General features: G+C 72.6%; 50 protein-coding genes and 1 riboswitch (1 of these 51 only partly in view). Of the genes, 43 read left to right on the forward strand and 7 right to left on the reverse strand.

What is annotated here, in order from left to right; all coding sequences use genetic code 11:
• The 3 genes from hisS to ACIPLC_RS26265 form a co-directional block, all read left to right on the forward strand.
• Positions 1-538: the final stretch of a histidine--tRNA ligase gene (gene hisS, locus ACIPLC_RS26255; RefSeq protein ID WP_400475470.1), read on the forward strand. It extends 725 nt beyond the left edge of the window; only the last 538 of its 1,263 coding nucleotides appear in the window; the start codon falls outside the window, past its left edge; the stop codon is at positions 536-538.
• Positions 535-2,316, forward strand: a complete 1,782-nt coding sequence (gene aspS / locus ACIPLC_RS26260; protein ID WP_400475471.1) for an aspartate--tRNA ligase — start codon at positions 535-537, stop codon at positions 2,314-2,316. Before hisS ends, aspS begins: the two co-directional genes overlap by 4 nt.
• 92 nt (positions 2,317-2,408) lie before the next feature.
• Positions 2,409-2,918, forward strand: a complete 510-nt coding sequence (locus tag ACIPLC_RS26265) for a GNAT family N-acetyltransferase (protein ID WP_400475472.1) — start codon at positions 2,409-2,411, stop codon at positions 2,916-2,918.
• Positions 2,919-2,928: 10 nt separating this feature from the next.
• On the opposite strand, the gene ACIPLC_RS26270 is transcribed toward ACIPLC_RS26265, so the two are convergent.
• Positions 2,929-3,930, reverse strand: coding sequence for a LysR family transcriptional regulator (locus ACIPLC_RS26270; protein ID WP_400475473.1), 1,002 nt, complete (start codon positions 3,928-3,930; stop codon positions 2,929-2,931).
• Between the two features lie 209 nt (positions 3,931-4,139).
• On the opposite strand from ACIPLC_RS26270, the gene ppk2 reads away from it, so the two are divergent.
• From ppk2 to rpsD, 3 genes are all read left to right on the forward strand, one after another.
• Positions 4,140-4,958, forward strand: a complete 819-nt coding sequence (gene ppk2 / locus ACIPLC_RS26275; protein ID WP_400475512.1) for a polyphosphate kinase 2 — start codon at positions 4,140-4,142, stop codon at positions 4,956-4,958.
• Between the two features lie 46 nt (positions 4,959-5,004).
• The gene (locus ACIPLC_RS26280; protein WP_400475474.1) at positions 5,005-6,354 is read left to right on the forward strand and encodes a replication-associated recombination protein A; all 1,350 of its coding nucleotides are present in this window, start codon (positions 5,005-5,007) and stop codon (positions 6,352-6,354) included.
• Between the two features lie 399 nt (positions 6,355-6,753).
• Positions 6,754-7,368 (forward strand): 30S ribosomal protein S4, encoded by a 615-nt coding sequence (rpsD, locus tag ACIPLC_RS26285; protein WP_063346792.1) that lies wholly within the window; start codon positions 6,754-6,756, stop codon positions 7,366-7,368.
• A gap of 94 nt (positions 7,369-7,462) precedes the next feature.
• Here the strand turns inward: rpsD and ACIPLC_RS26290 are convergent, their stop codons facing one another.
• Positions 7,463-7,789, reverse strand: coding sequence for a tetratricopeptide repeat protein (locus tag ACIPLC_RS26290; protein WP_400475475.1), 327 nt, complete (start codon positions 7,787-7,789; stop codon positions 7,463-7,465).
• 50 nt (positions 7,790-7,839) lie between these two features.
• A complete protein-coding gene (locus tag ACIPLC_RS26295) occupies positions 7,840-10,068 on the reverse strand; it encodes an ATP-binding protein (RefSeq protein WP_400475476.1) in 2,229 nt (742 codons plus the stop codon).
• Between the two features lie 264 nt (positions 10,069-10,332).
• Here ACIPLC_RS26295 and ACIPLC_RS26300 point away from each other — a divergent pair, with 264 nt between their 5' ends.
• From ACIPLC_RS26300 to mltG (ACIPLC_RS26320), 5 genes are all read left to right on the forward strand, one after another.
• Positions 10,333-10,812 carry a DUF948 domain-containing protein gene (locus tag ACIPLC_RS26300; protein ID WP_400475477.1) on the forward strand — a complete coding sequence of 160 codons (480 nt, stop codon included), beginning with the start codon at positions 10,333-10,335 and terminating at the stop codon, positions 10,810-10,812.
• A 4-nt stretch (positions 10,813-10,816) separates the two neighbouring features.
• Complete coding sequence (locus ACIPLC_RS26305; RefSeq protein WP_400475478.1) at positions 10,817-11,260, forward strand: DUF6167 family protein; 444 nt, start codon at positions 10,817-10,819, stop codon at positions 11,258-11,260.
• Positions 11,260-13,929 carry an alanine--tRNA ligase gene (gene alaS / locus ACIPLC_RS26310; RefSeq protein ID WP_400475479.1) on the forward strand — a complete coding sequence of 890 codons (2,670 nt, stop codon included), beginning with the start codon at positions 11,260-11,262 and terminating at the stop codon, positions 13,927-13,929. The genes ACIPLC_RS26305 and alaS overlap by 1 nt, the downstream gene beginning before the upstream one ends.
• A gap of 17 nt (positions 13,930-13,946) precedes the next feature.
• Positions 13,947-14,417: a Holliday junction resolvase RuvX gene (ruvX, locus tag ACIPLC_RS26315; RefSeq protein ID WP_400475480.1), complete on the forward strand. Its 471-nt coding sequence runs from the start codon at positions 13,947-13,949 to the stop codon at positions 14,415-14,417.
• Between the two features lie 94 nt (positions 14,418-14,511).
• The gene (gene mltG / locus ACIPLC_RS26320; RefSeq protein WP_400475481.1) at positions 14,512-15,783 is read left to right on the forward strand and encodes an endolytic transglycosylase MltG; all 1,272 of its coding nucleotides are present in this window, start codon (positions 14,512-14,514) and stop codon (positions 15,781-15,783) included.
• A gap of 147 nt (positions 15,784-15,930) precedes the next feature.
• On the opposite strand, the gene ACIPLC_RS26325 is transcribed toward mltG (ACIPLC_RS26320), so the two are convergent.
• On the reverse strand, positions 15,931-16,404 hold the full coding sequence (locus ACIPLC_RS26325) for a hypothetical protein (RefSeq protein ID WP_400475482.1): 474 nt from the start codon (positions 16,402-16,404) through the stop codon (positions 15,931-15,933).
• A gap of 6 nt (positions 16,405-16,410) precedes the next feature.
• Here ACIPLC_RS26325 and mltG (ACIPLC_RS26330) point away from each other — a divergent pair, with 6 nt between their 5' ends.
• The 8 genes from mltG (ACIPLC_RS26330) to ACIPLC_RS26365 all read left to right on the forward strand — a co-directional run bounded on the left by mltG (ACIPLC_RS26330) (position 16,411) and on the right by ACIPLC_RS26365 (position 24,061).
• Positions 16,411-17,877: an endolytic transglycosylase MltG gene (mltG, locus tag ACIPLC_RS26330; protein ID WP_400475483.1), complete on the forward strand. Its 1,467-nt coding sequence runs from the start codon at positions 16,411-16,413 to the stop codon at positions 17,875-17,877.
• A 34-nt stretch (positions 17,878-17,911) separates the two neighbouring features.
• Positions 17,912-18,742, forward strand: coding sequence for a shikimate dehydrogenase (locus tag ACIPLC_RS26335; RefSeq protein ID WP_400475484.1), 831 nt, complete (start codon positions 17,912-17,914; stop codon positions 18,740-18,742).
• A gap of 208 nt (positions 18,743-18,950) precedes the next feature.
• Positions 18,951-20,135, forward strand: a complete 1,185-nt coding sequence (aroC, locus tag ACIPLC_RS26340; RefSeq protein WP_400475485.1) for a chorismate synthase — start codon at positions 18,951-18,953, stop codon at positions 20,133-20,135.
• Complete coding sequence (locus ACIPLC_RS26345) at positions 20,132-20,653, forward strand: shikimate kinase (protein ID WP_400475486.1); 522 nt, start codon at positions 20,132-20,134, stop codon at positions 20,651-20,653. Before aroC ends, ACIPLC_RS26345 begins: the two co-directional genes overlap by 4 nt.
• On the forward strand, positions 20,646-21,737 hold the full coding sequence (gene aroB, locus ACIPLC_RS26350; protein WP_400475487.1) for a 3-dehydroquinate synthase: 1,092 nt from the start codon (positions 20,646-20,648) through the stop codon (positions 21,735-21,737). Before ACIPLC_RS26345 ends, aroB begins: the two co-directional genes overlap by 8 nt.
• 8 nt (positions 21,738-21,745) lie before the next feature.
• Positions 21,746-22,174: a type II 3-dehydroquinate dehydratase gene (gene aroQ, locus ACIPLC_RS26355; protein ID WP_360345620.1), complete on the forward strand. Its 429-nt coding sequence runs from the start codon at positions 21,746-21,748 to the stop codon at positions 22,172-22,174.
• 85 nt (positions 22,175-22,259) lie between these two features.
• A complete protein-coding gene (locus tag ACIPLC_RS26360) occupies positions 22,260-23,147 on the forward strand; it encodes an AAA family ATPase (protein WP_400475513.1) in 888 nt (295 codons plus the stop codon).
• A gap of 104 nt (positions 23,148-23,251) precedes the next feature.
• Positions 23,252-24,061: an Fpg/Nei family DNA glycosylase gene (locus tag ACIPLC_RS26365; protein ID WP_400475488.1), complete on the forward strand. Its 810-nt coding sequence runs from the start codon at positions 23,252-23,254 to the stop codon at positions 24,059-24,061.
• Positions 24,062-24,173: 112 nt separating this feature from the next.
• Here ACIPLC_RS26365 and ACIPLC_RS26370 read toward each other — a convergent pair whose 3' ends face one another.
• On the reverse strand, positions 24,174-24,557 hold the full coding sequence (locus ACIPLC_RS26370; RefSeq protein WP_400475489.1) for an ArsR/SmtB family transcription factor: 384 nt from the start codon (positions 24,555-24,557) through the stop codon (positions 24,174-24,176).
• An 81-nt stretch (positions 24,558-24,638) separates the two neighbouring features.
• Positions 24,639-24,853: riboswitch (cobalamin riboswitch) on the forward strand.
• 31 nt (positions 24,854-24,884) lie between these two features.
• Between ACIPLC_RS26370 and ACIPLC_RS26375 the strand changes: the two genes are divergently transcribed.
• Positions 24,885-25,997: a HoxN/HupN/NixA family nickel/cobalt transporter gene (locus ACIPLC_RS26375; protein WP_400475490.1), complete on the forward strand. Its 1,113-nt coding sequence runs from the start codon at positions 24,885-24,887 to the stop codon at positions 25,995-25,997.
• 114 nt (positions 25,998-26,111) lie between these two features.
• Here ACIPLC_RS26375 and rpmG read toward each other — a convergent pair whose 3' ends face one another.
• On the reverse strand, positions 26,112-26,276 hold the full coding sequence (rpmG, locus tag ACIPLC_RS26380) for a 50S ribosomal protein L33 (protein WP_400475491.1): 165 nt from the start codon (positions 26,274-26,276) through the stop codon (positions 26,112-26,114).
• Positions 26,277-26,401: 125 nt separating this feature from the next.
• On the opposite strand from rpmG, the gene rpmB reads away from it, so the two are divergent.
• The 10 genes from rpmB (at position 26,402) to ACIPLC_RS26430 (ending at position 32,985) form a co-directional block, all read left to right on the forward strand.
• Positions 26,402-26,638: a 50S ribosomal protein L28 gene (rpmB, locus tag ACIPLC_RS26385; protein ID WP_400475492.1), complete on the forward strand. Its 237-nt coding sequence runs from the start codon at positions 26,402-26,404 to the stop codon at positions 26,636-26,638.
• A complete protein-coding gene (gene rpsN / locus ACIPLC_RS26390) occupies positions 26,638-26,943 on the forward strand; it encodes a 30S ribosomal protein S14 (RefSeq protein ID WP_400475493.1) in 306 nt (101 codons plus the stop codon). The genes rpmB and rpsN overlap by 1 nt, the downstream gene beginning before the upstream one ends.
• A 14-nt stretch (positions 26,944-26,957) precedes the next feature.
• The gene (locus tag ACIPLC_RS26395) at positions 26,958-28,115 is read left to right on the forward strand and encodes a CobW family GTP-binding protein (protein ID WP_400475514.1); all 1,158 of its coding nucleotides are present in this window, start codon (positions 26,958-26,960) and stop codon (positions 28,113-28,115) included.
• Between the two features lie 12 nt (positions 28,116-28,127).
• Positions 28,128-28,364, forward strand: coding sequence for a 30S ribosomal protein S18 (rpsR, locus tag ACIPLC_RS26400; RefSeq protein ID WP_400475494.1), 237 nt, complete (start codon positions 28,128-28,130; stop codon positions 28,362-28,364).
• 10 nt (positions 28,365-28,374) lie between these two features.
• A complete protein-coding gene (gene rpmF / locus ACIPLC_RS26405; protein WP_400475495.1) occupies positions 28,375-28,548 on the forward strand; it encodes a 50S ribosomal protein L32 in 174 nt (57 codons plus the stop codon).
• Positions 28,549-28,637: 89 nt separating this feature from the next.
• Complete coding sequence (locus tag ACIPLC_RS26410; protein WP_400475496.1) at positions 28,638-29,750, forward strand: M24 family metallopeptidase; 1,113 nt, start codon at positions 28,638-28,640, stop codon at positions 29,748-29,750.
• A gap of 79 nt (positions 29,751-29,829) precedes the next feature.
• Positions 29,830-30,393: an elongation factor P gene (gene efp, locus ACIPLC_RS26415; protein WP_400475497.1), complete on the forward strand. Its 564-nt coding sequence runs from the start codon at positions 29,830-29,832 to the stop codon at positions 30,391-30,393.
• 4 nt (positions 30,394-30,397) lie between these two features.
• Complete coding sequence (nusB, locus tag ACIPLC_RS26420) at positions 30,398-30,835, forward strand: transcription antitermination factor NusB (protein ID WP_063346766.1); 438 nt, start codon at positions 30,398-30,400, stop codon at positions 30,833-30,835.
• A gap of 160 nt (positions 30,836-30,995) precedes the next feature.
• Complete coding sequence (locus ACIPLC_RS26425; RefSeq protein ID WP_400475498.1) at positions 30,996-31,823, forward strand: thioesterase family protein; 828 nt, start codon at positions 30,996-30,998, stop codon at positions 31,821-31,823.
• A 220-nt stretch (positions 31,824-32,043) separates the two neighbouring features.
• Positions 32,044-32,985: a hypothetical protein gene (locus ACIPLC_RS26430; RefSeq protein WP_400475499.1), complete on the forward strand. Its 942-nt coding sequence runs from the start codon at positions 32,044-32,046 to the stop codon at positions 32,983-32,985.
• Between the two features lie 124 nt (positions 32,986-33,109).
• Here the strand turns inward: ACIPLC_RS26430 and ACIPLC_RS26435 are convergent, their stop codons facing one another.
• A complete protein-coding gene (locus ACIPLC_RS26435; RefSeq protein WP_031072501.1) occupies positions 33,110-33,613 on the reverse strand; it encodes a transcriptional regulator in 504 nt (167 codons plus the stop codon).
• A gap of 330 nt (positions 33,614-33,943) precedes the next feature.
• On the opposite strand from ACIPLC_RS26435, the gene pyrR reads away from it, so the two are divergent.
• The 13 genes from pyrR to metK all read left to right on the forward strand — a co-directional run bounded on the left by pyrR (position 33,944) and on the right by metK (position 48,484).
• Positions 33,944-34,591 (forward strand): bifunctional pyr operon transcriptional regulator/uracil phosphoribosyltransferase PyrR, encoded by a 648-nt coding sequence (pyrR, locus tag ACIPLC_RS26440; RefSeq protein WP_400475500.1) that lies wholly within the window; start codon positions 33,944-33,946, stop codon positions 34,589-34,591.
• Positions 34,592-34,596: 5 nt separating this feature from the next.
• The gene (locus ACIPLC_RS26445) at positions 34,597-35,571 is read left to right on the forward strand and encodes an aspartate carbamoyltransferase catalytic subunit (protein WP_400475501.1); all 975 of its coding nucleotides are present in this window, start codon (positions 34,597-34,599) and stop codon (positions 35,569-35,571) included.
• Positions 35,568-36,872, forward strand: a complete 1,305-nt coding sequence (locus ACIPLC_RS26450) for a dihydroorotase (RefSeq protein ID WP_400475502.1) — start codon at positions 35,568-35,570, stop codon at positions 36,870-36,872. The genes ACIPLC_RS26445 and ACIPLC_RS26450 overlap by 4 nt, the downstream gene beginning before the upstream one ends.
• Entirely contained in the window at positions 36,869-37,435 is a 567-nt protein-coding gene (locus ACIPLC_RS26455; protein ID WP_400475503.1) for a hypothetical protein, read from the forward strand. The genes ACIPLC_RS26450 and ACIPLC_RS26455 overlap by 4 nt, the downstream gene beginning before the upstream one ends.
• Positions 37,432-38,649, forward strand: a complete 1,218-nt coding sequence (gene carA, locus ACIPLC_RS26460) for a glutamine-hydrolyzing carbamoyl-phosphate synthase small subunit (RefSeq protein ID WP_400475504.1) — start codon at positions 37,432-37,434, stop codon at positions 38,647-38,649. The genes ACIPLC_RS26455 and carA overlap by 4 nt, the downstream gene beginning before the upstream one ends.
• The gene (gene carB, locus ACIPLC_RS26465; RefSeq protein ID WP_400475505.1) at positions 38,642-41,950 is read left to right on the forward strand and encodes a carbamoyl-phosphate synthase large subunit; all 3,309 of its coding nucleotides are present in this window, start codon (positions 38,642-38,644) and stop codon (positions 41,948-41,950) included. The genes carA and carB overlap by 8 nt, the downstream gene beginning before the upstream one ends.
• Positions 41,951-42,056: 106 nt before the next feature.
• A complete protein-coding gene (locus ACIPLC_RS26470) occupies positions 42,057-43,172 on the forward strand; it encodes a quinone-dependent dihydroorotate dehydrogenase (protein WP_400475506.1) in 1,116 nt (371 codons plus the stop codon).
• A gap of 102 nt (positions 43,173-43,274) precedes the next feature.
• On the forward strand, positions 43,275-44,108 hold the full coding sequence (gene pyrF / locus ACIPLC_RS26475; RefSeq protein ID WP_400475507.1) for an orotidine-5'-phosphate decarboxylase: 834 nt from the start codon (positions 43,275-43,277) through the stop codon (positions 44,106-44,108).
• A 376-nt stretch (positions 44,109-44,484) separates the two neighbouring features.
• The gene (gene mihF, locus ACIPLC_RS26480) at positions 44,485-44,811 is read left to right on the forward strand and encodes an integration host factor, actinobacterial type (RefSeq protein ID WP_030056187.1); all 327 of its coding nucleotides are present in this window, start codon (positions 44,485-44,487) and stop codon (positions 44,809-44,811) included.
• 48 nt (positions 44,812-44,859) lie between these two features.
• The gene (gene gmk, locus ACIPLC_RS26485; protein ID WP_400475508.1) at positions 44,860-45,417 is read left to right on the forward strand and encodes a guanylate kinase; all 558 of its coding nucleotides are present in this window, start codon (positions 44,860-44,862) and stop codon (positions 45,415-45,417) included.
• Positions 45,418-45,457: 40 nt separating this feature from the next.
• The gene (gene rpoZ, locus ACIPLC_RS26490) at positions 45,458-45,724 is read left to right on the forward strand and encodes a DNA-directed RNA polymerase subunit omega (protein ID WP_030240625.1); all 267 of its coding nucleotides are present in this window, start codon (positions 45,458-45,460) and stop codon (positions 45,722-45,724) included.
• A gap of 153 nt (positions 45,725-45,877) precedes the next feature.
• Complete coding sequence (gene coaBC, locus ACIPLC_RS26495; protein WP_400475509.1) at positions 45,878-47,125, forward strand: bifunctional phosphopantothenoylcysteine decarboxylase/phosphopantothenate--cysteine ligase CoaBC; 1,248 nt, start codon at positions 45,878-45,880, stop codon at positions 47,123-47,125.
• A gap of 150 nt (positions 47,126-47,275) precedes the next feature.
• Positions 47,276-48,484, forward strand: coding sequence for a methionine adenosyltransferase (gene metK / locus ACIPLC_RS26500; RefSeq protein ID WP_400475510.1), 1,209 nt, complete (start codon positions 47,276-47,278; stop codon positions 48,482-48,484).
• The last annotated feature ends 214 nt before the right edge of the window (positions 48,485-48,698 follow it).

Here is a 48,698-nt window from a genome sequence, read left to right on the forward strand (position 1 = left end):
CACCGCGAACGGCGTGGCCTTCGTCGACGACCCGAAGCTGGTCCGCGGCCTGGACTACTACACCCGCACCACCTTCGAGTTCGTGCACAACGGCCTCGGCGCCCAGTCCGCGATCGGCGGCGGCGGCCGCTACGACGGCCTGTCCGAGATGATCGGCGGCCCGGCGCTGCCGTCCGTCGGCTGGGCCCTCGGCGTGGACCGCACCTTCCTGGCGATGGAGGCCGAGGGCATCGTCCTCGACCTGCCCGCCGCGACCTCCGTGTACGCCGTCGCGCTCGGCGAGGAGGCCAAGAACGTCCTGTTCGCCAAGGTGGTCGAGCTGCGCCGGGCCGGCGTCGCCACCGACCTCGCCTTCGGCGTCAAGAGCATCAAGAACGCCATGAAGTCCGCCGACCGGTCCGGCGCCCGCTTCGCCCTCGTGGCCGGGGACCGGGACCTCGCCGACGGCGTCGTCCAGCTCAAGGACCTGACCACCGGCGAGCAGAACCCCGTCGCCCTCGACGCACTCGTCACCACCCTGAAGGAGAAGCAGCTGTGATCCGCACGCACGACGCGGGCACGCTCCGCCCGGAGCACGCAGGCACCACCGTCACCCTGGCCGGCTGGGTCGCCCGCCGCCGCGACCACGGCGGTGTCGCCTTCATTGATCTGCGCGACGCCTCCGGCACCGTGCAGATCGTGGTCCGCGACCTGGACTCGGTGCACGGCCTGCGGGCCGAGTACTGCGTCAAGGTCGTCGGCGACGTCCGGGTGCGCCCCGATGGCAACGAGAACCCGGACATCCCGACCGGCGCGGTCGAGGTCGTCGTCAGCGCCATCGAGGTCCTCTCCGAGGCCGCCCCGCTGCCCTTCCCGGTCGCCGAGTACGAGCCGGGCACGGTCAACGAGGAGGTCCGGCTGCGCTACCGCTACCTGGACCTGCGCCGCGAGGGCCCGGCCAAGGGCCTGCGGCTGCGTTCCAAGGTCAACAACATCATCCGCCGGGTGATGGAGGAGAACGACTACCTCGACATCGAGACGCCGTACCTCACCCGCTCCACCCCCGAGGGCGCCCGCGACTTCCTCGTCCCGGTCCGCCTCCAGCCCGGCCACTGGTACGCGCTGCCGCAGTCGCCCCAGCTGTTCAAGCAGCTGCTGATGGTGGCCGGCATGGAGCGCTACTACCAGATCGCCCGCTGCTTCCGCGACGAGGACTTCCGCGCCGACCGGCAGCCGGAGTTCACCCAGCTCGACATCGAGGCCTCGTTCGTCGACCAGGAGGACATCCTGGCCCTCGGCGAGAAGATCGTCGGCTCGATCTGGCGCGAGGTGCACGGCTACGAGCTCCCCAACCCGCTGCCCCGGATGACCTACGCGGACGCCATGGCCCGCTACGGCTCCGACAAGCCGGATGTCCGCTTCGGACAGGAACTCACCGACCTCACCGAGTACTTCAAGGGCACCGGGTTCCGCGTCTTCCAGGCCCCGTACGTCGGCGCCGTGGTCATGCCCGGCGGCGCCTCGCAGCCCCGCAAGGCGCTCGACGCCTGGCAGGACTGGGCCAAGGCGCGCGGCGCCCGCGGCCTGGCCTACGTCGTCATCGACGCCGAGACCGGCGAGCTGCGCGGCCCGGTCGCCAAGAACCTGTCCGAGGAGCACCTGGCCGGCCTGGCCGCCGCCGCGGGCGCCAAGAACGGCGACGCGATCTTCTTCGCGGCCGGCAAGCAGCGCCCCTCGCAGGAGCTGCTGGGCGCCGCCCGCCTGGAGATCGGCCGCCGCTGCGAGCTGATCGACGCGTCGCAGTGGGCCTTCCTCTGGGTCGTCGACTTCCCGATGTTCGAGCCGATCGAGGACGACAAGGGCGAGTTCCAGGGCTGGCACGCGGTGCACCACCCGTTCACCGCCCCGACCGCCGAGTCCCTGGCCACCTTCGACACCGACCCGGGCTCGGCCCTGTCCAACGCCTACGACCTGGTCCTCAACGGCTCGGAGCTGGGCGGCGGTTCGATCCGTATCCACCAGCGCGACGTGCAGAAGCGGGCGTTCGACGCGATCGGCCTCTCCGAGGAGGAGGCGGCCTCGCAGTTCGGTTTCCTGCTGGACGCCTTCAACTACGGCCCGCCGCCGCACGGTGGCGTCGCCTTCGGCCTCGACCGCATCGTCACCCTGCTCGGCGGGTACGACACCATCCGGGACGTCATCGCCTTCCCGAAGACGTCCACCGGCGGTGACCCGCTGACCGGCGCCCCGACCCCGATCACCCCGGCCCAGCGCCGGGAGGCCGGCGTCGACGCCAAGCCGAAGCTGCGCGAGGACGCCGCCAAGTCCGACGCCTGACACCGGATCCGCTAACCTGCAACGGCCCCGGACGGTCCACCCACCGTCCGGGGCCGGTCCACAACGACGTGCGACACAGGGAGGGTTGACTCATGCAGGTGATCACGAGAGTCGAATGTCCGGATGACGCCCCGGCGACCAGACGCGTCCACATGGCCGCGTTCCCCGGACCGGACGAGGCGGACCTGGTGGACGCGCTGCGCCGCGATCCGGCCTGGCTGCCCGGGCTGTCGCTGGTCGCGGTCGACGAGGCCGGGTTGGTGGTCGGGCACGCGCTGCTGACCCGGCTGCGGGTCGGCGAGGACGGTGCGGGACTCGCGCTCGCGCCGGTCGCCGTCGCGCCCGAGTGGCAGCGCAAGGGCGTCGGCGAACTCGTCGTCCGGGCCGCGCTGTCGGCGGCCGAGCAGGCGGGGGAGAAGCTCGTGGTCGTCCTCGGCGACCCGGAGTACTACGGGCGGTTCGGCTTCAGCGCGGCCGGGCGGCACGAGATCAGCGGGCCGTTCGAGGTGCCGGACGCCTACTTCCAGGCGCTGCCGCTGCCCGCGTACGACGGCGGTCCGCGCGGGCTCTGCTGCTACCCCGAGCCCTTCGTGGCGGTCTAGGCCCTCAGGCTCACGCCGATTCCGTTCCCACTCCGGAATCCGTTCCCGGCTCCGTTCCCACCCGAGGCCCTGTTCCCACCCGGGACTCCGTTCCTACCCGGGACTCCGTTCCCACCTGACCGAAGGGGACCGTGACCCGGCAGCTGCGCACGAACGCGGCCATCGCCGGCGTGAGTTCGCGGTCCTTCGGCCAGTACAGCCCGACCTGGCTCGGGCTGAGCCCCCGCACCGGCCGGTACGCGACGTCATCCCGTAAGGCCAGCCGGCTCATCGTCTCCGGTGCGAAGCCGACGCCCTGACCGCACACCACCGCGGCCAGCCACTCGTCGGTGTTGTGCGCCACCGCGCCGATCCGCACCGGACGCCCGCCCCGCTCCCGGGCCGCCAGCCAGTACTCGCGCCAGTGCCCGGCCTCGTGCGGTATCGCCACGAACGGCTCGTCCAGCAGGTCCTCGACGGACAGCTCGGCCCGGGCCGCCAGCCGGTGCCCGGCCGGCAGTGCCACGACCCGCGCCTCCTCGCCGAGCACGGCGGCGTTGTAGTGCTCGACCAGCCACGCCGGGCCGTGCCAGAGCGTCAGGTCGATCTCGCCGCTGGCCAGACCCGAGGTCGGGTCGAACCAGTTGTTCTGCCGCAGCTCCACCTGCCAGCCGGGCATCCGCCGGGCGAAGTCGGCGACGGTGCTGCGGGTCATCAGGTTGATGATGCCGCCCTCGAACCCCACCCTCAGCACCGAGCCCTGCGCGGCGGCGGCCGCCCGGGTGGCGCGCAGCGCGTCCTCCCAGCCGGCCAGCATCGCCCCGGCGTACTCCGCCAGTGCCAGCCCGGCCGGGGTGGGCGCCATGCCGCGCCGCGAGCGCTCGAACAGCTCGACCCCGAGCAGCGTCTCCAGCTGGCGGATCTGCTTGGTGAGCGTCGGCTGCGAGACGAACAGCCGGGCCGCGGCGGCGGTCAGCTGCCCCTCCTCGCAGACCGCGGCGAAGCTGCGCAGCAGGCGGGTGTCGACATCCATGCCCCAAGGTTATGGAACCGGATATTGGACCCGGTTGGCAGGTGTGGGCCAAGGTTGATCGTTCGGCGTTCGCGCCGACCGAACGGGGGAGCGCGGCAGCGGCGGTTCAGGGGGCCGCCGCTGCCGCTCACCCGTCCCCCGACCTGCGGGGGCGGCGTCCAGTGCCTACGGTGAGTGCTCATCAGCAGCAGCCGGACGGAGGACCCCAGGTGGCCAAGGAGCAGCGGACCGCGAAGCGGGAGCGACTGGCGAGGAAGCCGTACGAGCGGGAACTGCTGCGGCTCCAGCAGGAGCTGGTGAAGCTCCAGGAGTGGGTGCGGGTCGAGGGCGCCCGGCTGGTGGTGGTCTTCGAGGGACGCGACGCCGCGGGCAAGGGCGGCGCGATCAAGCGGGTGACGGAGTACCTGAACCCGCGCATCGCCCGGATCGCGGCGCTGCCGACCCCGACCGAGCGGCAGAAGACCCAGTGGTACTTCCAGCGGTACGTCGAGCAACTGCCGGCCGCCGGGGAGATCGTGCTGTTCGACCGCAGCTGGTACAACCGGGCCGGCGTCGAGCGGGTCATGGGCTTCTGCACGGACGAGGAGTACTGGCAGTTCCTGCACCAGTGCCCGACCTTCGAGCGGATGCTGATCGAGGCGGGCATCCTGCTGCGCAAGTACTGGTTCTCGGTGAGCGACACCGAACAGGAACGGCGCTTCCGGGACCGGCTGGAGGACCCGATGAAGCGCTGGAAGCTCTCCCCGATGGACATCGAGTCGATCACCCGCTGGGAGGACTACTCGCGGGCCAAGGACGAGATGTTCGTCTACACCGACACCCCGGACTCGCCCTGGCACGTGGTGGAGAGCGACGACAAGCGGCGGGCCCGGATCAACATGATCGCCCACCTGCTCTCCAGCGTGCCGTACCGCGAGATCACCGCCCCGCAGATCGACCTGCCGCCCCGCCCGGCCCCGCGCGGCTACCAGCGGCCCCCGCGCGACCTGCAGAAGTACGTCCCGGACCACGCGGCCCACCTCGACTAGGGCCTGCTCCGGCGGGTGTGTCGGCGGCCTCGCATAGGCTTCCGGTGTGGACGAACCGGACCTCTTCACCGCCGCCGCCGAGGAACGCCAGAGCAGGGAGCCCGGCCGGGCGCCGCTGGCCGTACGGATGCGCCCGCGCACCCTGGACGAGGTGGCCGGGCAGCGCCAGCTGCTGAAGCCCGGGTCGCCGCTGCGGCGGCTGGTCTCGGGCTCGCGCGGGCCGGCGGCGACCAGCTCGGTGATCCTCTGGGGCCCGCCCGGCACCGGCAAGACCACCCTCGCGCACGTGATCAGCCAGGCCGTGGAGGGCCGTTTCGTCGAGCTGTCCGCGATCACCGCCGGGGTCAAGGAGGTCCGGGCGGTGATCGACGGTGCCCGGCGGGCGGTCGGCATGTCCGGCCGGGAGACGGTGCTGTTCCTGGACGAGATCCACCGATTCTCCAAGGCCCAGCAGGACTCGCTGCTGCCGGCCGTGGAGAACCGCTGGGTCACCCTGATCGCGGCGACCACCGAGAACCCGTACTTCTCGGTGATCTCCCCGCTGCTGTCCCGCTCGCTGCTGCTCACCCTGGAGTCGCTGACCGACGAGGACGTCCGCGCCCTGCTGCGCCGCGCGGTGGCCGACGAGCGCGGCCTGGGGGGCGCGCTGGAACTGACCGCGGAGGCCGAGGACCACCTGGTGCGCCTGGCCGGCGGCGACGCCCGGCGGGCGCTCACGACGCTGGAGGCGGCGGCCGGGGCGGCGCTGGAGAAGGGCGAGGCGAGCATCACGCTGGCCACCACGGAGACGGCCGTCAACCAGGCGGCGGTGCGCTACGACAAGGACGGCGACCAGCACTACGACGTGGCGAGCGCGCTGATCAAGTCGATCCGGGGCAGCGACGTGGACGCCACCCTGCACTACCTGGCCCGGATGATCGAGGCGGGGGAGGACCCGCGGTTCATCGCCCGCCGGCTGATGATCTCGGCCAGCGAGGACATCGGCCTGGCCGACCCGACGGCGCTCCAGACGGCGGTCGCGGCGGCCCAGGCGGTGGCCCTGATCGGCTTCCCGGAGGCGCGGATCATCCTCTCCCAGGCGGCGATCGCGCTGGCCCTGGCGCCCAAGTCCAACGCGGCCTACCTGGCGATCGACGCGGCGCTGGCGGACGTCCGGCAGGGGCTCGCGGGCGCGGTGCCGCCGCACCTGCGGGACGCGCACTACGGCGGCGCGGGCAAGCTCGGCCACGGCCAGGGCTACCAGTACCCGCACGACCTGCCGGAGGGCATCGCGGCCCAGCAGTACGCGCCGGACGCGGTGCACGGCAAGGACTACTACCAGCCGACCCGGCGCGGCGGCGAGGCCCGCTACGCGGACACCGTGGAGTGGACGCGGGGGCGGCTCAGGGGCGAGTGACGGCCGTACCCGGGTGCGTGTGCCCGGTGTCGGTGCCTGTGCCGGGTGCCTGTGCGGGGGCGGACACCCGCGGGCGAGCGGGCGATCAGCTGCCGGTATACTCGATCGGAGTGCCATGTCCCCGGGACGGCGGCGGGGGAGACCCAGCCGACCGGCCGCACCAGCGGGGCACCGGCCGTAGGCCTCCTCCAAGGGGCCCGCACCAGGAGCGTCGCGCACCGTTTTCGGTGTCGCGGGTGGCCCAGGTTCTGGGTGATCCGTGTGACAAGCACTTTCGTGCCCGGCTCCGGAGAGCGGCTGATCCCGTCGCACAGACGACGGGGTTTTCTCCGGGTCGCGACGTGCGACCTCCGTCAACACCTGGTGAAGCCGTATTCATAAGCAAGGAAGGTTTGGTTCATGGCGAACCAGAAGCGTCCCAAGGTCAAGATCGCGCGTGCGCTCGGCGTGCCGCTGACCCCGAAGTCCGTCAAGTACTTCGAGGCCCGCCCGTACCCGCCCGGCCAGCACGGCCGTGGTCGCAAGCAGAACTCGGACTACAAGGTCCGTCTGCTCGAGAAGCAGCGTCTGCGCGCCCAGTACGACCTGAGCGAGAAGCAGATGGCGCGCGCGTTCGACCGCGCGAAGAAGGCCGAGGGCAAGACCGGTGAGGCGCTCGTCGCCGAGCTGGAGACCCGTCTGGACTCGCTGGTGCTGCGTTCGGGCATTGCCCGCACCATCTACCAGGCCCGCCAGATGGTCGTCCACGGCCACATCGAGGTCAACGGTGGCAAGGTCAACAAGCCGTCGTACCAGATGAAGCCGGGCTTCGTGGTGACCGTCCGCGAGCGCAGCAAGGAGAAGGTCCCGTTCCAGGTCGCCCGTGAGGGTGGCTACGCGGGTGAGGGCCAGACCCCGAAGTACCTCGAGGTCAACCTGAAGGCCCTGGCCTTCCGCCTGGACCGTGCGCCGCAGCGCAAGGAGGTCCCGGTGATCTGTGACGAGCAGCTGGTCGTCGAGTACTACTCGCGCTGACCCGCGGCGGTTCCGCATCCGCGGTACCTCAGCGAGCCCCCGTCGCCTTTCGAGGCGGCGGGGGCTCGCCCCTTTTCCGGCCGGACCCGCCCGGTCAGCCGATGTCGCCGGTCATCGCGGCGGCCAGCCGCAGGTGCGGGCGGGCCTCCTCGGCGCGGCCCTGCCGCTCCAGGGTGCGGCCGAGCATCAGCCGGGCGTAGTCCTCGGCCGGGTCGATGTCCAGGATCCGGTGCAACTCGGCCTCGGCGCGCCCGAGTTGGGCGGAGTGGTAGTAGCTGCGGGCCAGCAGCAGCCGGACGGAGAGGTTGGCCGGCTCCTCGGCCAGCACGCCCTCCAGCATGCGGGCGGCGTCGGCGTACGCCTTGGACTCGAAGTAGAACGTCGCGCGGCGGTACTCGTCGGCGGCGGTGTTCACGGCCACGGGGTGCTCCTTCCGGGTGGTTCCTTGCCTCCTCAAGCAATCGGCAAGTTTCAACTATTCCGGGCCGGTGCGGGCGCCGGCGCGGGCGGCACCGAGCAGGGCCCGGAGCCGGGCTCCGGGCCGTCCGTCGACCCGCCGCCGCCCAGCGCCCGGGAGACCGCGGCGTCCAGGTCGAGCCGGGCCCCGGCCTCGTAGCAGTCCTCGTACTCCCGCGCGGTCAGCCCCGCCCGGGCCCGCTCCGCGCACTCCTGGTGCGGGCCGAAGAAGGACCGCGAGCCCAGGAAGGGCATCCCGATTGTGCGCCAGATCCGGTGCGCGGCGCCCTGCAGCACCCGGGCCTCGCCCAGGTCGCCCGGCGCGCCCGGGCCGCCCGGCTCGGTCGCCAGCAGCGCCAGCAGGTCGATCGCCAGCACGGTGCCCAGCGGGTCGTGGAACAGGTGGTTCAGCCGGAGGCTCTCCCGGGCCAGGGCGCGGGCCGGCCGGACGGCACCGTCCAGCCAGTGCGAGTACGCCATCGCGTACAGCACGTACGCGTACGCCCACTGCTCGCCGTGTTCCTCGCACAGCTCGCGGGCCTGGCCGAACCAGAGCTCGCCGCTCTCCAGGTCCCCCTGGAACAGGTAGGCGAGGCCCAGCTCGAACATGGCCATCACGACGTTGCTGTTGAGCTCGCCGATGGTCCGGTAGTGCCAGAGCGCCTCCTCGAACAGCTCGGCGGCGCGGTCCGGTTCGTCGCCGATCAGGGCCGCGCAGCCCTGCCGGTGGACGGCGTAGGCGAGCGCCCGGTCGTCGCCGGTGTCCAGGGCCTGGCGGCGGCACTCCTCCAGTGCCGGGCGGGCCGTCTCCAGGTCGCCCTGGAGGGTGGCCATGTAGCCGGTCACCCAGAGGGCCTTGGCACGGGCCTCGGTCGGCTCGCGGTCCAGCGCGAGCGCGCGGTCCAGCCAGTGCCGGCCCTCGCCGAGGTGGCCGCAGCCGATCCAGTAGAACCACAGCGTGCCCGCCAGCAGCAGGGCGATCTGCTCCTCGCCGGGCTCGGCGAGGCAGAACTCCAGCGCCGCGCGGAGGTTGGTGTGGGCGAGTTCGGTGCGCTCGGCGGTCTCCGCCTGCCGGGGCCCGAACCACTCGACCTCGCCCCAGGTGGCCACGCCCAGGTACCAGTCGCGGTGGCGGCGCAGCAGCCGCTGCTCCTCGCCGGTGGCCCGCAGCCACTGGCCGCCGTACTCGCGCAGGGTGTCCAGCAGCCGGAAGCGGACGCCGAAGGCGCTGTCCTCGCGCAGCACCACGGACTTGCCGACCAGTTCGTCGAGCGGGTCGAGCACGTCCTCGGCCTCCAGGCCGTCGCCCGCGCAGACGTACTCGGCGGCCTCCAGGTCGAAACTGCCGGCGAAGACCGACAGGCGGGCCCAGAGTAAACGTTCCTGCGCGGTGCAGAGCTCATGGCTCCAACCGACCGTGGTGCGCAGCGCCCGGTGCCGTGGCAGGGCCGTCCGGGAACCGCCGGTGAGCAGCCGGAACCGGTCGTCCAGCCGGGCGGTGATCTGCTCCACCGACAGTGCGCGCAGCCGCCCGGCCGCCAGCTCCACCGCCAGCGGGATGCCGTCCAGACGGCGGCAGAGCATGCTCACCGCCTCGGCGTTGGCCTCGGTCACCGCGAAGGACGGCAGCACGGCCCGGGCCCGCTCGGCGAACAGCCGCACCGCGTCCGGCAGCCCGCCCGGCCCCGGCGGACTCCCCGGCGGCGGGCCGACCGGCAGCGGGGCCAGGGTGAGCAGGTGCTCGCCCGAGGCCCGCAGCGCGGCGCGGCTGGTGGTCAGCACCCGCAGCCCGGGCAGCGCCCGCAGCAGCGCGTCCGCCAGGTCGGCGCAGGCCTGCACCAGGTGCTCGCAGCCGTCCAGCACCAGCAGCAGGCGCCGGCCGGACAGTCGCTCGGTCAGCACGTCCAGCGGCGGGCGGGCGGTGCCGTCGGTCAGCCGCAGCGCCTCCAGCACCGCGTGGCCGAGCAGCAGTGGGTCCTGCACCGGGGCCACCTCCACCAGCCAGGTGCCGTCCGGGAACGCGCCGGTCGCCCGGGCCGCGGCGCGCAGCGCCAGCCGGCTCTTGCCGACCCCGCCCGGCCCGGTCACCGTCACCAGCCGGGCGCCGGCCAGCAGGCCCGCCAGCTCGGCCAGTTCCCGCTGCCGCCCGACGAATCCCGTCACCTCGGCCGGCAGCCGGCCGGACCCCGGCTCGCGCGGCCACGCCGGGGGCTCCCCGGGCTGTGCTGTCCAGTCGCCGGCCAAGCGGTGCTCCCCGTGTCCCCGGCCCGGACCGTCGCGGCCCGGACGTTCGTCGGGCCGTACGGGCGACGGCCCGCCTGGCAGAACGAGGTGACCGGCCGGTAGGTTACGCGCGCGGATCGCACATCCGACCGGATCGGCCGACGCCCGATTTCGGGCGGGAGTCCGAAGCCGGGCCCCGGGCCCGGCGATAACCCGGTCCGGAAACCGGGCGTGGGCGCGATAGGGTTCCGTTTGGAGAACAGCAAGGCGAGGGAGCGCGCAAAGGTGTCCGTGGGAGAGCTGGCCGGGTTGCTCGTCGCCGTGTTCTGGGCGGTCCTGGTCACCCTGCTCGCCGTGGTGCTGGTCCGCCTCTCGCGCGTGCTGAAGGAGGCCACCGTCCTGGTCTCCGCCGTCACCGAGCAGGCCGTCCCGTTGCTGAGCGACGCGGGCGCCGCCGTGCGCAGCGCCAACCAGCAGCTGGAGCGGGTGGACGAGATCACCGCCAACGTGCAGGACGCCGCCGCCAACGCCAACGCGCTCTCCTCCACCGTCGCCGCCACCCTGGGCGGGCCGCTGGTGAAGGTCGCGGCCTTCAGCTACGGCGTCCGCAAGGCCGTCTCCAAGCAGCAGGGCGGCCAGCCGTCCGTGCCGTCGCAGAGCGGCGAGCGCGAGGAGCTGGCCCGGTTGATCCGGGCCGAGGTGCGCGCCGCGACCGCGCCCAGGAACGGCCTGCTCTCCCGGGTCCGGCGCGCGGTGAGGAGCTGACGGCATGGTGCGACGCGTCTTCTGGATGGCGGTCGGCGCCGGTGCCACCGTCTGGGCCATGAACAAGGCCAACGAGGCCGTGCACCGGCTCACCCCGGACAGCCTCTCCGGCACCGCCACCCGCGGGGCGCTGCACCTGGGCGACCTGGCCAAGCAGTTCGCCCAGGACGTGCGGGCCGGCATGGCCGAGCGCGAGGAGCAGCTGAAGGACGACCTCGGACTGCACGGCACCGCCGTCGTCGAGCCCCGGGGCACCCGCCGGGTCCTGCGCGGCGAGCCGCAGTACCGAGCTATCTCGGCGGCGCCCGGTAGCCCGGCCGCCGCCCTGCCCCCGTCCAGCCCCCGCTCGGTGTCCCACGGGGCCCGCACCACCACCCAAGCCACTGAAGAAACGCCCCGCCGCGCCCTGCCGCAGCGGGGCGGCACCCCGAACCGGAAGGACCAATAATGGAGTCGGCTGAGATCCGCCGCCGCTGGCTGCGCTTCTTCGAGGAGCGCGGCCACACCGTCGTTCCGTCGGCGTCCCTGGTCGCCGACGACCCCACCCTGCTGCTGGTCAACGCCGGCATGGTGCCGTTCAAGCCCTACTTCCTGGGCGAGGTCAAGCCGCAGTTCTCGCGCGCCACCAGCGTCCAGAAGTGCGTGCGCACCCTGGACATCGAGGAGGTCGGGAAGACCACCCGGCACGGCTCCTTCTTCCAGATGTGCGGCAACTTCTCCTTCGGCGACTACTTCAAGGAAGGCGCCATCAAGTTCGCGTGGGAGCTGCTCACCAGCTCCGTCGCGGACGGCGGCTACGGCCTGGAGAAGGAGAAGCTCTGGATCACCGTCTACCAGGACGACGACGAGGCCGAGCTGATCTGGCGTGACGTCATCGGCGTCCCGTCCGAGCGCATCCAGCGCCTCGGCATGAAGGACAACTTCTGGTCGATGGGCGTCCCCGGCCCCTGCGGCCCGTGCTCGGAGATCAACTACGACCGCGGCCCCGCGTACGGCGAGGAGGGCGGCCCGGCCGTCAACGGCGAGCGCTACCTGGAGATCTGGAACCTGGTCTTCATGCAGTACGAGCGCGGCCACGGCGACGGCAAGGACGGCTTCGAGATCCTCGGCGACCTGCCGAGCAAGAACATCGACACCGGCCTCGGCCTGGAGCGCCTCGCCGCCATCCTCCAGGGCGTCGACAACCTCTTCGAGATCGACACCAGCCGGATGATCCTCGACCGCGCCGCCGAGCTCACCGGCCACACCTACGGCGCCGACCACAAGTCGGACGTCTCGCTGCGCGTGGTCACCGACCACATCCGCACCGCGCTGATGCTGATCGGCGACGGCGTCACCCCCGGCAACGAGGGCCGCGGCTACGTGCTGCGCCGCATCCTGCGCCGCGCCATCCGCAACATGCGCCTGCTGGGCGCCACCGGCGTGGTGGCCAAGGACCTCACCGACATCGCCATCAAGGCGATGGCTCCGCAGTACCCGGAGCTGGAGAGCGACCGCAAGCGCATCGAGACGGTCGTCGTCGGCGAGGAGGCGGCCTTCCTGCAGACCCTCAAGGCCGGCACCAGCCTGCTGGACGCCGCGGTCACCGAGACCAAGCAGGCCGGCGGCGCGGTCCTCTCCGGGGACCAGGCCTTCAAGCTGCACGACACCTACGGCTTCCCGATCGACCTCACCCTGGAGATGGCCGAGGAGCAGGGCCTCCAGGTGGACGAGGCCGGCTTCCGCCGTCTGATGCAGGAGCAGCGCAACCGCGCCAAGGCGGACGCCAAGGCCAAGAAGATGGGCCACGCCGACGTCGCCGCGTACCGCGAGGTCGCCGACAAGTCCGGCGCGAGCGTCTTCACCGGCTACAACCTCACCGAGGGCGAGGCCAGCGTCGTCGGCCTGCTGGTGGACGGCGTTCCGGCGCCGGCCGCCTCCGAGGGCGACGAGGTCGAGATCATCCTCGACCGCACCCCGTTCTACGCCGAGGGCGGCGGCCAGCTCGCCGACCACGGCCGGATCCGGCTGGAGTCCGGCGCGGTGGTGGAGATCCGCGACGTGCAGCAGCCCGTGCCGGGCGTCATCGTGCACTCCGGTGGGGTGCTGTTCGGCGAGGTCGTGCTCGGCGCCTCGGCGTACGCCACGATCGACACCGAGCGCCGCCGGGCGATCGCCCGCGCCCACTCGGCCACCCACCTGACCCACCAGGCGCTGCGCGACGCGCTCGGCCCGACGGCCGCCCAGGCCGGCTCCGAGAACGCCCCCGGCCGCTTCCGCTTCGACTTCGGCTCGCCCGCCGCCGTCCCGGGCAGCGTGCTGGTCGACGTCGAGCAGAAGATCAACGACGTGCTGGGTCGCGAACTCGACGTCACCGCCGAGGTCATGACGATGGATCAGGCCCGCAAGGCCGGCGCCATCGCGATGTTCGGCGAGAAGTACGGCGACGAGGTCCGGGTCGTCACCATCGGTGACTTCTCCAAGGAGCTGTGCGGTGGCACGCACGTCGGCAACACCGCCCAGCTGGGCCTGGTGAAGCTGCTCGGCGAGTCCTCGATCGGCTCCGGCGTGCGCCGCGTCGAGGCGCTGGTCGGCGTCGACGCGTACAAGTTCCTGGCCCGCGAGCACACCGTGGTCTCCCAGCTGACCGAGCTGGTCAAGGGGCGCCCGGAGGAGCTGCCGGAGAAGATCTCGGGCATGCTCGCCAAGCTCAAGGACGCCGAGAAGGAGATCGAGCGCTTCCGCGCCGAGAAGGTGCTGGCGGCCGCGGCGGGTCTGGCCGACTCGGCCGAGGACGTGCACGGCATCTCGGTGGTCGCCGCGCAGGTCGCCGACGGCGTGGGCGCGGACGAGCTGCGCAAGCTGGTGCTGGACGTGCGCGGCCGCCTCGGCTCGCGCCCGGCCGTGGTCGCCGCGTTCACCGTGGCGGGCGACCGCCCGCTGACCGTGATCGCCACCAACGAGGACGCCCGTGGCCGCGGCATCAAGGCCGGCGAGCTGGTCCGGGTCGCCGCCAAGACCCTCGGCGGCGGCGGTGGCGGCAAGGACGATGTCGCCCAGGGCGGCGGCTCCAACGCGGCCGCGATCGGCGAGGCCGTCGCCGCGGTGCGCGGCCTGGTCGCGGAGCGCGCCAGCTGATGGTCGAGGAGCCTCAGGTGGAACGGCCCTTCCGGCGGGGGCGGCGGATCGCCGTCGACGTCGGTGACGCCCGGATCGGGGTCGCGTCCTGCGACCCCGACGGGGTGCTCGCCACGCCGGTGGAGACCGTCCCGGCCGGGGTGAAGTCGCAGGCCAGGATCGCCGCCATCGTCGACGAGTACGACGCGGTGGAGGTGATCGTCGGGCTGCCCCGCTCGCTGAGCGGCAAGGAGGGCCCGGCGGCGGAGAAGGTCCGCGCCTACGCGACGCGGCTGGCCAACCGGCTCTACCCGGTGCCGGTCCGGCTGGTCGACGAGCGGATGTCGACCGTCACCGCCACCCACGGGCTGCGCGCCTCGGGCGTCAAGGCGAAGAAGGGCCGCTCGGTGGTCGACCAGGCCGCCGCGGTGGTGATCCTGCAGACCGCCCTTGAGTCCGAACGGGTGAGCGGAAACCCGCCTGGTGAGAGCGTCGAGGCGGTCGGCTGACCGGCCTGATCTAACGTCCCGTTGAGGGGTCCGTGCGGACGCGTCCGCACGGACCCCTTTCGAACGTTTCGGCACTGCCGAGGGGACGCGGGTCATGACCGACCAGGACTTCCACCCGGGGCTCACGCCCGGGCACCTGGGTGCGCCGGTGCTGGAGCCGGAGGGTCGGCCCCCGGGCGCGCCCCGCCTGCGCCCCGATGCACCGGATCCGCACCGACGGCGTAACGGACTGGCCTGCGCGCTCACCGCGCTCGCTCTGGTCGCGGTGTTCGGCGGGGCGGGCCTCGCCGGGTACACCTGGTTCCAGGGGCAGCGCCAACCCCCGGCCGCCGTCGACTACGCGGGGCAGGGCACCGGCAGCGTCCAGGTCTCGGTGCCGGAGGGCGCGGGCCTGTCCCAGATCGCGTCCGCCCTGGTCCGCAACGGGGTGGTGGCCAGCTCGGTCGCCTTCACCCGGGCGGCCAAGGGCAGCGCCGCGGCCGCCGGGCGGATCCAGCCCGGCACGTACACCCTGAAGCAGCGGATGTCGGCGGCGGCCGCGCTGGCCGTGCTGGTCGACCCGGCCAACGCCAACGGTCTGACCATCCCCGAAGGCTGGCGCGGCTACCAGATCTACGTGGCGATCGACCGCAAGCTGGGCCTGCCGGAGGGCACCACCCAGCGCACCGCCCAGGAGCAGGGCGCCGAACTGGGCCTGCCGGACTTCGCCAAGGGCAGCCCCGAGGGCTACCTCTTCCCCGCGACGTACAGCGTCACCGACGGGACCACCGCGATCGACCTGCTGAAACAGATGGTGGAGCGGGCCGGCAAGGAGTTCAGCCGGGACGACGCGAACGTCGTCGCGCAGAACCTCGGGCAGAGCCTGTACGGCCTGGTCACCGTGGCCAGCATGGTCCAGGGCGAGGCCGACAACACCGAGGACATGGGCAAGGTGGCGCGGGTCATCTACAACCGGCTGGCCAAGGGCATGCCGCTGCAGCTCGACTCCACGATCAACTACGCGCTCGGCCGGTCGACCCTGAACACCACGGTGACCGACACCAGGCTGGACTCCCCGTACAACACCTACCTGCACCCGGGGCTGCCGCCCACGCCGATCTCCAACCCGGGGCGGCAGGCGATCATGGCGGCGCTGGACCCGGCGCAGGGGGACTGGCTCTACTTCGTCACCGTGAAACCGGGCGACACCCGCTTCACCGACAGCTTCGACGTGCAGCAGCGCAACGTCGCCGAGTTCAACGCCTACCGGGCGGCGAAGCCGAGCGGCTCGGCCTCGCCGTCGGTCTCGGTCGGCGCGTCGGCCCCCGCCTCCGGGCCGGCGGCGTCGGCGCCCGGGGGAGCGCCGGCGGGTGAGGTCGGACACTGACGGTACGTCCGCCCTGCCGGGGGCACGTTTGCGGTACGGTAACGTCTCCTCCCAGGCGCTGCGCTAGCACGCCGGTTCGAGAATCAGCCGGGACCGCGTCCCGGACGGCCGGTCCGATCCTCCGGCCGTCTTCGTCGGTTAAGGGGATCAATGACCGATCTGGGTCGGGGCTACGGCCCCCAGGGCTCTGAGCCGTGGCACCCCGGGGACCCTGGGTACGGCGGCCAGCAGCCGGTCCCCGGCCAGCAGGACGGCCAGTGGCAGCAGTATCCCCAGCAGCAGGGCGAGCCGGTCCAGCAGCCGTACGGAGACGTGCAGCAGCAGGGGTACCCGCAGCAGCAGATGCCCCAGATGCAGCAGATGCCGCAGCAGGGGTACCCGCAGGGGTATCAGCAGCAGGGGTTCCCGGGCGGACAGCAGCAGTATCCGCAGCAGCAGATGCCCCAGCAGATGGCGCAGCAGCAGGGCTACCCGCAGCAGCAGGGGCAGATGCCGCAGCAGGGGTATCCGCAGCAACAGCAACAGCAACAGCAACAGCAGCAGATGGCGCCGCAGGGGTACCAGCAGCAGATGCCCCAGCAGGGGTATCAGCAGCAGGGGTTCCCGGGCGGTCAGCAGCAACCGGGCATGGCGCAGCAGCAGGGCATGGCCCCCCAGCAGCCCCAGCAGTCCGGGATGCAGCAGCAGCCGGGCATGCCGCAGCAGGGCGCGCAGCCCGGGCGGCGGCGCCGGGCGGCGCCGGAACCCGAGCCGGTCGCGCCCGTCACGGGCCCCGGCCCGGACGGCATCGACTGGGAGGCCGAGGCCGCCGCGCTGGAGGCCGGCGCCGACCCGGTCGGCGGGCACGGGCCCGAGACCGACGAGTGGGACGGCCACCAGGACGGCTTCCACGAGGACGGCCTCCACGAGGACGCCGAGTACCGCGACGAGGACGGCCACGCCGAACAGGAGGGCTTCCTCGGCGAGGAGGACGCCTCCCGTGACGCGCAGAAGAAGCGCAAGGAGCAGGGCAAGAAGTCCGGCCGTCGCAACGGCGGGGCCTGCCTGCTGGTCGCGCTGGTGCTGGTCGGCGCCCTGGGTGGGGCCGGCTGGTGGGGCTACGGCTTCTACCAGTCCCGCTTCGGCCCGCCGCCGGACTTCACGGGCGAGGGTGGCAGCCCCGTCCAGGTCGAGGTCAAGTCGGGTGCGGTCGGCGGGCAGATCGGCCTCGCGCTGAAGAACGCGGGTGTGGTCAAGAGCGTCGACGCCTTCAGCAAGGTCTGCTCCGCCGAGCCGAAGTGCACGACCATCCAGCCGGGCTTCTACACGTTGAAGAAGGAGCTGCCGGCCGCAGCCGCGCTGAGCGAGCTGCTCAACGGGGCCGGCGGCGCGGCGCTGGTCATCCCCGAGGGCAAGACCGCCGCCGACATCTACACCCTGATCGACGGGAAGCTGAAGCTGGCGCCGGGCAGCACGGCGGGCATCGCCAAGGCGCAGGTCGGCAGCCTCGGCCTGCCGTCGTACGCGAACGGCAACATCGAGGGCTTCCTCTGGCCGACCCGGTACAACATCGCCGACGGCATGAAGCCCGAGGACCTGCTCAAGCAGATGGTGAAGAACGCCACCGACAAGTACGCGACCCTGGACGCCGACGCGTCCAAGGCCGGCCTCAAGAACGCGTACGAGGTGGTCATCGAGGCGAGCATCCTGCAGCGCGAGGGCAACACCCCGGGCGACTTCGCCAAGATGGCCAGGACCATCCAGAACCGGCTGGCGAGCGACACCGTGCGCCACACGCTCGGCATGGACACCACGCTGCAGTACTCGCTGGGCCGCAAGGACCTCGACAAGAAGGACATCAACGACGGGTCCAACAAGTACAACACCTACATCAACCCGGGCCTGCCGCCGACGCCGATCTCCAACCCCGGCGACGACGCGCTCAAGGCGGTGCTCAACCCGGCGGACGGCAAGTGGCTGTACTTCATCGCGATGTCCCCGGGCAACACCCTGTACGCCGACACGGACAAGGAGCACGCGGCCAACGTCGAGGCGTACTGCCGGGCGGCGGGCCAGGGCTTCGACAAGGTCGGACTCCACTGCACCACCAAGTAGCCGCCACCGCACCGCCGTTCACGGAGGAGCAGCGTTGACCAGCAAGCACCGGGCCGCCGTCCTCGGCTCGCCGATCGCCCACTCGCTCTCGCCGGACCTGCACCGGGCCGCCTTCGCGGCGCTCGGGCTGGACGGCTGGCGCTACGACCGCTTCGAGGTCGACGAGGCCGGCCTGCCCGGCTTCCTCGCCGGGCTGGACGAGGCCGAGTGGGCCGGGCTGTCGCTGACCATGCCGCTGAAGCGGGCGATCATCCCGCTGCTCGACGAGGTCAGCGCGACGGCCCGCTCGGTGGACGCGGTGAACACCGTGGTGTTCACCGCCGACGGGCGGCGCACCGGGGACAACACCGACGTCCCCGGACTGGTGAACGCGCTGCGCGAGCGCGGCGTCACCGAGGTGCCGGGCGCGGCCGTGCTGGGCGCCGGGGCCACCGCCTCCTCGGCGCTGGCGGCGCTGGCCCAGGTCTGCACCGGCGAGGTGACCGTCTACGTGCGCAGCGCCGAGCGGGCCCGGGAGATGGCCGAGCTGGGCGAGCGGCTGGGCGTCGCCGTGCGCACCGCCGACTGGGAGCGCGGCGCGGAGGCGCTGGCGCAGCCGCTGACCGTCTCGACCACGCCGGTCGGTGCGACCGACGCCTTCGCCGAGGCGCTGCCCGCCGCGCCCGGGGCGCTGTTCGACGTGCTGTACCACCCGTGGCCGACGGCGCTGGCCGCCGCCTGCGCCGCGCGCGGGGCGACCGTCCTGGGCGGGCTGGACCTACTGGTGCACCAGGCGGTGCTGCAGAGCGAGGCCTTCACCGGGCGGGCGCCGGGGCCGCTGGCCGCGATGCGCGAGGCGGGCGAGAGGGCCCTCGCCGGGCGCTGAGGCCGCGCCGGTGGCCGGATCGTGCCGACCACTCGCCCTCTGGCGGCCGGAATCGCGCCGACCACCGTCCCGCTGACCGGCCGGTTGCCGTCCGTCACGCGGACTGGACCTCCGGGTGCCATCGGGACGTGAAAGGATTCAAGGGAAAAGGCACGCCCGGGCGGGCCCCGGCGGGTGCCGTGGCCGGTCCGCTGATGAAGGAGCTCCGTTGGGTACGTTGCGCTGGCTGACGGCGGGGGAGTCGCACGGCCCCGCACTCGTCGCGACGCTGGAGGGCCTGCCCGCCGGTGTACCGGTCACCACCGCGGTGGTGGCCGACGCGCTGGCGCGCCGCCGGCTCGGTTACGGTCGCGGCGCACGGATGAAGTTCGAGCAGGACGAGGTGACGTTCCTCGGCGGCGTCCGGCACGGCGAGACCATGGGCAGCCCGGTGGCGGTCATGGTCGGCAACACCGAGTGGCCGAAGTGGGAGCAGGTCATGTCGGCCGACCCGGTCGACCCCGAGGTGCTGGCCGGTCTGGCCCGCAACGAGGCGCTCACCCGCCCCCGCCCCGGCCACGCCGACCTGGCCGGCATGCAGAAGTACTCGATCGACGAGGCCCGTCCGATCCTGGAGCGCGCCAGCGCCCGCGAGACGGCCGCCCGGGTCGCGCTCGGCGCCGTCGCCCGCGCGTACCTGAAGGAGACCTGCGGGATCGAGATCGTCAGCCACGTGGTCGAGCTGGCCGCCGCCAAGGCCCCGGCCGGTGTGCTGCCGCTGCCCTCGGACGAGGCGCGGCTGGACGCCGACCCGGTCCGCTGCCTGGACGCCGACGCCTCGAAGGCGATGGTCGCCGAGATCGACCAGGCCCACAAGGACGGCGACACCCTCGGCGGCGTGGTCGAGGTGCTCGCGTACGGCGTGCCGGTGGGCCTCGGCTCGCACGTGCACTGGGACCGCCGGCTGGACGCCCGGCTGGCCGCCGCGCTGATGGGCATCCAGGCGATCAAGGGCGTCGAGGTCGGCGACGGCTTCGAGCTGGCCCGGGTGCCCGGCTCCCAGGCGCACGACGAGATCGTCCCGACCCCCGAGGGCGTCAAGCGCACCTCCGGCCGCTCCGGCGGCACCGAGGGCGGCCTGACCACCGGCGAGGTGCTGCGGGTGCGCGCCGCGATGAAGCCGATCGCCACCGTGCCGCGGGCACTGCAGACCCTGGACGTGCGCACCGGTGAGCCGGCCAAGGCGCACCACCAGCGCTCGGACGTCTGCGCCGTGCCGGCTGCCGGGATCGTCGCCGAGGCGATGGTCGCGCTGGTGCTGGCCGACGCGGTGAGCGAGAAGTTCGGCGGTGACCACGTCTCCGAGACCCGCCGCAACGTGCAGGGTTACCTCGACAACCTGATCATCCGATGACCGTCCCGGTCATCGTGCTGGTCGGCCCGCCCGGCAGTGGCAAGTCCACCGTCGGGCGGGCCCTGGCCGAGCGCCTGGGCGTCGGCTTCCGGGACACCGACGCCGACATCGAGGCACTGGCCGGCAAGCCCATCCCGGAGATCTTCATCGACGAGGGAGAGCCGCACTTCCGCGAGCTGGAGGTCCGGGCCGTGCGCGCGGGCGCCACGGAACACGACGGCGTCCTGGCGCTCGGCGGCGGCGCGGTGATGGCCGAGGCCACCCGTGCCCTGCTGCGCGAGCTGCCGGTGGTGTTCCTGGAGGTCCCGCTGGCGGACGCGGTCAAGCGGGTCGGCCTGGACGCCCCGCGTCCGCTGCTGGCCGTCAACCCGCGGGCCCGCTGGCGCGAGCTGATGGAGGCCCGCCGGCCCCTCTACCTGGAGGTGGCCACCGCCGTCGTCGACACCGCCGGCCGCACCCCCGAGCAGGTCGCGGACGCCGTACTGGAAGCACTGGAGCTGAAGACCCCCCATGACTGACCCCATCGTCAGGATTCACGTCGGCGGCAGCGCCGGCCACGACCCGTACGACGTGCTGATCGGGCACCAGTTGCTCGGCGAGCTGGCGCCGCTGATCGGCATCCGTGCCAAGCGGGTCGCGATCATCCACCCCGAGGCGCTGGCCGCCACCGCCGACGCCATCCGCGAGGACCTGCTCGGCGAGGGCTACGACGCGATCGCGCTGCAGGTGCCCAACGCCGAGGACGCCAAGAGCGCCGAGGTCGCCGCGTACTGCTGGTCGGTGCTCGGGCAGACCGGCTTCACCCGCAGTGACGTCGTCGTCGGCCTCGGCGGCGGCGCCACCACCGACCTGGCCGGCTTCGTCGCCGCCACCTGGCTGCGCGGCGTCCGCTGGATCTCCATGCCCACCACCCTGCTCGGCATGGTCGACGCGGCCGTCGGCGGCAAGACCGGCATCAACATCGCCGAGGGCAAGAACATGGTCGGCGCCTTCCACCCGCCGGTGGGCGTGCTGGCCGACCTCGACACCCTGGCGACCGTGCCCAAGCACGACTACGTCTCCGGCCTCGCCGAGGTCATCAAGTGCGGCTTCATCGCCGACCCGGCCATCCTCGACCTGATCGAGGCCGACCCGGAGGGCGCCAAGACCCCGGACGGCCCGCACACCGTCGAGCTGATCCGCCGCGCCATCCAGGTCAAGGCCGACGTGGTCTCCGGGGACCTCAAGGAGTCCGGCCGGCGCGAGATCCTCAACTACGGCCACACCCTCGGCCACGCCATCGAGCGCAACGAGCGCTACAAGTGGCGGCACGGTGCCGCGATCTCCATCGGCATGGTCTTCGCCGCCGAACTCGGCCGCCTGGCGGGCCGGTTGGACGACGAGACGGCCGACCGGCACCGCACCGTGCTGGCCTCCGTCGGCCTGCCGCTGCGCTACCAGGCGGACGCCTGGCCGAAGCTGCTGGACGCCATGAAGATCGACAAGAAGTCGCGCGGCGACCTGATCCGCTTCATCGTCCTGGACGGCCTCGGCAAGACCTCCGTCCTGGAGGGCCCCGACCCGTCCCTGCTGGTCGCCGCTTACGCGGAGGTCTCGGCGTGACCCGGGTCATGGTGCTCAACGGCCCCAACCTCGGGCGCCTCGGCAGCCGCGAGCCGGACGTCTACGGCGCCACCTCCTACGCCGGACTGGTCGAGCGCTGCACCGCGCTCGGCAAGGAGTTCGGCTTCGAGGTCGAGGTGCACGAGACCAACTCCGAGCAGCAGATGGTGGAGTGGCTGCACGAGGCGGCCGACGGCAAGGTGCCGGTGGTGATCAACCCGGGCGCGTTCACGCACTACTCGTACGCGATGCGGGACGCCGCCGCGCAGCGCACCGCGCCGCTGATCGAGGTGCACATCTCCAACCCGTACGCCCGGGAGGCCTTCCGGCACACCTCGGTGATCGCCGCGGTGGCCTCCGGCACCATCGCCGGATTCGGGCTCGGTTCGTACGAGCTGGCCCTGCGCGCCCTGGCCGAACAACTCACCACGCGCTGACGCCTGGTCAGCGGCCCGGCGGCGGACTGTGCCCGCCGCCGGGCCGCCGTGTAGTGTCCCCGCTGAGAGGTCTCGGGAGGTGACCGTGACGCAGTACGCCGGGGGTGGGCAGGTCCCGCCGCGTCCCGTCGCTCCGCCGGGGCCGCAGCCGTCGGGGGCCGCCGTGCCGCCGCCGGTGCCGCCTGTTCCGGCTCCCGCTCCCACGCCGACTGCGCCGCCTGTTCCGGCTCCGGTCGCTCCGGTGCCGCCCGCGCCCGCTCCGACGGCGCCCGCGCCCGCTCCGGTGCCGCCCGCGCCCGCCGCGGCCGCACCCGTGCCGAGCGCGCCGGTTTTGGTCGGGGCCACCGGGCACTTCGTGCTGCCCTCCGGCACGCCCGTGCAACTCCCCGTCCACCCGCCGCAGCGGCACGCGCCCACCGGTCCGATCGCCGTCCTGCTGATCGGCCCGGCCGGGGCGGGCAAGACCACCGTCGCCCGGTACTGGGCCGAGCGCCGGCCCACCCCGACCGCGCACATCAGCCTGGACGACGTCCGCGAGTGGGTGCAGTCCGGCTTCGCCAACCCGCAGTCCGGCTGGAACAACGCCTCCGAGGCGCAGTACCGGCTGGCCCGCCGCACCTGCGGCTTCGCCTGCCGCAACTACCTCGCCAACGGCATCTCCTGCATCGTCGACGACGCCGTCTTCCCGGACCGCCCGGCCATCGGCCTCGGCGGCTGGAAGCGGCACATCGGCCCCGGCATGATCCCGGTCGTGCTGCTGCCCAGCCTGGACTCCGTGCTGAGCCGCAACGCCCGGCGCGGCGGGATCCGGCGGCTCGGTGACGAGGAGGTGGCGCGGATCCACGGCCGGATGGCCGGCTGGTACAACTCCGGGCTGCCGATCATCGACAACTCGTACCTGGACGTCGCCGGCACCGCCGCCGAGCTGGACCGCGTCATCCTGGCCCGGCTGATGGGCCTGCCGGTCCGCTGACCTGCTGGTCCGCCGGTGCGCTGACCTGCGAGGATCCGGCGGTGTCGGTGCCGGCTGCGATGATGGACGGGTCCTGTCGAACCACCCCGGGGGAGCTGACGCCCGTGCCGGAAGGCCACATCATCCACCGCCTCGCCGCCGAGAACCGGAAGGCCTTCGGTGGCCGCCCGGTCGAGGTGTCCAGCCCGCAGGGCCGGTTCGCCGACGAGGCCAAGGCGATCGACGGGCAACTGCTCACCGGGGCCGAAGCCGTCGGCAAGCACCTGTTCCTCGGCTTCGAGGAGGGCGCCTGGGTGCACGTCCACCTCGGCCTCTACGGCGGCTTCACCTTCGGCACCGGCCCCGCGCCCGAGCCGGTCGGCCTGGTCCGGCTGCGGCTGGCCAACGACGACGGCTACGCCGACCTGCGCGGCCCCAACACCTGCGCGCTGGTCACCGGCGCGGAGAAGGCCGCCGTCGCCGCCCGGCTGGGCCCCGACCCGCTGCGCGCCGACGCCGACCCGGAGGCCGCCTGGCGCCGGATATCGGCCAGCCGGACGACGGTCGCCGCGCTGCTGATGGACCAGAAGGTGCTGGCGGGGGTGGGCAACGTCTACCGGGCCGAGGTGCTGTTCCGCCACGGGATCGACCCGCACCGCGCCGGCCGCGACCTCACCCGGGGCGAATGGGACGCGATCTGGGCCGACCTGGCCGCCCTGATGCGCGAGGGCGTCGGCGCGGGCCGGATCGACACCGTCCGCCCCGAGCACACGCCCGAGGCGATGGGCCGCCCGCCGCGGGTCGACGACCACGGCGGCGAGGTGTACGTCTACCGGCGGGCCGCGATGCCCTGCCTGGTGTGCGGCACCGACGTCCGCACCGAGCAGCACGCCGCGCGCAACCTGTTCTGGTGCCCCGCCTGCCAGGCGGCCTGACCGGGTTCGCCGCTTCGCCGGGCAACCGGCCGACCGCCCACCGCCACCACGGGGTTGACGCCCTCCGGCCGTCGACGAACACCCGGCCGGGCCCGTCCTCCGGGAGAGCCGGTCAGCCGGTTGCCGCGCTGGGCTCGTGGTGTTCGGCGGCGGCGCACGCGTCGAGGAGGGGGCGCAGGGCCTCGTCCACGAGCCGGTAGCGCACGATGCGCCCGTCCTTGTCCCCGGTGACCACGCCCGCGGTGCGGAGCAGCCGCAGGGCCTGGGACACGGCGGGGTCGCGCATGCCGGTGGCGACGGCGAGATCGGTGACGGCGAGCGGGCCGGCCCGGTGGAGGGCGAGCAGGAGGGCGAGCCGTCCGGGGTCGGCGAGCAGGGAGAACCGCTCGGCCCAGGTGCGGACATGCGCGGGGTCGCCGATCGCGGCGATGGCCTCGCAGACCCGGTGTCCGTCGATGGTGCGGTGGCCCGCGCGGTCGGCCGGTACGAGATGCATGCGCACATTGTTGCAGGAGGGGGCCTGTGATCCTGGACACCTGCGCGGGTGCGCAGCCTTGCAAGGGTGGGTCCTGGCCCCTACGGTGTTCCCCGCCGTGGTGCTCGGGAAGACCGGTGACGGATCCTCAGGGGTCCCAGTCCGGAGCGGCCCTCGCCACTGTGATCGGGCCGTCGTGATCGTCGACGACGGAGAGACGTCCGTACCCACGACGCCACTGGGTGCCTCGCGCACCTGGGAAGGCGGGTACGGGATCCCCGTAAGCCAGGAGACCGGCCACGGCATCTCACGAAGTGTTTCCACGAGGTGCTGGAGCGTGACCCGAAGATGACCATGCCCGAAACCGCCGCCGCCGAGGCGCCGGCGACACCGCCCGTGCTGCCCACGTTCCGCTGGAAGCGCGAGGACACCATCCGCACGGCCGGGCTGATGGGGGTGATCCTGGCCATGCACGTGGTGGCCTTCGGAACGCTCGTGTTCCTGGTCGCGCCCCACAACTACGCGGTCGGCACCCAGGTCTTCGGCGTGGGCCTGGGGATCACCGCGTACACCCTCGGCATGCGGCACGCCTTCGACGCCGACCACATCGCGGTGATCGACAACACCACCCGCAAGCTGATGGCGGACGGCAAGCGCCCGGTCTCGGTCGGCTTCTGGTTCGCCCTCGGGCACTCCTCGATGGTGGTGCTGATGGCCGCCCTGGTGGCGGGCGGTGCGCAGTTGGCCAGCACGCTGATGGACGACGACTCGACCACCCACAAGTGGCTCGGGATGGTCGGCACGACGGCCTCCGGCGCGTTCCTCTACCTGATCGGCGCGCTCAACCTGGCCGCGCTGCTCGGCATCCTCAAGGTGTTCCGGGCGATGCGGGCCGGGTCGTACGACGAGGCGCAGCTGGAGGAGCACCTCGACTCGCGGGGCTTCATGGCCCGGGTGCTGAACCGGGCGACCCGGTCGATCACCCGGCCCGGGCAGATGTTCCCGGTGGGCATGGTGCTGGGGCTGGGCTTCGACACCGCGACCGAGGTCACCCTGATGGTGATGGCCGGGTCGGGCGCGGCGGCCGGGCTGCCCTGGTACGCGATCGTCTGCCTGCCGCTGCTGTTCGCGGCCGGGATGAGCCTGTTCGACACGCTGGACGGGACGTTCATGAACTTCGCGTACCAGTGGGCCTTCGCCAACCCGGTCCGGAAGGTGTACTACAACCTGACGATCACCGGGCTGTCGATCGCGGTGGCCTTCGTCATCGGCACCATCGAACTGGTCGGCGTGCTGCACGAGAAGCTCGACCTGACCGACCCGGTCACCGGCTGGATCGCGGGCATCTCGCTGGACAACGTCGGCTACGCGATCGCCGGGCTGTTCGTGGTGGTCTGGGCCGCGGCGATCGCCTACTGGAAGCTGGCCCGGGTGGAGAAGCGCTGGGCGGCCGCCGAGTAGCGACGGCTGCGATCAGCGAAGGCAGCGAGCAGCGACGGCGCCTCCCCCCGGGATCCCGGGGGGAGGCGCCGTTTCGTCGCTGCGGGTCGGTGCCGGTCGTCGGGCGGGCGGGGTTCAGCGCTCTTCGCGGAAGTCGACGTGCCGGCGCGCGACCGGGTCGTACTTGCGCAGGACCATCCGGTCCGGGTCGTTGCGGCGGTTCTTGCGGGTCACGTACGTGTGGCCGGTGCCGGCGGTGGAGCGGAGCTTGACGACGGGGCGCAGTTCACTGCGGGCCATGGGTGTCCTCCCGGGTGGGCGGGGTGTTCGGGGCCGGGGCGAAACCGTACACCGAAATGGAAGTCATTTTCATCTGGTGTAACGTGAGCTCCGTCCCGCCCATTCCCGGACACCAGGGAGCACCCATGTCCGCCCACTGCCAACTCACCGGCCGCCGGCCCGGCTTCGGCAACGCGATCTCGCACTCGCACCGCCGCACCCGCCGCCGCTTCGACCCCAACATCCAGCACAAGCGCTACTGGCTGCCCGGCGAGGGCCGGTACGTCCGGCTCACGCTCAGTGCCAAGGGCATCCGCACCATCGACGCGATCGGCGTCGAGGCCGCCGTCGCCCGCATCCGCGCCCGAGGGGGGAAGGTCTGATGGCCAAGCAGAGCAAGATCGCCAAGAACGAGCGGCGCCGCGCCGTCGTGGCCCGGTACGCCGAGCGCCGCGCCGAGCTCAAGCGGATCACCGCCCACCCCGGCACCGCCCCCGCCGAGCGTGCCGCCGCCCAGGCCGAACTCGCCCGCCAGCCCCGCGACGCCAGCGCCACCCGGATCCGCAACCGGGACGCCGTCGACGGCCGCCCCCGCGGCTATCTGCGCGCCTTCGGCCTCTCCCGGGTCAACCTCCGCGTCCACGCCCACGCCGGCCACCTGCCCGGCGTCCGCAAGGCCAGCTGGTGAGCGGCGTGGACGGGATCAAACTGCCCGTGGTGGTCGTTGCCGGACTGCACTCCGACGAACGCCGCGCCGCCGTCCGGGAGTTGGCCGCGGCGGCGGTGGACGCGGTGGTCCTCCACCACGACCTGCGGGAGGCCTCGCAGGGCGTCGTCCACCGCGAACTGCGCGACGCGGGAGGCGGGTTCGACGCCGCCGACGTCCCGCTGGTGAACGACTGCCCCTGCTGCGCCCTGCGCGAGGACCTGCTGCCGCGACTGCTGCGGATCGCCGACGAAGGCCGGTACGGGCTCGCGATCGTCGAACTGTGGGGCGGCAGCGACCCGCACCCGGCCGTCGAGGTGATCGCCGGGGGAGAGGCGGACGGCCGCCACCTGGCGGACGCCGTCGAACTCGCGGGGGTGGTCACCGCCGTCGACCCGGACCGGCTGATCGGCGAACTCTCCGTCTCCGATGACCTGGTGGACCACGGCGAGCACACCGCCGTCCAGGACCGGCGGACCCGCGCGGAGGCGCTCGCCCACCAGGTCGAGTACGCCACCACCCTCGCCGTCCCGCGGACGACGGCGCACGCGCCCGGGCTCGCGCTGCTCCGCCAGCTCCACCCGACCGCCCGGGTCGTCCGGCTCGGCACCGGCGCGCTCACCCGGGCCGCTCTCGGCGGCTTCGACGTCGCCGCCGCCCGCGACCGGGTCAACCCGGCGATCGCGCTGCTCCCGCAGGAGGGCGACGAGGCCGGCGTCACCACACTGGTCTGGGAGCGCCGCCGACCGCTGCACCCCGAGCGGCTGCACCGGGCGCTGGAACTGCTCGTCCCCGCCGCCCAGCGCAGCCGCGGCCGCTTCTGGCTGGCCAACCGGCCCGACCTGATGCTCGGCTGGGACGCGGCCGGGGCCAACCTCGCCGTCGAGGAGTGCGGGCCCTGGCTCACCTCCCTGCCCGACGCCGCCTGGGACCTCTACCCGCCCGCCCGCCGCGCCGCCGCCGCCCTCGACTGGCACCCCCTGCACGGCGACCGGGTGCAGCAGCTCAGCTTCACCGCGGAGGGCCTGGACGTCGACGGCGTCACCGGGCTGCTCGACTCCTGCCTGCTCACCGACGCCGAACTCGCCGCCGGCGAACCCGGCTGGAAGGCCCTCCCGGATGCCTTCCGGGACCTGCTCGACCCCGTTCACTGAAGGATCGTCACTGTGCGTAATCGACTGAATCCGCCCAAGGCCCGACCCAACCCGCTGCTCGCGACCGGCATCGAGTACATCGACTACAAGGACACCGACCTGCTGCGGCGCTTCGTCTCCGACCGCGGCAAGATCCGGAGCCGCCGCGTCACCCGGCTCACCGTCCAGCAGCAGCGTGCCGTGGCCCGGGCCGTCAAGAACGCCCGCGAGACGGCCCTCCTCCCGTACGCCTCCGGCACCACCCGATAAGGAGCCCCTGATGGCCGTCCCCAAGCGCAAGCTGTCCCGCAGCAACACGCGGCACCGCCGTGCCCAGTGGAAGGGCGAGGCCCCGAAGCTCGTCCCGATCACCCTGAACGGCCGTGAGCTGCTCGTCCCCCGGAACCTGGTCCCCGCCTACCGCCGCGGCCTGATCGAACCGGAGGGGGCGTAGCGATCGCAGGGGGGCGTGCGGGGGTGGGGGCGCGCCCTGTCGGTGGTGCTCGGCGGGCGGATCGCGGTGGGGGTTCGTAGGCTCGACGCATGTCTGATGCGTACGCGGGTCGGCGGGAGCGGGTGAGGGAGCACTGCAGTGCGGCCGGGGCCGATGCGGCGCTGATCACCCGGGCGGCGAACGTGCGGTATCTGACGGGCTGCGCGCCCTGCGGGGCGACGCTGCTGCTGACCCGGGAGCGGGTGCTGCTGGCGCTGCCGGACGATCTGCCGGCGGACGACACCGGGGAGCACCTGATCGCGGCGGACGTCACCCAGGTGCCGGTGCCGGTGTCGGCCGGGGTGGACACCGCCCTGGCGGCGGCCGGTGCCGCCGCGCGACTGGGCGTGGCGGACCTGGCGGTGGAGGAGCACGACCTGACCGTCAGCCGGCACCGGGCGGTGGCGAGCCTGGCGGAGGGGGCCCGGCTGGCCGACCTGGGGCAGGTGGTCGAGCGGCTGCGGGTGGTCAAGGACGAGCACGAGATCGCCGACCTGCGGATCGCCGCCGAGATCGCCGACCAGGCGCTCGGCGAACTGCTGGAGTCGATCCTGGTCGGCCGCACCGAGCGGCACCTGGCGATGGAGCTGGAGCGCCGGATGATCGACCACGGCGCGGACCGGGCGGCCTACCCGGTGTCCGTCGGCACCGGCAGCCACTCCGGCCAGCCCGCCCACCAGCCGACCGACCGCCGGGTGGAGGAGGGCGACTTCCTCACCGTGGTGATGGGCGCCCAGTACCGGGGCTACGGCGTCTCCACCGCCCGGACCTTCGTGATCGGCGCCGCCCCCGCGCCCTGGCAGGTGGAGCTGCACCGGCTGGTGTTCCGGGCCCAGCGGGCCGCCCGGGAGGCGCTCGGGCCGGGTGTGGAGCAGTACGTGCCCGACCGGGCCGCGCGGCAGATCCTGGAGGCGGCCGGCCACGCCGAGGCGTCCCCGCACCCGGTGGGCCACGGCATCGGACTGGAGATCCGGGAGGCGCCGCGCCTCGGTCCGTCGGACATGGGTAAACTGGACAGCCGCGTGCCGGTCACCGTCGGCCCAGGAGTCCACCTCCCGGGCAAGGGCGGTGTCCGGATCGAGGACACGCTCGTGGTGCGCCCCCCAGAGGAGGGCGGGCCCGAGCTGCTCACCATCACCACCAAGGAGCTCCTCGCCCTGTGACCGCGGCCGCCCGTCGGCCGTCGGCGGCAGGACGCAAACCTTGGTTCCTTGACAGCTATATCCAGGAGTAAGTGCGCCCGTGGCTTCCACGAACGATCTCAAGAACGGCATGGTCCTCAAGCTGGAGGGCGGCAAGCTCTGGTCCGTCGTCGAGTTCCAGCACGTCAAGCCCGGCAAGGGCCCGGCCTTCGTGCGCACGAAGCTCAAGGAGGTCCTGACCGGCAAGGTCGTCGACAAGACCTTCAACGCCGGCACCAAGGTCGAGACCGCCAGCGTCGACAAGCGCGGCATGCAGTTCTCGTACAAGGACGGCGAGAACTTCGTGTTCATGGACACGGACACCTACGACCAGGTCACGATCGAGCCCGCCGTCGTCGGCGACGCCTCCAAGTACCTGCTGGAGGGCTTCGACGCCCTGGTCGCCATGTACGAGGGCGCCCCGCTGTACATCGAGCTGCCGGCCTCCGTCGAGCTGCTGATCTCCCACACCGAGCCCGGCGTCCAGGGCGACCGCTCCACCGGTGGCTCCAAGCCGGCCACGCTGGAGACCGGCGCCGAGATCGCCGTGCCGCTGTTCATCGTCACCGGCGAGAAGATCAAGGTCGACACCCGCGACGGCAGCTACCTCGGCCGGGTGAAGTAAGTCCGTGTCGGCCGCACGTAGCAAGGCCCGTACCAGGGCCTTCCAGATCCTCTTCGAGGCCGACCACCGCGGGGTCGACCCGCAGCGGGTCCTCGCCGACTGGGTGGCCCGCGCCCGTGAGCCGAAGCCCGACGAGGGCACCCCGCAGGTCGGCGAGTACACCATGGAGCTGATCGAGGGGTACGTCCAGCACGCTCGCCGGATCGACGACCTGATCTCGCAGTACGCGGTGGGCTGGACCCTCGACCGGATGCCGATCGTGGACCGCAACGTCCTGCGGCTCGGCGCGTACGAGCTGATCTGGGAGGACGGCGTCCCGGACGCGGTCGTCCTGGACGAGGCCGTGGAGATCGCCAAGGAGTTCTCCACGGACGACTCCCCGGCCTTCGTCAACGGCCTGCTCGCCCGCTTCCTGGAGCTGAAGCCGAGCATCCGCCGGTAGGTCCCGACCGCCGGCGGTGGTGGCAACCGCAGAACGGCCGCCGGACCCGGATTCCGGGTCCGGCGGCCGTCGCGCGTTTCACCCGGGCGGCGTAAGGTGGTGCCCTACTCGCCAGTAACTTGGCGTTCGGAGACCCGCAGTGAAGGGCAGGCCACCCCCCATGACCACCGCGACCCGCAGCGAGTTCGACCAGGGCATCGCCCTGACCCGGCACCCTGACGAGCCCGGCCGCTACGAGGCCGAACTCGGCGCCGGCTGGCAGATCGGCGGCGGGGTCAACGGCGGGCTGCTGCTCGCCGTCGCCGGACACGCGCTGTCGCTGGAGCACGGCGACCACCCCGACCCGGTGTCGATCAGTGGTTACTACCTGTCCGCCTCCACGCCCGGCCCGGCCACCGTCCGCACCGAGGTGCTGCGCACCGGCCGCGGGCTCTCCACCGGCACCGCCTCGCTCAGCCAGGACGGCGTGGAGCGGCTGCGGGTGATCGCCAGCCACGGCGACCTCGCCACCGCCGACGGTGAGGTGCGCACCAGCGCCCTGCCGCCGCAGCTGCCGCCGCCGGACCAGTGCATCGGCGTCGAGCACGCGCCCAGGGAGCTGGTCGCCCAAGCCGAGCTGCTGGAGCGCTTCGACCTGCGGCTGGACCCGGCCACCATCGGCTGGGCGCTCGGGCAGCCGTCCGGCAACGGGCGGATCCAGGGCTGGTTCCGGCTCGCCGACGGCCGCGAGCCCGACCCGCTGCTGCTCCTGCTGGTCGCCGACGCGCTGCCGCCGGTGACCTTCGACCTGGGCATGCCCGGCTGGGCCCCGACCGTCGAACTGACCGTCCACCTGCGGGCCAGGCCGGTCCCGGGCTGGCTGCGGGTCACCCACGCCACCCGCAACCTGGCCGGCGGGTACTTCGAGGAGGACGCCGAGGTCTGGGACGAGTCCGGCCGCCTGGTCGCACAGTCCCGCCAGCTGGCCCGGGTGCCGCGAAAGGCGTGAATCACATCGTCTTACCGTCGGTTACATTCCTGTGACACGCCGTACGTGTGCGGCGCGCGGGGGTGGGGAGATAGACGGTCAGCGGCGAGCCGGCCGCTGACCGTCACCCGCCGACGGTCACCCGTCGATGCCAGGAGCCACCCGTGAGCGAGCGCAGCGAGCGAACCGTTGAAAGGCGCGCATGGGCGCATGCCCCCGCCGAGCGCAGCGAGGTGGGCGCATGAGCCGCAACGGCCGTGCCCGCCGCAACTCCGACTGCACCACCCGCGGCCCGCGGCCCGCGGCGCGGGCGCCGCACCGGCGGCGGCGGGCCGAGGGGGCCGAGCAGGCGTTCGTCATCGGGGTCCTGACCAACGCGGCCGACTTCGCCCGGGCCCGCGCCTGGGGGCTGTCGAACGCCGCCGACCACGAGCACTACCTGGCCGAGACCGCCGAGCTGCTGGCCGACGCCCTGGAGCGCTTCGACACCGTGCGGGCCCGGATGTTCCACCCGCAGGACTTCGCGGAGTTCTGCGTGCTGCACGGGTTGGACCCGGCCGAGCCGGTCGCCCGCGACCGCTACCTGGTCAACCCGCCGTTGCAGACCCAGCTGCTGGCCTATCAGGGCGAGGAACTGGCCGGGGACTTCGTGCCGCGGCTGGTCCGGGCCCGGGAGAACGGGCTGACGCTCTGCCACGCCGACCTGCTGCTGGACGGCGGCCTGTCCGGGGGAGCGGGCGAGGTCGACGAGGAGCACGCCCGCTGGGTGCGCGCCGCCCGCCAGCGCGGCGCCGAGGTGTTCCGCCGGATGCTGGTCGGCGCGGGCGCCGGGGTGTACGAGCTGCGGCTGCGGGTGGACGCACCGGGCGGGCGGCTGACCGCTGCGGCCCGGGTGCTGCAGTGGGAGGACGGCGTGGTCCGGATCAACGACGAGGACCTGGACCTGGTCTGCGCGGTGCTGTGCGCCGGGCTGGCGCTGGAGCTGCCGGGGGTGGCGGTGCTGCACGGCTCGCAGGGCTCGGCGGCGGCCCGCGGGGCCCGCGGCGGAGCCGCCGACGAGCCCTTCCTGCCGGCCTCCTGGGCCTGGTCGAGCGGCGGGCAGGACTGGGCGCCGGCGGCCCGGCCGGTGCGGCTGGACGGCGTGGCGGCGCAGCCCGGCTACAGCCTGGGGACGGTCTGCTGAGCCGGTCGTGGACGCGCGACGGCGCGGCCCCCGGGATGCGGGGTGCCGCGCCGTGACGTTTCTGCACGGCCCCGGGCGTGGCCCGGACCGCGGACCGGGCCGACGGGAGCCGGTGCGGCGAGCGTCAGCTCGCCTCCTCCTCGCGCACCGCACGGCGCGCGTCGGGGTTCAGCACGCCCCAGGAGATCAGCTGCTCGGTGAGGATCGACGGCGACTGGTCGTAGATGACCGCCAGGGTGCGCAGGTCGTCCTGGCGGATCGACAGCACCTTGCCGTTGTAGTCGCCGCGCTGGCTCTGGATCGTCGCCGCGTAGCGCTGCAGCGGGCCGGCCTTCTCGGACGGGACCTGGGTCAGTCTCTCCAGGTCGAGCACCAGGCGCGGCGGCGGCTCGGCCGCGCCACCGGGGGTGCCGCCGGGCAGCAGCTCCTGCACCGGGACGCCGTAGAACTCGGCCAGCTCGGCCAGCCGCTGCACGGTGACCGCACGGTCGCCGCGCTCGTACGAGCCGACGACGACTGCCTTCCAGCGCCCCTGGGACTTCTCCTCGACACCGTGCAGGGAGAGACCCTGCTGAGTGCGGATCGCTCGGAGCTTGCCTCCGAGTTGCTTCGCGTAGTCGCTGGACATTGATCTCCCCGGACGAGATTGCTTCGCGTTCAGTGGTGGGTCACGGGTGATTGCCGACGCCGTTACCGGTGGGTTCGACGTCCCTCTCGTAACTCACTGTGAGGTTACGTAGAGTAAGGTAGCTGCGTCAAGCCGAATGGGGCAGTCGTGCGAATGGCCCGCATCGGCGGCGCGTCCGGAGCGTTAACCCGGCGAAGCGGAATGGTGGGCGTCCGGTTGCGTCCCGGCCCGCTGATAGGATGGTTCGAAGCCCGCGCCCGGTCGGCGGGGGCAGTCCCAGACATCCTTTAAGGCCCGTCCAGTGAGGCGGGGAAGGAGGTCCGCTTCGGCATGACCACACACCAAGATTCGACGCCGCGGCCGCCGCACCAGGTGCTGGACGGCACGGACATCGCCCGGGTCGTCACCCGGATAGCGCACGAGATCGTCGAGCGCGCCAAGGGCGCCGAGGACGTCGTGCTGCTCGGCATCCACACCAGGGGCGTCCACCTCGCCCGCCGCCTTCAGGGCAGGCTGGCCCAGATCACCGGGCGCGAGATCCCGCTGGGCACCCTGGACATCACCATGTACCGGGACGATCTGCGGCTCAAGCCCGCCCGCGCCCTGGAGCACACCGAGATCCCGCCCGGCGGCATCGACGGCAGGCTCGTCATCCTGGTCGACGACGTGCTCTTCTCCGGCCGCACCATCCGGGCCGCGCTCGACGCGCTGAACGACATCGGCCGCCCGCGGGCCGTCCAGCTCGCCGTCCTGGTCGACCGCGGCCACCGCGAGCTGCCGATCCGGGCCGACTACGTGGGCAAGAACCTCCCCACCTCGCTGCGCGAGGCCGTGCAGGTGCGCCTGTCCGACAGCGACGGCGTGGACGCCGTGCTGGTCGGCGACCGCGGCTACACCGCCGCGGCGCGCCCTGCGCGCCATGAGCAGAGCTCACAGGCCCCGGCCTCCCAGCCGTCCGAACCGCACCTCCCGGAGTAGCCCGCGTGAAGCGCCACCTCGTCTCCGCCGCCGATCTCACCCGCGACGACGCGCTGCTGATCCTGGACACCGCCGAGGAGCTCGCCCAGCTCTCCGGACGGGCCGTCAAGAAGCTGCCCACGCTGCGCGGTCGGACCGTCGTCAACCTCTTCTTCGAGGACTCGACCCGTACCAAGACCTCCTTCGAGGTCGCCGAGAAGCGGCTGTCCGCCGACGTCATCAACTTCTCCGCCAAGGGCTCCTCGGTCTCCAAGGGCGAGAGCCTCAAGGACACCGCGCTCACCCTGCAGGCGATGGGTGCCGACGCGGTCGTCATCCGGCACCACGCCTCGGGCGCGCCGGCCCGCCTCGCCCAGTCCGACTGGCTGCACGGCAGCGTGATCAACGCCGGTGACGGCACCCACGAGCACCCCACCCAGGCGCTGCTCGACGCCTTCACCATGCGCCGCCACCTCAACGCCGGTCTGGGCCACGACCTCGCCGGGCGCCGGGTGACCATCGTCGGCGACATCCTGCACAGCCGGGTCGCCCGCTCCAACGTCCACCTGCTGACCACCCTCGGTGCCCAGGTCACCTTCGTCGCCCCGCCGACGCTGCTGCCGATCGGCATCGAGAACTGGCCCTGCGAGGTCAGCTACGACCTGGACCGCGTGCTCCCCAAGACGGACGCGCTGATGATGCTGCGGGTGCAGCGCGAGCGGATGAACGCCGCGTTCTTCCCGACCGAGCGCGAGTACAGCCGCCGCTACGGCCTGGACGGCACCCGGATGTCCCAGCTGCCCGAGCACGCCATCGTGATGCACCCCGGCCCGATGGTGCGCGGCATGGAGATCACCGCCGAGGTCGCCGACTCGCCGCGCTGCACCGTGGTCGAGCAGGTCGCCAACGGCGTGTCGGTCCGGATGGCCGTCCTGTACCTGCTGCTCGGGGGAGCCACCCTCAACGACGCCCGCACCGACTCCGTGGAGACCGCTCAGTGACCACCTACCTGATCCGCAACGCCCAGATCCTCGGCGGTGCCCCGCAGGACCTCCACCTCGCCGACGGCGTGATCAAGGCGATCGGCACCGACCTGGCGGTCGAGGCGGACATCGAGATCGACGCCGGCGGCCTGATCGTGCTGCCCGGTCTCGTCGACCTGCACACCCACCTGCGCGAGCCCGGCCGCGAGGACGCCGAGACCGTGCTCACCGGCACCCAGGCCGCCGCGATGGGCGGCTTCACCGCCGTGCACGCGATGGCCAACACCACCCCGGTGGCCGACACCGCCGGCGTGGTCGAGCAGGTCTGGCGGCTCGGCCAGGAGGCCGGCTACTGCGACGTGCAGCCGGTCGGCGCCGTCACCATCGGCCTGGAGGGCAAGAAGCTCGCCGAGCTGGGCGCGATGCACGAGTCCGCCGCGAACGTGCGGGTCTTCTCCGACGACGGCAAGTGCGTGGACGACGCGGTGCTGATGCGCCGCGCCCTGGAGTACGTCAAGGCCTTCGACGGCGTCGTCGCCCAGCACGCCCAGGAGCCGCGGCTCACCGAGGGCGCCCAGATGAACGAGGGCCAGGTCTCCGGCGAGCTCGGGCTCGGCGGCTGGCCGGCCGTCGCCGAGGAGTCGATCATCGCGCGGGACGTGCTGCTCGCCGCGCACGTCGGCTCCCGGCTGCACGTCTGCCACGTCTCCACCGCCGGCTCGGTCGAGATCATCCGCTGGGCCAAGGCCAAGGGCTGGGACGTCACCGCCGAGGTCACCCCGCACCACCTGCTGCTCACCGACGAGCTGGCCCGCTCCTACGACCCGGTCTACAAGGTCAACCCGCCGCTGCGCACCGCCGAGGACGTCCAGGCGCTGCGCAAGGCGCTCGCGGACGGCACCATCGACGCCGTCGCCACCGACCACGCGCCGCACCCGGCCGAGGACAAGGACTGCGAGTGGGCCGTCGCCGCGATGGGCATGGTCGGCCTGGAGACCGCGCTGTCGGTCGTGCAGCAGACCATGGTGGACACCGGCCTGCTGAACTGGGAGGGCGTCGCCGACCGCATGTCGCACCGCCCGGCCCGGATCGGCCGTCTCGCCGGACAGGGCCGCCCCGTCTCGGTCGGTGAGCCGGCCAACCTGGTGCTGTTCGATCCCGCGTACCGTGGTGCCGTGAACCCGGACAGCTTCGCCACCCGCAGCCGCAACACCCCCTACAAGGGCCTTGACCTGCCCGGACGGGTGCACGCCACCTTCCTGCGCGGGCGCGCCACCGTGCTGGCCGGCGAGCTGGCCGAGCAGGGCGGGGCGGCGTGACCGGCCCGGCCGCGCTCGCCCAGGAGCAGGCCAAGGTCACCAACTGGCCCGGGTACATCGGCTGGGCCGTCGGCCTGCTGATCGTCATCGGGCTCGTCTACTGGCTGATGCGGCAGGGCTGGAACTGGCGGCGCACCCTCCAGTCCGGCATCCCGCCGCTGCCCGCCGTGCCGGCCGGCGCCGGGCGGACCATCCTGGAGACCAGCGGGCGGTACCACGGCACCACCACCGCAGGGAACTGGCTCGACCGGGTCGTCGCGCACGGCCTGGGCACCCGCAGCCGCGCCGACCTCACCCTCGGCGAGGACGGCCTGCTGGTGCGGCGCCCCGGTGACGTCGACCTCTGGATCCCGGCCGGGCACCTGACCGGTGCCCGCACGGACTCCGGGATCGCCGGCAAGGTCGTCCCGGCCGGGCTGCTCGTCGTCACCTGGACGCACGAGGGCACCGAGCTGGACTCGGGCTTCCGGGCCGACCACCCCGACGAGCACGCCGCCTGGGTCGAGGCGATCGCCCAACTCGCAACACGTACGAAGACGAAGACGGAAGAGGCCGCTCAATGACCGCACCTGCCCCCACCACGCAGCGCCGACGGCGGGAGCGCACCCCCGCCGTGCTCGTCCTGGAGGACGGCCGGACCTTCCGCGGCGAGGCCTACGGCGCGACCGGCGAGACCTTCGGCGAGGCCGTCTTCAACACCGGCATGTCCGGCTACCAGGAGACCCTCACCGACCCGTCGTACCACCGCCAGGTGGTCGTGATGACCGCCCCGCAGATCGGCAACACCGGCTGGAACGACGAGGACGACGAGTCCGAGCGGATCTGGGTCGCCGGGTACGTCGTGCGCGACCCCGCCCGGGTGGCGTCCAACTGGCGCGCCACCCGCTCGCTGGACGAGGAGCTCGTCCGCCAGGGCGTCGTCGGCATCAGCGGCATCGACACCCGGGCGCTCACCCGGCACCTGCGCGAGCGCGGCGCGATGCGCTGCGGCATCTTCTCCGGCGGGGCGCTGGCCGACCAGGCCGAACTGCTCGCCCGGGTGCAGCGGTCGCCCGAGATGAAGGGCGCCGACCTGTGCGCCGAGGTGGCCACCACCGAGGCGTACGTCGTGCCCGCGATCGGTCCCGGCGGCGAAGCCCTGCCCATCGGCACTGCGGAGTTCACCGTGGCCGCGCTGGACCTCGGCATCAAGGGGATGACCCCGCACCGGATGGCCGAGCGCGGCATCGAGGTGCACGTGCTGCCGGCCAACTCCACCCTGGAGGACCTCTACGCGGTCCAGCCGGACGGCGTGTTCTTCTCCAATGGCCCGGGCGACCCGGCCACCGCCGACCACCAGGTCGCCGTCGCGCAGGGCGTGCTGGAGCGCGGGACCCCGTTCTTCGGGATCTGCTTCGGCAACCAGATCCTCGGCCGCGCGCTGGGCTTCGGCACTTACAAGCTCAAGTACGGCCACCGCGGCATCAACCAGCCGGTGCAGGACCGCACCACCGGCAAGGTCGAGGTGACCGCGCACAACCACGGCTTCGCCGTGGACGCACCGCTGGACCGGGTGAGCGACACCCCCTTCGGCCGGGTCGAGGTCTCCCACGTCTGCCTCAACGACGACGTGGTCGAGGGCCTCCAGGCGCTCGACGTCCCCGCCTTCAGCGTGCAGTACCACCCCGAAGCGGCGGCCGGCCCGCACGACGCGGCCTACCTCTTCGACCGGTTCGTCGAGCTCATGCGAGGCGACGACAAGCACAGCGCGAAGCTCATGGAGGGCCAGCGTGCCTAAGCGCACTGACATCAAGTCCGTCCTGGTGATCGGGTCCGGCCCGATCGTGATCGGCCAGGCCGCCGAGTTCGACTACTCGGGCACGCAGGCCTGCCGCGTCCTCAAGGCCGAAGGCCTGCGGGTCGTGCTGGTCAACTCCAACCCGGCCACGATCATGACCGACCCGGAGATCGCCGACGCCACCTACGTCGAGCCGATCACCCCGGAGTTCGTCGAGCGGATCATCGCCAAGGAGCGCCCCGACGCGCTGCTGCCGACCCTCGGCGGGCAGACCGCGCTCAACACCGCGATCTCCCTGCACTCGGCCGGCACGCTGGAGAAGTACGGCGTCGAACTGATCGGCGCCGACGTGGTGGCGATCAACAAGGGCGAGGACCGCCAGCTGTTCAAGGGCGTCGTCGAGGCCGTCAACGCCAAGATCGGCCACGGCGAGTCCGCCCGCTCGGTCATCTGCCACTCGATGGACGACGTGCTGGCCGGCGTCGACACGCTCGGCGGCTACCCCGTCGTCGTGCGCCCCTCCTTCACCATGGGCGGCGCCGGCTCCGGCTTCGCCCACGACGAGGAGGACCTGCGCCGCATCGCCGGCCAGGGCCTGGCCCTCTCGCCGACCACCGAGGTGCTCCTGGAGGAGTCCATCCTCGGCTGGAAGGAGTACGAGCTGGAGCTGATGCGCGACAAGAACGACAACGTCGTGGTCGTCTGCTCCATCGAGAACTTCGACCCGATGGGCGTGCACACCGGTGACTCGATCACCGTCGCCCCGGCGATGACCCTCACCGACCGCGAGTACCAGATCCTGCGCGACATCGGCATCGCCGTGATCCGCGAGGTCGGCGTCGACACCGGCGGCTGCAACATCCAGTTCGCCGTCAACCCCGACGACGGCCGGGTCATCGTCATCGAGATGAACCCGCGCGTGTCGCGCTCGTCCGCGCTGGCCTCGAAGGCGACCGGCTTCCCGATCGCCAAGATCGCCGCCAAGCTGGCCGTCGGCTACACGCTCGACGAGATCCCCAACGACATCACCGAGCAGACCCCGGCCTCCTTCGAGCCGACCCTCGACTACGTCGTGGTGAAGGTCCCGCGGTTCGCGTTCGAGAAGTTCCCGAGCGCCGACGCCACGCTGACCACCACCATGAAGTCGGTCGGCGAGGCCATGGCCATGGGCCGCAACTTCCCCGAGGCGCTGCAGAAGGCGCTGCGCTCGCTGGAGAAGAAGGGCTCCCAGTTCTCCTGGACCGGCCCGGTCGGCGACAAGGCCGAGCTGCTGGCCAAGGCGGTCGTGCCGACCGACGGCCGGATCAACACCGTGATGCAGGCCGTCCGGGCCGGCGCCACCCCGGAGGAGGTGTTCGAGGCCACCAAGATCGACCCGTGGTTCGTCGACCAGCTCTTCCTGATCGACGAGATCGCCGCCGAGCTGACCGAGGCCGCCGAGCTCACCCCCGAGCTGCTGCGGCACGCCAAGCGGCACGGCTTCTCCGACCAGCAGATCGGCGAGATCCGCGGCCTGAAGCCGGACGTCGTCCGCGAGGTCCGGCACGCGCTCGGCATCCGCCCGGTGTTCAAGACCGTCGACACCTGCGCCGCCGAGTTCGCCGCCAAGACCCCGTACTTCTACTCGTCCTACGACGAGGAGAACGAGGTCGCCCCGCGCACCAAGCCGGCCGTGATCATCCTCGGCTCCGGCCCGAACCGCATCGGCCAGGGCATCGAGTTCGACTACTCCTGCGTGCACGCCTCCTTCGCGCTGGCCGACGCCGGGTACGAGACCGTGATGGTCAACTGCAACCCGGAGACCGTCTCCACCGACTACGACACCTCCGACCGGCTCTACTTCGAGCCGCTCACCCTGGAGGACGTGCTGGAGATCGTCCACGCCGAGCAGCAGGCCGGCCCGCTGGCCGGCGTGATCGTCCAGCTCGGCGGCCAGACCCCGCTCGGCCTGGCCCAGGCGCTCAAGGACAACGGCGTGCCGATCGTCGGCACCCAGCCCGAGGCGATCGACCTCGCCGAGGAGCGCGGCGCCTTCGGCCGCGTGCTGCGCGACGCCGGCCTGCCCGCCCCCAAGCACGGCACCGCCTTCTCCTTCGCCGAGGCCAAGGCGATCGCCGACGAGATCGGCTACCCGGTGCTCGCCCGCCCGTCGTACGTGCTCGGCGGCCGCGGCATGGAGATCGTCTACGACGAGGCCTCGCTCGCCTCCTACCTGGAGCGCCACGCAGGCCTGATCTCCGAGCACCCGGTGCTCATCGACCGCTTCCTCGACGACGCGGTGGAGATCGACGTCGACGCGCTGTACGACGGCACCGAGCTCTACCTCGGCGGCGTCATGGAGCACATCGAGGAGGCCGGCATCCACTCCGGCGACTCCGCCTGCGCGCTGCCCCCGATCACCCTCGGCGGCTTCGACATCAAGCGCCTGCGCACCTCCACCGAGGCCATCGCGCGCGGCGTCGGCGTCCGCGGCCTGATCAACATCCAGTTCGCGCTGGCCGGGGACATCCTGTACGTGCTGGAGGCCAACCCGCGCGCCTCCCGCACCGTGCCGTTCACCTCCAAGGCGACCGCCGTGCCGCTGGCCAAGGCCGCCGCCCGGATCTCGCTCGGCGCCACCATCGCCGAACTGCGCGCCGAGGGCATGCTCCCGGCCGAGGGCGACGGCGGCACGCTGCCGGCCGACGCGCCGATCGCGGTCAAGGAGGCCGTGATGCCGTGGAGCCGCTTCCGCGACATCCACGGCCGCGGCGTGGACACCGTGCTCGGCCCGGAGATGCGCTCGACCGGCGAGGTCATGGGCATCGACAAGGTCTTCGGCACCGCGTACGCCAAGGCCCAGGCCGGCGCCTACGGCGCGCTGCCGACCAAGGGCAAGGTCTTCGTCTCGGTCGCCAACCGGGACAAGCGCAACCTGGTCTTCCCGGCCCGCGCGCTGGTCGGCCTCGGCTTCGAGGTGCTCGCCACCGCCGGCACCGCCGAGGTGCTGCACCGCGGCGGCATCCCGTCCACGCTGGTGCGCAAGCACAGCGAGGGCGAGGGCCCGAACGGCGAGCGGACCATCGTCCAGCTGATCCACGACGGTGAGGTCGACCTCATCATCAACACGCCGTACGGCACCGGCGGGCGCCTCGACGGCTACGAGATCCGCACCGCCGCCGTGTCCCGCGGCGTGCCCTGCCTGACCACGGTCCAGGCGATGGGCGCGGCCGTCCAGGGCATGGACGCGCTGCTGCGCGACGAGGTCGGGGTGATGTCGCTCCAGGAGCACGCCGCGCTGATCAACGCCGGCCGCAAGTAGCACCACCGCAGTGGGGGGCACCGAGGCCAGACGGGTGCCCCCCACTTCCATGCCCTGATCCGGGTGCTCACGCTCAGATCCGGGCCCTGATCCGGGAGTTGGGTTTTTGTACAAGCTGCTGTTCGACCTCGTCTTCAAGAAGATGGACCCCGAGAAGGCCCACCACCTCGCCTTCTTCTGGATCCGGCTCGCCTCCTCGGTGCCCGGCCTGCGTACGCTCGTGCGGCTGGTGCTCGCCCCGCGCGACCGGGCGCTGCACACCACCGCCCTCGGCCTCGACCTGCCGGGCCCGTTCGGCCTGGCGGCCGGCTTCGACAAGAACGGCGTCGGCATCGACGGCCTGGCGATGCTCGGCTTCGACTACGTCGAGATCGGCACCATCACCGGCGAGCCCCAGCCGGGCAACCCGACGCCCCGGCTGTTCCGCCTGGTCGAGGACCGCGCGCTGATCAACCGGATGGGCTTCAACAACCAGGGCTCGGCCCGGGTCGCCGCGCGCCTCGCCGCCCGCCCGCACACCAGCTCCACCCCGGTGATCGGCGTCAACATCGGCAAGACCAAGGTGGTCGAGGAGGCCGACGCCGTCGCCGACTACGTCAAGTCCACCGAGCAGCTGGCCAAGTACGCCGACTACCTGGTGGTCAACGTCAGTTCGCCGAACACCCCCGGGCTGCGCAACCTCCAGGCCGTGGACCACCTGCGCCCGCTGCTCGCCGCCGTCCGCGAGGCCGCCGACCGCGCCACCGCGCACCACGTCCCGCTGCTGGTCAAGATCGCCCCCGACCTGGCCGACGAGGACGTCGACGCGGTCGCCGACCTCGCCCTGGAACTGGGCCTGGACGGCATCATCGCCACCAACACCACGATCGGCCGCGAGGGCCTGCGCGCCGACGCCGCCCGGGTCGAGGAGATCGGCATGGGCGGCCTCTCCGGCGCCCCGCTCAAGGCCCGCGCCCTGGAGGTGCTCCAGCGCCTGCGCGCCCGGACCGGGGGCCGGCTGACGCTGGTCTCGGTCGGCGGCGTCGAGACCGCCGAGGACGCCTGGCAGCGGATCGTCCACGGCGCGGACCTCGTCCAGGGCTACAGCGCCTTCATCTACGAGGGCCCGTTCTGGTGCCGCCGGATCCACCGGGGCCTCTCCGCCCGGATCCGGGCGGCGGGCTTCCGCGACCTGGCCGCGGCCGTCGGCAGCGCCGTCGACGGCACCGGGGCCGCCTCCTGAACCTCCGTACGGCCTCGGGGCCCCGCACGACCCCCGTACGGCCCGCGCAGGGCCTCTGCACGACCTCGGTACGACCTCCGTACGACCTTCCGGAAGGACGACATGACCCTCGCCCCGTTCGGCGCCCGGCTGCGCCAGGCCCTCGACACCCGCGGCCAGCTCTGCGTCGGCATCGACCCGCACGCCTCCCTGCTCGCCGCCTGGGGGCTCGGCGACGACCTCGCCGGGCTGGAGACCTTCAGCCGCACCGTCGTCGAGGCGCTGGCCGACCGGGTGGCCGTGCTCAAGCCGCAGGCCGCCTTCTTCGAGCGCTTCGGCAGCAGGGGCGTCGCGGTGCTGGAGAAGTCCGTCGAGGAGGCCAGGGCGGCCGGTGCGCTGGTCCTGATGGACGCCAAGCGCGGCGACATCGGCTCCACCATGGCCGCCTACGCGGAGGCCTTCCTGTCGCCCGGCAGCCCGCTCTTCTCGGACGCCGTCACGGTCAGCCCGTACCTGGGCTTCGGCTCGCTGCGCCCGGCCCTCGACCTGGCCCGCGCGCAGGGCTGCGGCGTGTTCGCGCTGGCGCTCACCTCCAACCCGGAGGGCCACGAGGTGCAGCGCGCGGTCGGCCCGGACGGCGAGTCGGTCGCGGCCTCGGTGCTGCGGCAGCTGGCGGCGGAGAACGCCGATGCCGAGCCGCTGGGCTCCTTCGGCGCGGTCGTCGGTGCGACGCTCGCCGACGCGGGGGTGGAACTGGCCATCAACGGTCCGCTGCTGGCCCCCGGGATCGGCGCCCAGGGCGCGACGATGGCCGACCTGCCGCGGGTGTTCGGCGCCGCGGTGATCAACGTGGTGCCGAGCGTCAGCCGGGACGTGCTCAAGCACGGTCCGTCGGTGGCGGCCCTGCGCTCGGCGGCCGAACGGTTCGCCGGCGAGTACGCGGACGCGGTGAAGTAGCGGTGAAGTAGCGGCGATCGCGGGCGCGAGCGGGTAGCCGGGCGATGACCCTGCGCAGTGTGCGCAGCCCGGTGAGGGTCCTCGGAGCCCTCCGGACTTGACGTGAGCGCCGTCACATTGGCGGTGTCAAAGTTTCGCAATCACGGTCATTTTGCCCTGGAAAGTCCTGGTCGGCCTTGGCTGACCAGGACTTTTCGTGTTCTTTTCCTGACGCGGCGCCGCAATCCGGGTAGTGTCCGGCGATAGGTCATCGGCGAGCCGCGAAACCCGTAGCTCCCGCAGGTCAAGGGCCCTGTGGTTCCCCTTGCGGACGGTGTCCTGGGATCCAAACCAGTCATAGCTCAATCCCTTCCTTCCACACCCTGAGGTGAACGGCGTGGCTCTTCCGCCCCTTACCCCTGAACAGCGCACCGCCGCGCTCGCCAAGGCCGCCGAGGCTCGCCGGGAGCGCGCCGAGGTCAAGAACCGGCTCAAGCACTCCGGCGCCTCCCTGCACGAGGTGATCAAGGCCGGAAAGGCCGACAACGACGTCATCGGCAAGATGAAGGTCTCCGCACTGCTGGAGTCCCTTCCCGGCGTCGGCAAGGTCCGTGCCAAGCAGATCATGGAACGCCTCGGCATCAGCGAGAGCCGGCGCGTCCGCGGCCTCGGTACGAACCAGATCGCCTCCCTGGAGCGGGAGTTCGGCGGCGGTGCCGCCTGACCGTGCCCCGTGGTCCCGGGATCGTCCGCGATCCGGGATAATCGGTGCATGAGTGAGCGTCCGCGGCTGACCGTGCTCTCCGGCCCTTCGGGGGTCGGCAAGAGCACGGTCGTCGCTCATATGAGGAAGCAGCACCCCGAGGTCTGGCTCTCGGTGTCGGCGACGACCCGCCACCCGAGGCCGGGCGAGCAGAACGGGGTCCAGTACCACTTCGTCGACAACGACGAGTTCGACAAGCTGATCGCCAACGGCGAGCTGCTGGAGTGGGCCGTCTTCGCCGGCAACCGCTACGGCACCCCGCGCTCGGCGGTGCTGGAGAAGCTGGAGCGCGGCGAGCCCGTCCTGCTGGAGATCGACCTCCAGGGCGCCCGCCAGGTGCGCGAGTCGATGCCCGAGGCGCAGCTGGTCTTCCTGGCCCCGCCGAGCTGGGACGAGCTGGTCCGCCGGCTCACCGGCCGGGGCACCGAGTCGGCGGACGTGATCGAGAAGCGGCTGGAGGCGGCCAAGGTCGAGCTCGCGGCCGAGCCCGAGTTCGACACGACCCTTGTCAACACCTCCGTCGAGCAGGTAGCGGCCGAACTGCTAGCCTTGCTCGGTGTAGCCTGACCTGTCTGTCTTTTTTTCCACCCTTTCGGAAGGTTTTCGCGTGTCCTCTTCCATGACCGCGCCCGAGGGCATCATCAACCCGCCGATCGACGAGCTGCTTGAGGCCACCGACTCCAAGTACAGCCTCGTGATCTACGCCGCCAAGCGCGCGCGCCAGATCAACGCGTACTACTCCCAGCTCGGTGAGGGCCTGCTCGAGTACGTCGGCCCGCTGGTCGACACCCACGTGCACGAGAAGCCGCTGTCGATCGCGCTGCGCGAGATCAACGCGGGCATGCTGACCGCCGAGGCGATCGAAGCCGCCTGAGGCGGTGCTCCGAAGTTTCTTGTGGAAGGGCCCGGCGGAATCGTTTCCGCCGGGCCCTTCGGCATTCCCGGGGCTGTGGGATCGAGCACGGTGCGCGCCGCGGCTGAGGGGCCGTAGGGTGTGCACGTCCCAGGAGTGGAGGAGAGCGGGAGTATGAGCGCGACTTCGGACCGGAGCGGGGCGGCGGACGCGCCGCGCGTCGCCCTCGGCGTCAGCGGCGGCATCGCCGCCTACAAGGCGTGCGAACTGCTCCGCCGGTTCACCGAGTCCGGCCACCAGGTCACCGTGGTGCCCACCGCGGCCGCGCTGCACTTCGTCGGCGAGGCCACCTGGGCCGCGCTCTCCGGCCGCCCGGCCGCCACCGAGACCTGGGAGCGCGTGCACGAGGTGCCGCACGTGCGGATCGGCCAGCAGGCCGACCTGGTCGTGGTCGCCCCCGCCACCGCCGACCTGATCGCCAGGGCCGCCCACGGCCTCGCCGACGACCTGCTCACCAACACCCTGCTCACCGCCCGCTGTCCGGTCGTCCTGGCGCCCGCCATGCACACCGAGATGTGGGAGCACCCCGCCACCCGGGACAACGTCGCCACGCTGCGCCGCCGGGGCGTGATCGTGCTGGAGCCGGCCGTCGGGCGGCTCACCGGCAAGGACACCGGCAAGGGGCGGCTGCCCGAGCCGTCCGCGATCTTCGACGCCTGCCGGGCCGTGCTGCGCCGGGGCGGGGCCGCCCCGACCGACCTGGCGGGCCGGCACGTGGTGGTCTCGGCCGGCGGCACCCGGGAGCCGCTGGACCCGGTGCGCTTCCTGGGCAACCGCTCCTCCGGCAAGCAGGGCTACGCGCTCGCCGTGACGGCCGCGGCCCGGGGGGCGCGCGTGACGTTGGTCTCGGCCAACGCGGAGCTCGCCGACCCGGCTGGGGTCGACGTGGTGCACGTCTCGACCGCGCTGGAACTGCGCGAGGCGGCCCTGAAGGCGGCCGCGGCGGCGGACGCCGTGGTCATGGCCGCGGCCGTGGCGGACTTCCGGCCCGCCGAGTACGCCAGCGGCAAGATCAAGAAGGTCGAGGGGGTCGAGCCGGCGCCGGTCGCCCTGGTCCGCAACCCCGACGTCCTGGCCGAGCTGGCGGCGCACCGCGCCCGTTCGGGCCAACTCGTGGTGGGTTTCGCGGCGGAGACCGACGACGTGCTCGCCAACGGCCGAGCCAAGCTCGCCCGCAAGGGCTGCGACCTGCTGGTCGTCAACGAGGTGGGCAACGGCAAGGCCTTCGGGACGGACGTCAACGAGGCCGTGGTGCTGGGCTCGGACGGCAGCGAGACGGCCGTTCCGGTGGGTCCGAAGGAGGCGTTGGCGGACGTGGTCTGGGACCTGGTCGCGAAGCGGCTGGAAGCGGTCGGCGACTGATCGAGCCCCGTTGGAGATCGGTCGAGATTTCCGGAAGCGGGTGACGTTCGGCGGAGGCATCCCGTTAGACTCCAGGAATCAAGTCTTTCCGGATGTCCCCGGTTCGCCGGGGGCCTTCAGTCAGCAGCCGCTGCAACCCCAGGGAGCGCTGTGTCTCGCCGCCTGTTCACCTCGGAGTCCGTCACCGAGGGACACCCCGACAAGATCGCTGACCAGATCAGCGACACCATCCTTGACGCTCTCCTGCGGGAGGACCCGACCTCCCGGGTCGCCGTGGAGACGCTCATCACCACCGGCCAGGTGCACGTGGCCGGCGAGGTGACCACCAAGGCGTACGCGCCGATCGCCCAGCTCGTCCGGGACAAGATCCTGGAGATCGGCTACGACAGCTCCAAGAAGGGCTTCGACGGCGCCTCCTGCGGCGTGTCGGTGTCCATCGGCGCGCAGTCGCCCGACATTGCGCAGGGCGTCGACACCGCGTACGAGGCTCGGGTCGAGGGCGACGAGGACGACCTGGACAAGCAGGGCGCCGGCGACCAGGGCCTGATGTTCGGCTACGCGTCCGACGAGACGCCCGAGCTGATGCCGCTGCCGATCACCCTCGCGCACCGCCTCTCGCGCCGCCTGACCGAGGTCCGCAAGAACGGGACGATCCCGTACCTGCGCCCCGACGGCAAGACCCAGGTCACCATCGAGTACGACGGCGACAAGGCCGTCCGCCTCGACACCGTGGTGGTCTCCACCCAGCACGCCAGTGACATCGACCTGGAGTCGCTGCTCACCCCGGACATCCGCGAGTTCGTGGTCGAGCCCGAGCTGAAGGCGCTCGCCGAGCAGGGCATCAAGCTGGTCACCGAGGGCTACCGCCTGCTGGTGAACCCGACCGGCCGCTTCGAGATCGGCGGCCCGATGGGCGACGCCGGCCTCACCGGCCGCAAGATCATCATCGACACCTACGGCGGCATGGCCCGCCACGGTGGCGGCGCCTTCTCCGGCAAGGACCCGTCCAAGGTCGACCGCTCGGCCGCGTACGCGATGCGCTGGGTGGCGAAGAACATCGTCGCCGCCGGCCTCGCCCGCCGCGCCGAGGTGCAGGTCGCGTACGCGATCGGCAAGGCCGAGCCCGTCGGCCTCTTCGTCGAGACCTTCGGCACCGAGACCGTGCCGGTGCTGTCCATCCAGAAGGCAGTCACCGACGTCTTCGACCTGCGCCCGGCCGCGATCATCCGCGACCTGGACCTGCTGCGCCCGATCTACTCCCAGACCGCGGCGTACGGCCACTTCGGCCGTGAGCTGCCCGACTTCACCTGGGAGCGCACCGACCGGGTGGAGCAGCTGAAGGCGGCCGTGAAGGACTGAACGGCCTGAACGCTTCGGAGCGGCGGGCCCCCCCCCCCCGGGGGGGGGGCGGGGGGGGGGGGGGGGGGGGGGGGGGGGGGGGGGTTTTGGGGGGGGGGGGGGGGGGGGGGGGGGGGGGGGGGCCGGGGGGGGCCCGGGGGGGGGGGGGGCGGGGGGGGCCACCTCTGGTGTGTCTGAGCGGTTTAGAAGTCGTCGTCGAAGGCGACGGAGCCTT

The organism is Kitasatospora sp. NPDC086801 (assembly GCF_044745805.1).
Lineage (GTDB): Bacteria > Actinomycetota > Actinomycetes > Streptomycetales > Streptomycetaceae > Kitasatospora.

Coding starts and splice junctions, on each gene's coding strand:
- ACIPLC_RS26265 (WP_400475472.1), top strand. CDS start 2,409: ATGCAGGTGATCACGAGAGTCGAATGTCCGGATGACGCCCCGGCGACC.
- ACIPLC_RS26270 (WP_400475473.1), bottom strand. CDS start 3,930: ATGGATGTCGACACCCGCCTGCTGCGCAGCTTCGCCGCGGTCTGCGAG.
- rpsD (WP_063346792.1), top strand. CDS start 6,754: ATGGCGAACCAGAAGCGTCCCAAGGTCAAGATCGCGCGTGCGCTCGGC.
- ACIPLC_RS26305 (WP_400475478.1), top strand. CDS start 10,817: ATGGTGCGACGCGTCTTCTGGATGGCGGTCGGCGCCGGTGCCACCGTC.
- alaS (WP_400475479.1), top strand. CDS start 11,260: ATGGAGTCGGCTGAGATCCGCCGCCGCTGGCTGCGCTTCTTCGAGGAG.
- mltG (WP_400475481.1), top strand. CDS start 14,512: ATGACCGACCAGGACTTCCACCCGGGGCTCACGCCCGGGCACCTGGGT.
- mltG (WP_400475483.1), top strand. CDS start 16,411: ATGGCGCAGCAGCAGGGCATGGCCCCCCAGCAGCCCCAGCAGTCCGGG.
- ACIPLC_RS26345 (WP_400475486.1), top strand. CDS start 20,132: ATGACCGTCCCGGTCATCGTGCTGGTCGGCCCGCCCGGCAGTGGCAAG.
- aroB (WP_400475487.1), top strand. CDS start 20,646: ATGACTGACCCCATCGTCAGGATTCACGTCGGCGGCAGCGCCGGCCAC.
- aroQ (WP_360345620.1), top strand. CDS start 21,746: ATGGTGCTCAACGGCCCCAACCTCGGGCGCCTCGGCAGCCGCGAGCCG.
- ACIPLC_RS26370 (WP_400475489.1), bottom strand. CDS start 24,557: ATGCATCTCGTACCGGCCGACCGCGCGGGCCACCGCACCATCGACGGA.
- ACIPLC_RS26375 (WP_400475490.1), top strand. CDS start 24,885: ATGACCATGCCCGAAACCGCCGCCGCCGAGGCGCCGGCGACACCGCCC.
- rpmG (WP_400475491.1), bottom strand. CDS start 26,276: ATGGCCCGCAGTGAACTGCGCCCCGTCGTCAAGCTCCGCTCCACCGCC.
- rpmB (WP_400475492.1), top strand. CDS start 26,402: ATGTCCGCCCACTGCCAACTCACCGGCCGCCGGCCCGGCTTCGGCAAC.
- rpsN (WP_400475493.1), top strand. CDS start 26,638: ATGGCCAAGCAGAGCAAGATCGCCAAGAACGAGCGGCGCCGCGCCGTC.
- rpmF (WP_400475495.1), top strand. CDS start 28,375: ATGGCCGTCCCCAAGCGCAAGCTGTCCCGCAGCAACACGCGGCACCGC.
- ACIPLC_RS26410 (WP_400475496.1), top strand. CDS start 28,638: ATGTCTGATGCGTACGCGGGTCGGCGGGAGCGGGTGAGGGAGCACTGC.
- ACIPLC_RS26425 (WP_400475498.1), top strand. CDS start 30,996: ATGACCACCGCGACCCGCAGCGAGTTCGACCAGGGCATCGCCCTGACC.
- ACIPLC_RS26430 (WP_400475499.1), top strand. CDS start 32,044: ATGAGCCGCAACGGCCGTGCCCGCCGCAACTCCGACTGCACCACCCGC.
- ACIPLC_RS26435 (WP_031072501.1), bottom strand. CDS start 33,613: ATGTCCAGCGACTACGCGAAGCAACTCGGAGGCAAGCTCCGAGCGATC.
- pyrR (WP_400475500.1), top strand. CDS start 33,944: ATGACCACACACCAAGATTCGACGCCGCGGCCGCCGCACCAGGTGCTG.
- carA (WP_400475504.1), top strand. CDS start 37,432: ATGACCGCACCTGCCCCCACCACGCAGCGCCGACGGCGGGAGCGCACC.
- pyrF (WP_400475507.1), top strand. CDS start 43,275: ATGACCCTCGCCCCGTTCGGCGCCCGGCTGCGCCAGGCCCTCGACACC.
- gmk (WP_400475508.1), top strand. CDS start 44,860: ATGAGTGAGCGTCCGCGGCTGACCGTGCTCTCCGGCCCTTCGGGGGTC.
- coaBC (WP_400475509.1), top strand. CDS start 45,878: ATGAGCGCGACTTCGGACCGGAGCGGGGCGGCGGACGCGCCGCGCGTC.